Origin of the sequence: Acinetobacter sp. (genome assembly GCF_036659555.1) — a bacterium.
Lineage (GTDB): Bacteria > Pseudomonadota > Gammaproteobacteria > Pseudomonadales > Moraxellaceae > Acinetobacter.
On record NZ_JAVXCI010000008.1, the window covers coordinates 1 to 49,404 of the forward strand.

A 49,404-nucleotide genomic window follows, 5' to 3' on the forward strand; every position below is an offset into this window, starting at 1 on the left:
ATGCCGCACTGACTCAGTTCTTCTTTAATCCAGATGCCTACTTCTACTTTGTAGAGCGCATTCAGAAAGAAGGCGTGAATATTCCAATTGCGCCGGGCATTATGCCGATTACCAATGCCAGCAATTTAATCCGCTTTGCTGACGGCACGGGCGCAGAAATTCCGCGCTGGATCCGCAAGCAGCTGGCCACCTATGGCGATGACACTGCAAGCATCAAGGCTTTCGGCCATGAAGTGATTGTCAAGCTGTGCGAACGCCTGATTGCCGGCGGCGCGCCAAGCCTGCATTTCTACACCATGAACACTACTGACCCTACACGCCAGCTTGTGCTGGATCTCGGTTTAGCTTAATTATTCCGCCTACTTTGAGAGCAAGACTTTAATGCCACGTTTTTATATTGAAACTGATTTAGCTGCTGAAACTTCGGTTGAACTGACTGAAACTGTATTTCATCACTGGATTAAAGTCTTGCGCGCTCAAGCCGGTGAAAAAGCCACCTTGTTCAATGGGCAAGGCGGCGAATATGAAGCTGAACTGCTTGAAGTTTCAAAAAAGTCAGCCACAGTCAAAATCCTTTCGTTCAACCCGGACAACCGCACGCCGGCGTTCTCCGCACTGCTGGGGCAGGTCATGAGCAAAGGCGACCGCATGGATTACGCCATTCAGAAAGCGGTGGAGCTGGGCGTTGCAGAAATCCAGCTGCTGACCTCCGAACGCTGTGAAATGCGCTTGAAATACGACCGCGATCAGAAAAAAATTGATCACTGGCAAGGTATTGCCATTGCGGCCTGCGAACAGTGCGGCATGAACCTTGTTCCAAAAATTCAAGCACCGCTCAGTTTAGAGAAATGGCTTGCATCAGCGCTGCCGGCGGCTAAACTGGTGCTGGCGCCAAATAAAGATGAAACGGATGTGCTGGCAGGCGCGGCTAAGGACATTGCGCTGCTGATTGGCCCCGAGGGCGGTTTAAGCGAAGCGGAAATTCAGCAGGCGAATCAGGCCGGGTTTAAAAACTGGTGCATCGGATCGCGCGTCCTGCGCACGGAAACTGCGCCGGTGGTCGCGCTGTCCATCCTTAATTACAGCCTCGCGCGCTAGCTCGTCAGAATGTTATACTTTTGTATATGAGCGGATTGATTTTTATGCATAAGGTTATTAACCTTAGCGTTAGAAACATAAGCGCGCAATTAAATGATTAAAGAATATCGTTTTAAGCCAATAAGGATAGAAGCTTCAGTAAAAGCAGAAAATTCAATTAATATATCTTATAAATAAGGCACTTATATTGATGGATAATGATCAATATGACTATATTAGGCAGTACAACCATACTGCGCAGATAGCGAACACGCTTCGCCTGAGCCGCTATTTCTTGGTCAGCATTCTGATTGTCTGTCTGTATATTTTTTGTATATATCAAATTTATTTCAATTCGCCTTCGCTGTACTTCAACCTCTGGTTTATTGGCACTGAACTGTTCGCCAGCTTCTGCTGGCTGATCAGCACAGTATTCTTCAAGCCGAAACAGTACGACTTAAAGCAGGCGCACCGCTGGCTGCAGTTCCAGTGCCTGAGCATCGGCGCGCTCATCGCCGCCGGCATTTTCATCATTTATTACTATTTGCCCTCCATCAATCCGCATTTTGCAGAGATTCAGGCGCTGACCCTGTCCGCGCTGCTGCTGATCGTGACGCAAACCTTCGGCCTGACCTATTTAACCCAGAAACTGAATTATTTTTGCCTGGCCTTTTTGCCGACCGTTGTCCCCTATTTAGTATCGCAGTTTATTTTCAGCGGCCAAACCAGTCACTTATTCAGCCTGACCATCAATTTCACCTTAATTGTGATTCTGCTTTGCGCCGCGACCTCTTACCGGATTCACCGGCGCATCTCCACGCTTTCTGCGGAAAACAGCCTGCTGGTCAAAGCGGCTGAGCAGCACGCGGCCTGGACCGATGAGCTGTGCCGGCAGCTGCAGGATGAAATCAGCCATTCCAAAGAGATCAAGCTGCAGCTGCAGCTGAACAACCAGCTGCTTGAACAGAAAGTGAAAGAAAGAACCTTTGACATTGCGCAAATGAACAAAGATCTGGAAGAGCAGCAGCAGAATCTGGTTTTAGCGCATGAAATTGCCGGCTTGCGCCCGTGGGACTGGAATATCAAAGACCGTAAGATTTCAATCACCAGCCACCGCCAGGAAAAAATGCAGCGCGGCTCACAGGAGCACCGCTGCCAGCTGCAGCATGTGATTCACCCGGATGACATCAATCATTTCAAGGACGCCATGAAGCGGCACCTGCGCAGCCAAAGCGACCGCTATGAAGCGACGTACCGCGTGCAGAACAGCGCCAGCGGAAAATGGGGCTGGGTGCATGATATCGGCCGGATCATTGCCCGTGATCCTGAAAGCAATAAGCCTGTGCGCATGGTCGGCATCCGGCGCGACATTCAGCAGGAACGCACCTCTCAGGAGCGCCTGAAGCTGGCGGCCAGCGTGCTGCAGCAGGCGGCCGAAGGCATTTTCATTCTGGACGAGGCGCTTTGCTATATTGACGCCAACCCGTTTTATGAACAGCTGACCGGCTTCAGCCGCTGCCAGATTGTCGGCAAGCATTTATTTGATATTACCGCCAATTATAAATCGCAGCAGCGCAGCATGCATGCAGCCGTGCTGAAGCAGGTGCTGAAAATCCGCGAATTTGACGGCGAACTGAATGAAAAATTCCTTTCAGGCAAAGAGCTGACCATCTGGATGCACATTAACGCCATTACCGATGATCAGGACCGCGTTACCCATTATATCGGCATTGTGTCGGATTTAACTGAGCGCAAGCTGCAGGAGCAGCGCCTGTCCTATTTGGAAAATTACGACACGCTGACCGATCTGCCTAACCGCTTTTACTATAATTACCAGCTGCATCAGTATCTGGTTTCACAGCAGGATTCAATTAAGCAGCTGGCGGTCATCCGCCTGAATATCGACAGATTCCGCCCGCTGAATGAATACTTAAGCAATAACGGCGGCGATGAGCTGCTGCGCCAGGTTGCGCAGCGCCTGCGCCTGACCAATACTGAAGCGCTGTTTGTCGCGCATTTAAACGGCGATGATTTTGCGATTGTCTATGAAATTTCGCATATCCGCCCTTCCGTCAGGGAGCACTGCGAACGCATCGCCAAGGCATTCAGCCTGCCGTTCAATATTCTGGGGCAGGATCATTTAATCACCCTGTCCATGGGCGTGGCCTTCTATCCGGAGCATGGCCGCCAGCTGGACTACCTGAACAGCTGTGCTGAACAGGCGCTGTCTGAAGCCAAAAACCTCGGCGGCAACGCCACGCGCTATTTTTCCAAGCAAAATACAGTACTGCTGGAAAAAGGCATTTTTCTGGAAAGGGACTTGCGCAAAGCCCTGCACCGCGGTGAGCTTGTGGTTTACTATCAGCCGAAAATCAATTTCAGAGATAAAAATATTTACGGCTTTGAGGCCCTTGTGCGCTGGAACCACCCAAGCAAAGGCATTATCCAGCCCAGCCTGTTTATTCCGCTGGCGGAGCAGACCAGCCTGATTTCAGAGATCGGGCGCATTGTCATTCAGCAAACATCCAAGCAAATCCGCAGCTGGAATGCGATGGGGTTTAATAACATTTGTGTCTCAGTCAACATTGTGGCGCAGCAGCTGAGGCGCGGCCAGCTGCTGGCCGATCTGGATGAGGCAATTGCGGCCAACGGCATTTCTGGCGCCAGCCTTGAACTGGAAATTACCGAGTCATCCTTAATTGAAAATTCAGAGAGCGTTAAAAACCTGCTGCATGAAATTAAAAGCCGCAGCATCAGCATTTCGCTGGATGACTTTGGAACGGGCTACTCTTCCCTTTCTTATCTGGCTGATTTTCCAATTGATATACTGAAAATTGACCGCAGCTTCGTGTCTAAAATCGGCCAGAACAAGCAGGAAGCCATTGTCAGCGCGATGATTGCCATGGGCAAGGCCATGGGCATGACGGTGGTGGCGGAAGGCATTGAGACTGAGCAGCAGCTGCAGTACCTGCACAGCCTCGACTGCGATATCGCGCAGGGCTATCTGTTTTCCAAACCGCTGCCAGAGGCCGAAGCCACAGAATACTTAACCCAAAATGCCCGCATGCCAATTTATACCTGCTGAATATCACTGAAGGCGCGCCAGCGCCAAGTTTGTTGGAAAAAGGCGCTTTAGCGACTGGGCGAAGCGCCTAACAAGTGATATATTCGAGCTTATTCAAGCAACTCTACCCGCATTCTTGGGCCACTCAAAACAATCGAGATACAGATGGACGATCAATCTTTAAAACAGCAGGCATTGTATTATCACGAATTCCCAACTCCAGGGAAAATCAGCGTTACGCCAAGCAAGCAGCTGGTCAACCAACGTGACTTAGCGCTGGCTTATTCCCCTGGCGTAGCAGCACCTTGTTTAGAGATTGAGCGCGACCCTTCAAAAGCTGCGCTGTATACCGCCCGCGGCAACCTCGTTGCCGTAATTACCAACGGTACAGCGGTGCTGGGTCTAGGCAATATCGGCCCGCTGGCTTCTAAGCCGGTCATGGAAGGCAAAGGCGTCCTGTTCAAGAAATTCGCCGGTGTTGATGTATTTGACATCGAAATTGCAGAAAATGATCCTGATAAAATTGTCGACATCGTGGCGGCTTTAGAGCCGACATTCGGCGGCATCAACCTGGAAGACATCAAAGCGCCGGAATGCTTCTACATCGAGCAGAAGCTGCGTGAACGCATGAACATTCCAGTGTTCCACGACGATCAGCACGGCACGTCAATCATTGTCGGTTCTGCTTTGCTGAATGCGTTGCAGCTGAACGGCAAAAAAATTGATGAAATCAAAATTGTCGCTTCCGGCGCCGGCGCAGCAGCGCTGTCCTGCTTAGACCTGCTTTGCGCGCTGGGCGCGAAAAAACAAAATATCACCGTTGCCGATTCGCGCGGCCTGCTGACCGCTAAGCGTGAAGGCCTGGATGAGTCGAAAAAACGCTATGTGCAGGACATCGAAGGAACGCAGCTGGCTGACGTGATTGCTGATGCGGACATGTTCCTCGGCCTTTCAGCGGCTGGCATCCTGACCAAAGAAATGGTTAAGGTGATGGCGAAAGACCCGATTATCTTTGCCCTTGCCAACCCAGATCCGGAAATTCTGCCTGAGCATGCGCATGAAGTGCGCTCTGACGTGATTATGGCGACCGGCCGTTCAGACTATCCGAACCAGGTGAATAACGCGCTGTGCTTCCCGTACATTTTCCGCGGCGCTTTGGATGTTGGCGCAACCACCATTAATGAAGAAATGAAGATCGCCTGCGTTTACGCGATTGCGCGCATGGCGCACGTAGAAGCTGACGCTGCCTCTTATGGCGAAAAATCAGCGTCATTCGGCCGCGACTACCTGATTCCGCGCCCGCTGGACCAGCGCCTGATTCTGGAAATTGCCCCTGCCGTTGCGCAGGCTGCTATGGATTCCGGCGTTGCGACACGCCCAATTCAGGACTTCTCGGTTTACCGCCAGCGCCTGTCTGAGTTTGTCTACAACTCAGCATTCATGATGAAGCCGATTTTCGCTCAGGCGAAAGCGGATCCTAAGCGCATTGCTTATGCTGAAGGTGAAGACCTGCGCGTATTGCGCGCAGTGCAAATTGCAGTGGACGAAGACTTGGCCAAGCCGATTCTGGTGGGCCGCACTGCAGTGATCGAAGCCAATATCAAAAAATTAGGTTTGCGTTTAGAGCATGGCGTAAACATCGAAATCGTAGACCAAGAGAAAAATCCGAACTACGAAAAATTTGCGGATGACTATTACGAAATCATGCAGCGTAAAGGGGTAACACCGGAATATGCGCACCGTGAAACGCGTCGCCGTTCAACCCTGATTGCGGGAATGCTGGTTAAGCATGGCTTAGCCGACGGCATGCTCTGCGGCACTTACTCAAGCTATGATATTCACTTAGACTTCGTGAAAAACGTCATTGGCTTGAAAGAGGGACGCACCAACTTCTTCACGCTGAATGCATTGATGCTGGAAGACCGCAACCTGTTTATTGCCGATACCTATGTCAACACCAACCCGACGGCTGAACAGCTGGCTGAAATGACCATTTTAGCAGCTGAAGAAGTCCGCCGTTTTGGCATGACGCCGCGCATTGCCCTGCTTTCGCACTCCAGTTTCGGTTCTGACCAGAATGACCCAAGCGCGCAGAAAATGCGTAAAGTGTTCGAAATCCTGAGTGAGATTGCGCCTGAGCTGGAAGTGGACGGCGAAATGCACGGTGACGCCGCAATGGATGAAACCATCCGCCATTTTGCCTTCCCGAACTCGCGCTTCAAAGGTTCCGCCAACTTGCTGATTATGCCGAACCTGGATGCTGCGAACATTTCATTCAACTTATTAAAGTCAACTTCAGGCAACAATGTCACCATTGGCCCGATCTTATTGGGCGCTGCCAAGCCGGTTCATATTCTGACGCCAACGACGACAACCCGCCGTTTGGTGAACATGACCGCGCTGACTGTTGCTGAAATTCAGCATGCAGAAACTGAAGCGCTTTAATCTTTAGCAAAAAGCTCAAGTTATTGACTTGAGAAAACCTCTATTCTGTAGCATGATTGCCTGAAGAATAGAGGTTTTTTCATGCAAGTTTATTTAGTAGGCGGTGCAGTCCGGGATCACTTGCTCGGACACCCCTATCACGAAAAAGATTATGTTGTTGTCGGCGCAACGCCGCAGCAGATGCTCGCGCAGGGCTTTCAGCCTGTGGGCAAAGATTTCCCCGTTTTCCTGCATCCAGAAACCAAAGATGAATATGCGCTTGCGCGCACTGAACGCAAGTCAGGGCATGGCTATCACGGCTTTGAATTCTATACCGACACTTCCGTCACCCTTGAGCAGGACTTAATCCGCCGCGACCTGACCATTAACGCCATGGCGCTGGATGACGACGGCACCCTGTATGACCCCTACGGCGGCCAGCAGGATCTGCAGCGGCGCCTGCTGCGCCATGTTTCCGGTGCTTTTGCTGAAGACCCGCTGCGCGTGCTGCGCATTGCCCGCTTCGCCGCCCGCTATAAAGCGCTGGGCTTTAAAGTGGCGGATGAAACTTTAAAGCTGATGAAGCATCTGGCGCAGTCCGGCGAACTTGAAGCGCTGACGCCGGAACGGGTCTGGAAAGAAACCTCGCGCGCGCTGATGGAAGATCATGCCGATGAATACTTTGAAGTGCTGCGCGCCTGCGGCGCCCTGAAAGTGCTGTTCCCGGAGCTGGATGCGCTGTACGGCATTCCGCAGCGCCCAGAGTATCATCCGGAAATTGACTGCGGCATTCATACGATGATGTCTTTGCAGCAGGCCTGCCGGGGCAATTATTCTTTAGATGTGCGTTTTGCCGTTTTAGTGCATGACTTAGGCAAGGCATTGACCCCTAAAGAAGAATTGCCGCGCCATATTATGCATGAGCAGCGCGGCATTCAGCCGGTGACGGAGCTCTGCGAGCGCATGCGCGTACCCGCGCATACTAGGCAGCTGGCTTTAGCAGTATGCAAAGAGCATTTGAAATGCCATCAGGCGCTGACGCTTAAGCCGGGAACCTTATGGCGCCTGCTGCAGCGCCTGGATGTGCTGCGCCGCCCTGAGCGCGTTGAGGCGTTTATTCAGGCCTGCGAATGCGATTCACGCGGGCGCTTGGGGCTGGAAGACCGCGAATATCCGCAGGCGCAGTATGTGCTGGATGCCATGCAGGTGGTGCGCAGCATTAAGGCGCAGGACTTGCCGCCGGACATACAGGGGCCGGATATTGGCGAAATGCTGATTGAAAAACGCATTAAAGCGCTTTCCAGCTTAAAGCAAGCCTTTGAACTTCAGCAGACAATTTAATATATTTCAAAGCTCCAATCTAAAACTTAATACTTTCTAATGAGAAGTGCGGCTGAATGGCCGCACCGGATTTTTATACATAAAATATATCGGGGGGCAAATAATCAATGCACATGATCGGCGCTTGCATCTTTTCAAGCATATTTATCATCATCGGCGCCACAGCGCTGATTTACAATTTTGTCCTGAATCAAAGCTCGGGCTTGTTCTTTCTGATCTGGGGAGGCGGGTTCTTCCTCGGCGGCGTTAAAGCCTGCTATGAATCAACCATCGCCGGCATAAAGTCGCAGAAAAACCGGCTGCTTTACGACCATCAGTCTCTGGACTGGTATAAAAAGAGCTATCCTCAAGCTGCGCTTTCTTCAAACATTTTTCAGTGCTATGCCTGCAAAAACAAGCAAGTTAACCGCTATCTAGTCAAAAACAACAGCTATAAGGTGTGCAATTACTGCGCAAACTGCGGCGAAGTCCTCTTTTATACGGATGAGCGTTAATCATGGCCATACACGCATATTACGGCGATTACAGCCAGCATAAAAATGAACAGATCATGTTTAACGATCTGCTCTCCCAGCTGAAACTCAATTGGCAGCACGGCGATGACTGGATTTATGTGTTCTACAACACCATGTGGAGCGGGCAGGAAGTTGATGCTATTGCATTTACCCGCCATTCAATTGTCGTCATCGATTTAAAAAATTACTCCGGCAGCTTAACAGGCGCGGAAAATGGCGAATGGCTGATTGATTCCAGCATGCCGGTTTTGGGCGGAAGCCAGATCAACCCATTTGTGCAAATCCGCAAGAATAAATTTGCGGTACTGGAGTGGTTTAAGGCGCAGGGCATTTTCACCAGCCAGAATCTGGGCTTTATTTCGGGATGCATTATTTTCAATGAGCTTCATTCCAAAGACATTGAATTATCGAACAACGTTAAAAAATGGTTCTATGTGACCGATATTCCCCATGCGGCGGACGCGCTGATGAATATCAGCAGTTCCGGGATTTCGCTGGCGGAAGATGATATTGAATACCTGATCGGCAGGCTGAAATTAAAAAAGCATAACTGGGATCAGACGCAAGCCCCGCGCGATATCCGCTACCCGCTTGCAGATGAAGCCAGCGCATTCAGTCCGGGCGCGGTCAATCAAAGCCGGCCGGCCATTGCGCTGAAGCACAGTTTAAGCCGGCAGGCTGAGCTCGAACTGCCCTCTTTCAGCAGCGCATATCTGGCTTTTTTCGTGACCGTCGGCATTGCCTTATTCATTGCATTCAATATTGCATCCGGCATGCAAAGCAGCGGCCAAGGGCCGTTTTATATCCTGAAGCTGTTCTTTGGCTGAGCTGGCTCAGCCGGCGGCCCCAGCAAGCATGCAATCCTCCGGAATTTTCCGGGGGATTTTTTATTTAAGACCTGTCCGCCGGGAACGCAATCACCTGATCCAGGCGCATTTGTTCAGCAGCGACCATCAGCAGGCGGTCAACGCCTAAAGCAATGCCTGAACATTCAGGCATCTGCGGCAAGGCGGCCAATAAGTATTCGTCAACCGGCATCACATGCAGGCCCAGTTTTTCCCGCTCAGCATTATCCGCGGCGAAACGCGAACGCAGCACCTCGGCGTCAATCAGCTCATCATAGGCATTCGCCAGCTCCAAGCCCTCAATGTACAGCTCAAAACGGGCTGCAACCAGCTCGCCGTCTTCATCGCTGCGGGTTTTCGCCAATGACGCCAGTTCAGGCGGAAAATCCGTTAAGAAAACCGGAGCATCAAAGCCCAGGCTCGGCTCGACAACATGCGAGAACAGCAAGTCAATATAGCCAAGGCGGTCATCGCCCAAATCCAGATTCAGGCCCACGCGGCTGCAGCAGTCTTTCAGCTCTTTCAGGCTGGCCTGCAGCGGGTTGAGATCCAGCCGGTCCATAAAGGCATGCTTATAGCTCAAAATAACGGGGCGGACTTGGCCAAAGCGCTGCGCTAAAACCGCATTCAGCAAATCGGTCACTTCATGCATTAAATCTTTCAGGCTGAACCCGGGGCGGTACCATTCCAGCATGCTGAACTCGCTGTTGTGCTTGCGGCCATGCTCATCATCGCGGAACACTTTGCAGATCTGGTAAATCGGCCCGCTGCCGCTGGCCAGCAGGCGCTTCATGGCGAATTCAGGCGAAGTCTGCAGATAGTGGGTTTGGCGCTTGCCCAGCACATGGCGCTGCGCCTGCACCGAGGCCAAATGCACATCGGTCACGCCGGCCTGCGATAAAACCGGGGTTTCCACTTCCAGCACGCCGCGCTCTGCAAAAAACTGGCGGACTTGACTGTACATCTGCGCGCGGGCGCGCAGGGCCTGCAAGTCACAGCTTGGCCGGTATTGAATGCTGTCCTGACTCATGCCTTCGGCCCTCCATGCGCAGCCCATTCACGGCGCAAGGGATAAGTTTTGCGCAAATGGTCAAATGCTTGTTGATCGACTTTGTCGCCTTTCAGGCAGGCGCGCAAGGCTTGGTCATCACGGGCAATCGGATAGATCTCTGCTAAATGCTGCTGGAGTGCAGTTTTTAATTCCTGCCCTTCAAAGAACTGAGAGCACACCGGCAGCTGCGATTCAAAGCTTTTATCTGCTGCAAAATGAAAGGTTTTGCAAAAGGCTTCATAGATCATTTGCGTGCCGCGCGCCTTGCCTTCCAGGCTGTAGCCGGCAATATGCGGCGTCACTAGGCTGACGGCCTTTAACAGCTCTTCAGAAATCACAGGCTCATGCTCAAAGACATCTAAAACCGCTTGGCGCTGGGTCGCTTGAATATCGGCCAGCAGCGCCTGCTCTTCAATTACAGGGCCGCGTGCCGAATTCACCAAGAGCGCTGCCGGCTTCATGGCAGCCAATGCTTCAGCATTGATTAAATGATAGGTTGGATGCGGCCCAGTTTTAGTTAAAGGAACATGCAGTGAAATGGCATCAGCTGTATTCAATAAAGTTTCCAAGTCAACCTGATGAATCGCATCTTGCTCTACAAAGGGATCATGGCCGATGACTTTCCAGCCCAGCAAGCCTGCCATATAGGCTAAGCGCGAGCCGACATTCCCCAAGCCGACAATGCCTAGAGTAAAATGCGCATTGGCATCCATCAGTTCCGGCTTAAGATGCAGCAAGGCCGTAATGACATATTCAGCCACAGCCTGCGCATTGCAGCCGGCGGCATTCGCCCACTGAATATTGCGCTTTTCGATGGCTTCAATGTCCAAATGGTCAGTGCCAATGGTTGCGCTGCCCACATATTCAAGCGAGGTATCGGCCAGCAAAGCTGGATTAACTTGGGTGACTGAACGAACCAACAGTGCCTTTGCCTGAGCAACATCGGCATGCGTCAAAGTGCGCCCTGCCTTATGTTCCACTTCACCAAATTCAGCAAAGAAATAATCGGTAAATGCCAGATTTTCATCTGCGACGATTTTCATAATGCATTCCAAAACGTTAATGCGCTTATGATAGCGCTTTTAGCAGCGGAATCACTATGCGCAGCGTTTTTTACCGCATACTCGCCCAGCTCCAGCAGTGTAATTGGCTTAAGGCAGAATCTTCAGCGCAAGCGCTTTAAAACGCCTGCGCCGCCTTGTTTATTTAGACGAATAGGAAAGCTTCATGCCCACAATATAGCCGGTATTGTCCTGAAACCCGCCGACAAATTGGCGGCTAGACAATTCACCTTCGGCATCGCCAAACCACATGTAACGGCCACCGGCACTAAAAGCCAACTTTTTATTGAAGTTGTATTTCGCTGCCAGGCCAACGCCCCAATAGCCATTCACAGGACCTAAAGTTGGTGCAGGGTCGCCCGCACCTGAGTCCCATAGGCCAGAGACAGAAATGGCCAGATTTGGCGCCAAACGTTTGCCAAGACCAATTTCAACTGAGGTTTGGTCCTCCGAATAATCGACTAAAGGCAAACCTTTACCCAAGGCCGCTGCAGTCGATGCTTTAAGTACTGGAGGAGAGTAAGCAAAATCACTCCACGGCACATAGCGTACTTTTGCATAAAGTGCAGTCGTCATATTCAGACCTGTTTGCAGGTTTAAATTCACCGACTCTGGGATCGTAATTTTGCCTTGGTTACTGTGCGAATAATTCCCCGAAAATACAATATCGGCCAAAGGAACATCTTCCTGAATGGTTGTTTTGTGCTCAATTTCAGAACGGTAGGTTAATGAGGCTAAAATGCCCATTTCAGGTTTGGCATAGCTCATGCCTGCAACCCACCCCACCGCGATGTCATCAAAGGTGTTGTTATAACCACTATTTACAGCATAGGTTAGGCCACGCAAATGCACATCCGCCTCAAGCTCCTGCAGCGCAGGACCGCCATAAATCATGACATTTTTATTGAGGTTATATCCCAAGAGTGCTGTGACGTTTTTCGATTTCACCTCAACACGCGTATTGGCATCTTCGGCTGGACGATTTTTTGCAATAAAGTTATTGTCGCCTTTAAACTTCACTTTGGCGCCAAACGGTTCATCGTAAATGACAGCTAAACGCAGATTCGGCGCCAAATCAGTTTTTACCGCATAGTTGAGCGACTGGAAGTCTTCCGCCATGTCAGAAATATGATTGCCGCTGGCATCCGTACCTTGGACATCAGGCGAAATATGGGTATAACCTGCTTCCGCATACGTTCCCTGTTCAAAGAGCGCATCAATATGCTGCGGGGAGCGTTCAAGCCCCGCAGCATAGCTTTGGCCTGCAAATACAGACAGCATTGCCGCAATGAGGTGCTTTTTCTGATTGAGTTTCATTTCTAATCCTTTAGCTGAATGTTAAACCAGCGAATGCTGTCCGTTCCGATGAAAGGCATTCGCCTTGCGTGATTAAATACTGGATGCTTTAATCTGACTGACTGCCTTAATGTTCAATTAAGGCGCATTTAAACCGGTGTCTTCCGGCGGATATTTTGAAGATTCGGGCTTCAGCTGCGGTGAAGCAGGAATCTTCTCAACGGCGATTTTGTTGTTCTGACTCACCATCATGGCTTTTAATCCTTTATAAGCAGCGCAGTCCGGCAAGAGCAAAATATCGCTGCTATTTCGAATTCATTATTGAGTTTCTATAACCATTCGATGTCACATCGATATTTCTAAAAAAGCTGGATATTTTCAAATGCCGTCATCCATCCGGATAGCGCCCGCTTAAAAATATGCTTTACAGAGTTCATGCAATGATTAAACAATGCATCCGTTTTTTGCAGAGTATCAGCCTGCTATGCTGAAGCAACCATGCAAAAGAATGGTTTTAGAATGGTTTGTTCGGCCCAGTCTTTTTTTCCTTTCCTGAAGCGGATAATCTGAATTTGGTCAGTTAGAACCGGTCATACCAAGAGGATGAGAATAGAAATGGAAACCTTCAATACTGCAATGTTCAAAAATAAAACCGCTGTCGTCACCGGCGGCACATCCGGCATTGGCCAGGCCGTGGCGGTCGCTTTTGCCGAAAAAGGCGCAAAGGTCTGGGCCTTGGGCCTGCGGGCGGATAAGGCGGTTTATCCTGCCGGCTTAGATATTGAAGCCGTTGAAATGGATGTTACAGACACAGCTGCTGTAGATGCATTCTTCGCAAAAGTTGACCGCATTGACACCCTGTTCAATGGCGCAGGCATGGGCTCTGTTTCTGAGCATGAGCTGGAAACTTACAGAAAAGTTTTAGAAGTGAATTTAACTTCCGTATTTTATATCAGCGAGGTTGCTGCCAAGGCTTTGGCGAAATCAGACAATCCGTCCATCATTAATGTGTCTTCGCTGTATGCGCAGTTTGGCTCCGCCATTGCGCCGGCATATTCCTGCTCCAAAGGCGCGGTTGACCAGCTGACTTTCTCGCATGCGCTGAGCTTTGCCCAGGCGAAAATCCGCGTCAATGCCATTGCGCCCGGCTGGATTGATACGCCTTTAATCCAGCCGCTTAAGGACATTCCGGAAGTGTTTAACGGCATTATGCAGCGCTCGCCAATGGGGCGCTTAGGGCAGCCTGAAGAAATTGCCAATGTTGTGCTGTTCCTTGCTTCCGATGCGGCCAGCTTTATTAACGGCAGCGTTATCAAAATTGACGGCGCCTACTCGATTGCCTAGCCGGCAAAATATTTTCCCAGTTTATCCTGCGCTGCTGGATATAGGGCTAAGCGATTAGCCCTATTTTTTTTGCTTCCTTGACCGCTTCCATTCTGGAACGCGCCTGCAACTTATGGTAAATATTGCGCAAATGCCATTTCACGGTATTGACGGACAGAAAGACCGCGGCGGATATTTCGGCATCGGTAAAGCCCTCGCTGACTTTTTCTAAAATCTGAATTTCGCGTTTCGACAGCACTTCAGCCTGCGGCGCATCCGCAGCGGCTTCAGCCTGCGCCTGAACAGACGCGCCTCGGCTTAAGCCGGAAAGCTCCTGCAGCTGCTGGATATATTCCAGCAGCGGGGCTGCATGCCCCGGCTTATTCCGCAGCAGGCGGCGGCTTAACTGGGCCAGCAGCGCCCAAATCAATGGCGGCTCATCCAGCATAATCCGCAGCGCCTGCGTCGGCATTAAGCTTAAAACGGCCTGTTCCAGATAATCAAGCGCAGTGTCCTGCTGCGCCAAATGGCTGTGCGCCATGGCCTGCAGCAGCTGAATCCGTATTTGGCGCAGGGGATAAACCGTGACGCGCTGCGCCTCCTGCTGCAGCCCTGCGATGGCCTGCGCTATGTTTCCGTTAAAAATCCATTCCCGGTATGTCAGCAGGTCAGCGCCGCTCAGCAGGCTGGTGATGCTGAGCGGCCCGGATGGGTTCGGCGCCGCAAGCGGGCCGTCCGGCTGAAGCTCCCGCGCAGCCCCGCTATGGCCTGATGAATTCTGATGCTCATACACCTGCTGCACAGTCTGGGCCAGGCGCGGCATAGACCAGTCATTGGTTCTGATTTGCGACTGGGTCAGGCAGGCCTGCTTTAAGGCGGTGTCCCCGCGCAAATGCGCAAGGCGCAGCTGCAGCACATAACCGATAATCACCATATCCGGAATCACCAGCTGATCTCCGCCATTGAAGCGCTGCAGCGCCTGCTCGGCTAAGGCGATTTTATTCATTTCATAATACAGGTCCGCTTTCAGGCTGCTGGCAATCGCGTCAATTGCGGTTTGATTGCCTTCATCTATCTTCAGTTTCTGATAGTCGGCGCCCTTGCCGATTTGACTGAACTTTTCTTCCGCCAGAGCCAAATTGCCCATTAAGCGTTCGCAGGTTGCGTCAATGCAGTCGGTAAAAGCCAAGCCGTATAAGTTATAGCCCTGTATATAGGTTGCGCGGGTTTGGATCAGCAGCCGGCGCGCTTCGGCGATGTTCCCCAGGCAAATTTGATGCAGCGCGCCAATGCCGATCAGCGGGCCGCGGGAAAAATAGGCGGTTTCCGGCAGCTTGGCCAGATTCTGCTGCGCCAGCACATACGCCTGCGCCAAATTGTCTTCCAGCAAGGCCATCAGCGGCGCCAGGCCCAGCTGATCTTCCCTTAAAATCAGGCTTTGGCTGGCTTCCGCGCTGTGCCAGAGCTGAATGCAGCGGTTGGCTTGCGCATTTTGATGCGTCAGCAGTAATGCCCAGATTGCGTCATAGAGCAAATGCGGATGCCCGGCCAGCGCCTGATCCGGCAGCTGCTTGACCAGTTCCAGCAACGTATAGACACGCCCGTCTAAAACCAGTTCGCGGCTGACATCTGCCAGCAGCTCCAAGACCAGCGCCTGATCATGCGCCTGCTGCGCATGATAAATCGCCTCCATTAAAAAGCGCTGCGCCTGATACCAGTAAGCCGCTTTGGCATGGGCCTGCCTGAATTTTTCCTCATCATGCGCTTTAAAGCGGTTTTCCAGAAAACTGCGGAACAGGTGATGCACGCGGTACCATAGCCCCTGCTCATCCAAGGCCAGAATAAACAGGCCCCTTTGCTTAATTTGCTCCAGCAAATGCCGCGCCTGGGCGTTGCCCGTGACTTCCTGCAGCAAAGCCGGATTGACCTTCCGCAGCACGCTCATCTGCTGCAAAAACAGCTGAATTTCTTCCGGCTGCTGCACAAAGACCTGCTCGCTCAGATAGTCCACCACCTGATTATGCGCGCCGCTTAAGTTCTGAATAATGCTGCCGGCGTCGCGGCCGTGCTTTAAGCACAGGTTGGTAAGCTGGATGCCGGTCATCCAGCCTTCGGTTTTTTCAATCAGCAGCTGCACCAGCTCCGGGTTCAGCTGGACATGCTCAAAATTCTGCTGCTTCAGGAATTCGCTTAATGCCGCCGCATCTTCAGGCTTGACGCTCAGCTGCTCTGCATTCACGACATGCAACCGGCCCTGCAGCAGCTCTTTGGAAAAGTTCCAGCCGGGCTTAATGCGGGACGCAATAACCAGATGGGCATTTTGCGGCAGGCACTGGTACATCCACCACAGCATATCCAGGCAGTCAGCGTTTTCCAGCGCTTCAAATTCATCAATAAACAGGACATGCTGTCCGGAAGACTGCGCCAGCTTTTCCATCAGCTCCAGCACATTGTGCTTTTGAATGCGCCCCTCCGGCACCGAAGAAAGCTGCTGCGCGCCCAGCCAAGACAGGCGCAAATACTGAAAAAGCCGAATCGGATCATTGTCGTCTTCATCCAGGCTCAGCCAATGCACATGGCTGCCCTGCTGCGCCAGCTGCCCGCTGAGCTGATGCATTAATGTTGTTTTGCCGTAGCCTGCAGCAGCATGAATAAAAAGAAGGGACTGCCGGCTGTATTCCAGCAGGCGGCTTAAAAGCGCCGGCCGCTGCAGCGCTGCGGAATTCAACGCCGCCGGCCGGCTGAGTTTCGTTTTTAAAACTTGCATGCTTAGGTTTCATCCAATCTTTTTATTGATGGCCTGCCGCGCCACCTGCGCTTCCATGAAATTAGGCTGAGGCACAAGCTCAATGCCTATCCCGCATTTATGAGCAACAACTTAATACAACAAACCCAATTCCGCAATACAGGCTGCAGCGCTTATACTTTAAATTCGCTGCTCAAAAGCACACAGGCCGCCGGCCGGCCGGATTTTTAAACCACTCCCAATTCCATTCTTTCGAGTGGTTCACAAGCCCCAGAACATTGCTAAGCTTTTTCGAGCGAAAACAAAATCAAGAGAAATCAGCCAGCCTGCTTAAGCGCTAGAACCCTGAATTTCTTGCACACTAAAAGACATACATGGAGTTTGTCATGAGCATTGCACAGTCAATCAATCATCAAGACCGTTTATTAACGATTAATGTTAATGATGGCGAAATCCAAAACGCATTGCCAGGCGTACACGTTACCCCTTGCTTTTTAGATCCAGATAACGGTGTATGGGTAATCCGTGCACGTTTTGATGCAGGTACAGTTCTTCCGCGCCACTTCCACACCGGCGTTGTGCATTTTTATACCACTGCAGGTTCTTGGCATTATGTCGAATACCCTGAAGATGTTCAAACCGCCGGCAGCTATTTATTTGAACCGGCAGGCTCTATCCATACTTTAGCAACCCCAGAAGGCGCTGAAGGCTTCATGGTGATTGAAGGCGCCAATGTCAACTTGAATGATGATGATTCGCTGATGTTCATTATGGATGCCGGCTGGATTGAGCGCACCCTGCATGCGGTCGCCAAGCAGACCGGCCAGAAAATGCCGCGCTATATTAAGCCGGGCGCGGCAGCCGGCTTCAGCGACCAGGCGCAGAACAATCCTGAATAATGCCATAGGGGCCTGCTGCCTGCGCTGCAGGCCCTCTGCTTGACGACAGAATAAATTCCAAGGATGAAAGAAATGATTGGCAAAATGATGCATCAGCCCCTGCTGATCAGCAGCTTAATTGAGCATGCAGCAAAGTACCACGCTGACACCGCGGTTATTTCACGCGAAGTCAGCGGCCAAATTACCGCGACCAATTGGCTGCAAGTCCAGCAGAACAGCAAGCGCTTGGCCAATGCATTCACCTCATTTCATCTTGAACCAGGTGACCGTCTTGCAACCATCGCATGGAACAACCACCGCCATCTGGAATCCTGGTATGCGGTTTCCGGCAGCGGCTATGTCTGCCATACCATTAACCCGCGCCTGTTTCCTGAACAGCTGGTTTTCATCATCAATGATGCGCAAGATAAGGCAATTTTCTTTGATTCGACATTTCTGCCTTTAATCACCGCCATTCAGGATAAAGTGCCAACCGTTGAAAAATTCATCTGTTACGGCGCGCGTGACGAGAAGATTCTGGCAGCGCTGCCGGAAGTTATTTTTTATGATGAACTGATTCAAAATCAATCGGCTGAATTTGACTGGCCGCAGTTCAGCGAAGATACTCCAAGTTCTTTATGCTATACCTCCGGCACCACAGGCAGCCCGAAAGGCGTGCTGTACAGCCACCGTTCCACCCTGCTGCACAGCATGGCCATCTGCTTCCCGGACTCACTCAGCTTGTCTGCGTCAGATATTGTGATGCCGGTTGTGCCCATGTTCCATGTCAATGCATGGGGCATCCCTTATGCGTCTGCAATGGTCGGCAGCACGATTGTGCTTCCGGGGCCGAATCTGGACGGCGACAGCTTAGTCAGCTTAATTGATGATTATAAAGTCACTCTCGCTTTAGGCGTTCCAACCATCTGGCAAGGCTTGCTTGCTGCTGCCAAAAAACGCGGTACAAGCTTAGAAAGCATGAACCGCAATGTCGTAGGCGGCGCTGCCTGCCCGCCATCCATCATCCGCGATTTTAAAGACAGCTATGCTTGCGACACCATCCACGCTTGGGGCATGTCTGAAACCAGCCCGCTTGGTACGGTCAACCAGCCCAAAGCCAAACATGCCGCTTTAAGCGCTGAAGATTTTGAAAAACTGCGCTTAACCCAAGGCCGCCCGCCTTTTGGCGTTGAACTTCGCATTGTGGATGGTGAAAGCCTGACTCCTTTAGCAAACGATGGCCATACCCAAGGCAACCTGCAAATCCGCGGCGCTTGGATTGTTGACCGCTATTTCAACCAGACGCAAAGCGCAGCGACAGCTGACGGCTGGTTTGACACAGGCGACATTGCCACTCTGGATGCAGACGGCTATATGACCATTTGTGACCGCGCCAAAGACCTGATCAAATCCGGCGGTGAATGGATTTCATCGGTTGAAATTGAAAATATTGCTGCAGGGCATCCTGAAATCCGCATGGCTGCAGCCATTGCCGCGCGTCATGCCAAATGGGATGAGCGCCCGGTTTTGATTGCCGTTAAGCAGGAGAATGCCAATCTGACTGAAGAAGATGTACTTGCCTATTTTGAAAATAAAATTGCGCGCTGGCAGATTCCAGATGCCGTGATTTTTGTGGAAGCCCTGCCTGTGAACGGCACGGGGAAAATTGTCAAAGCTGAGCTGCGCCAACAATTTGGCAATATCCTGCTCGGCAATGCGCCGGCCTGAAAATAAAAACTGCCGCTGGCGCCTTTCATTTACGGCAAGGCAGCCGGCTGCCCCCATTCAAAGGAAATGAATATGACTAATAAAGAAAATTTGCCAACTGCATGGGTCACTGGCGGCAGCAGCGGCATTGGCCTGGAGCTGGCCAAGCGCCTGCTTAAAGATAAATACCAAGTCTGCATTTTTGCGCACGCAGGAATAGAACAAGCTATTGCAGACTTGCAAAAACACTCTCCAGCGGTCTGCGGTTTTGAAGTGGATGTGCAGAATGAAAGCAGCATGGACGCGAAATTTTCAGAAGCTGCTGCCATGTTCGGTACGCCAGATTTGCTGATTAATTCCGCCGGGATCAGCATTGCGAAGAACTTTGATGAAATGACTTCTCAGGAATTCGAAAGGCAGATCAATATTAACCTTGTCGGCAGCCGCAACACGGCCCATGCTGCCCTGCCCTTTTTAAAGCAGGCCGTGCAGCAAGGCAAGCGCCCTAAGCTGGTGTTTATTGCCTCGGCGGCCGGCTTAGTCGGCTGCTATGGCTACACCGGCTACTGCGCATCTAAATTTGGCGTAGTCGGCTTGGCTGAAGTGCTGCGCATGGAACTGCGCAGCCAGAAGATTGAAGTCGCTGTGGTTTGCCCGCCGGAAGTGGACACCCCGCTGGTGACTGAAGAGCGCAAACATGGCTCGCCAGTCACGGCTGCCTTAAAGCAGCTGGGCGGCAGCATGCCGGTTGAAAAAGCCTGTAAAGAAATTTATGACGGCATTTTTTCTTCTGAGTTTATGATCATTCCGGGCACGCAGGCGCGAATTTTGGCAAAAATCTCCCGCGTACTGCCAGATGTCTACCGCAGTCAAATCGATAAAAAGCTGGATAAAATCATCCGCCAGCGGATGTAAAAACCGTTTTTCCCTCATGAAAAAGCCTGGATATTTACAGAAATATCCAGGCTTTGCTGTCTGGAGGCTTTATCCTTTAAGGCTTTTCTCCCTGCGCCAGACGCTGTTCAATCGCGTCTAAAACCGCTGGCAAGTCCGCAATGCTGTCAATCACATAATGCGCGCCGGATGCCCGCATTTTTGCATAGGCTTTTTCTTTTAAAGCGTTCTGTTCTGATGCGCCAAGCGCGCACCATTCTGCATGGCTTAAGCCGACTTCATTGCCGCTCACCGCCAAACCGACCGTCCAGCAGCCGGCGTTTAAGCCTTCTGCAATCCCGACCGCGGTATCATCCACTTTCACCGCTGCTTTAATGTCTGAAACCTCCAGTTCCATCAGGTTTTTCCACAGCATTTCAGGATAGGGCCGGCCATGCTTGACATCGCTTGCCGTAATAATGCAGTCCGGCGCATAGCCTTGGCTGGCAGCATCCTGCCGCAGCTGGCCAATCATCATGGCGGCATAGCCGGTATTGCTGCCGATTTTTGCGCCGCGCGCGCGGATATCCGCAAAAGCTTCTGCAGCGCCCGGAATCAATGCTGAGCATTGCGGAATCGCTTTCAGCTGATAGGGAATAAAGTCCTGATACAGGCGGTCAATATCGGCAGCCGCCGCTTCTGCGCCATGCGCTGCTTTCCATGCTGCGGCTACGCGCGGCATTTTCAGCACAGCGGCAATGTGATCGCGCTTTTCCAGCCCCATTGGCGCGCGTGCTTCGGCAATGCTGATCTCAACATTATTGTCTGCAAACAGCGCCATGAAGGCTAAAATCGGCGCGCGCGAACCGAAATCCACCGTAGTGCCCGCCCAGTCAAAAATAACCGCCTGCAATTGAGTATTTAAAGCTGCCATAAGTCGTTTCCTAAAAATTAAAGTGATCAAAAAGCGCTGAGAATTGAATCAGTCAGTTTGGCGGCAGATCCGTACGGCATCTAACAGCCGTTCAATATCATCCAGATAAACTTCGCCAATATTGCCGATGCGGAAGCAGTTCAAGTCGGTGACTTTGCCGGGATAAATCACAAAGCCTGCCTGCTTTAAATTTTCATACAGGGCCTGAAAGCTGAAACCGGCTTCATCTGGATATAAAAATGTGGTGATAATCGGCGACTGCGGCGCCGCCGGGTCCAGCACCCGTTCAAAACCCAGCGCCTGCATGCCGGCAGCCAGACGCTGCTGATTATTGAAATAACGCTGATGGCGGGCTGCCACGCCGCCTTCCTGCTCCAGCTCCAGCAAGGCTTGATAAAAAGCGCGCACCACATGGGTGGGCGAAGTAAAGCGCCATTTTCCATCCTGCTGCTCCATGGTGTTCCACTGGTCATGCAGGTCTAAGCTGACTGAACGCGCCAAGCCTTTGCAGGCCTGCAGCTGTTCACGCTTTGCCACAATAAAGCCAAAGCCCGGAACGCCTTGAATGCATTTATTGGCGCTGGAAATCATAAAATCGATATCCAGTTCAGCAATATCCATCGGCACGCCGCCAAAAGAGCTCATAGCGTCCACAATCCAGACTTTGCCGGCAGCTTTCACTAAGCGGCCGATTTCCTGCACCGGGTTCAGCAGGCCGGTGGTGGTTTCACAGTGCACGCAAGACACATGGGTAATGCTGTCATCCGCCAAAGCAGCTGCAATTTCCTGCAGGTCAGGCGCTTGCGTTTCAGCATAAGCCAGCTCAACAGCTGCAATATTCAGGCAGCGCGCCATTTGCACCATGCGCGCGCCGTATGCGCCATTGTTGATGATTAGAATTTTGCCGCTCTTTGGAATGGCGGAACCCAGCACCGCTTCGACCGAAAAGCTGCCGCTGCCCTGCATCAGCACAGCGCTGTACTTTTCAGGCTGCGCCGTCGCCAGCGCCGTCAAACGGCAGCGGATGTCCTGCACCAGGCCGTTGTATTCTTTGTCCCATGTACACCAGTCGCGCTGCATCACGCGGCGCACCCCTGCCGATGTAGACAGCGGCCCCGGCGTCAGCAGCAGATATTTATTTTCCAGTTCAATATGCGCGTTCATAAAAATAGCAGCCTCATCAGAATTTCAATACAGCATAAATCAATCTGGTTTAAACCAGATTACAGAATATAATTTTCCAGCACTTCCTTCATGAAGCCTGCGCCGGTGGTCATGCCCTTGCCGGCAATCGCGCTGATCAGGTAGATGTGCGGTTCCGCTTCGGTCACGCACGCCAATTCTGCGGGGTGCGCCAGGTAATAGCCGTTCCAGCGCGATTCAATTTCCGGCAGCGCCAAGCCAATGTTTTCTTTGCAGTAGCGCAGAATGAATTGGCTGATTTCTTCACGCTGGCTAAACTGCGGCGCGGCGTCAATTGCGCTGTATTCATGGCTGTCGCCCAGAATGATTTGCCCGGACTGATTCTGCTTCAGCAGAATATGAATGCCGTATTTTTTCACCAAGCCCTGCTGCGACTCATCAATGAGCGCCTGATGGCTGGGGCAGATTTCAAAAGCCGGATAGCGTGAAATTGACAGGCCGGAATAAATGGAGGCCTGCAGCTCATGCGCAAGCGGCCGGGTTAAGGCCATCTGCAGGCTGCAGCGCTGCAGCCCAAGCTGCTGCAGAATTTCCGGATAAAGAATCTGCGTCACTTCGCCGTGGCAAATCAGCACTTTCGCCGCCGCATGCTGCTGCCCTGAGGCCAGCTGAATTTCCGCCAGCCCGTCTTTTGAGCGTGCGCGGACAACACAGGCATTGCAGTGAATTTCCACACCCAGCTGCTGCGCATATTGCAGCAGGCGGCTGCCCGCGAGATGCGGCTCAACGGAATAATCTTCCTGAAAAAGCATGGCCCCGCGGATTTTGGTTTCCGGATTTAAATAGGCGTATTTTTCAAAAAGCTGCTGCCTATTGAGCAGTTCAACGGGAATGCGGTAATCCGGCGCGGCTTGGGCGAATTCATGCAGCACCTGCCACTCCAGCTCAGTATTGGCCAAATACAGGCCATTGCGCTGCTGAAATGAAATATCATGCTGCGCCTGAATGCGCTGATAGAATTTGCGCGTTTCCAGCGCGTATTCACGCCATTTTGCATCCGGGCGGCTCAGCGTCGATGTGCCGACCATGCCGAAATTTCGCCGTGTTGCGCCGGCTGGCGCTGCGTCTTTTTCAAAGAGCTGCACTTTCAAGCCCTGCTCAGCGGCTTGAATGGCTGCCGACAAGCCTAAAATGCCGGCTCCGACAATAATCAAGTCTGAATCTGCTGTATTCATAGCGTCATTCCGTGTTCTGTGAACTTTTTTCAGGATGAAAAATCCCTGGCCTTTTCAGGAAGGCGGTTAAAATTCATTTTAAAATTAAGGTTTAAGATAAATATTTAATGGCGATGCTCACGCCAGCGCTGGCTGGACTTCATCATTTTCCGGGTCAGCAGCCAGTGCAGCAGCTTGACCGCGCATGACGTGGCCAAAATCAAAATGCTCATGGCGACCGCCGCCACGGTATCACCGGCATCATCCATATTCAGCACGGCAACAGAGGCTAAGCTGGTATCCGGCGAATACAGGAAGATTGCGGCGGAAACCGTGGTCATGGCATTCACAAACAGATAGACCGAAACATCGCACAGCGCCGGGAAGGTCAGAGGCAAATAGACTTTGCAGAACATTTTCCAATTCGACGCGCCTAAGCTTTGCGCGGCCTGATCCAGCTGCGCGGGAATCTGCTTAATGGCATTGCTCAGGGTTAAATGCGGCACAGTGTAATAATGGATAACCGTTGAAATCACCAGCAAGGCCATGGTGCCGTACAGCGCCGAAACTGGATTTTCCGGCGCATTGAAAAACAGGATATAGGCAATGCCCAGCACCAGCCCCGGCACGGCCAAAGGCAGCAAAACCAGCATCTGCACATAGCTTTTCAGCGCCGGATGGCCTTTGAAGCGCTCTGTAAAAAGTGCAATCACAAAGATCAGAAGCGTGCCGGCCGCTGCGCTGAACAAAGCCAATTGAATTGAGTTGAAGTAGCTGGCCCAGCCGCCGCCATCCACATAATCAAAGCGGTAATGATTCAGGGTCAGCGACAAGTCATAAGGCCAGTAGCGGATGAATGACGCCAAAACTGCCGTCACCGCAATCAGCAGGATGGCGCCCGCAATTGCGCCGCAGAATAGCGTCAATGCCTTTTCCGCACGCGGGTTCGGCGGCATGCGGTAAGGCTGAATCTGGAAATTTTGATAGCGTTCCTGCCGGCGGCTTTGATAGCGGTCAAAGGCAAAGGCCATGACTGCAGGACACAGCAGCAGCATTGAAATCACGGCGCCCATGTTGACATTCTGCTGGCCGATAATCTGCTTATAGACGTCCAAAGCCATCATATTGAATGACCCGCCAATGACTTTTGGAATGCCGAAATCGGTCATCACATAGGTAAATGCCACCAGGCAGGCGCTGACCAGACCGTAGCGGATGGCCGGCAGCGTGACCGCCATATGGGTTTGCCAAGCGTTTTTGCCCAAACAGCGGGAAGCTTCAATCAGGCGCTGGTCAATATTGCGGAAAGACGCCATCATCAGCATGACCATGGCGGGAAACAGCCAGAAGCAATAGCTGATTAAAATGCCCAACGGCCCGTAAATTTCAACACCGCCCAGCAGGCCTTTCAGCACGCCTTGCTGGCCGAATAAATACACCAGCGCCAGCGAAGGCAAAATAGAAGGCGCCAGTATCGGCAGGAACGCAGCCGCTTTAAAGAACGCTTTGCCGCGGATATTGCTGCAGGTCAGGGCAAATGCATATACAGCCGCTGCTGCCACCGTCAGCAGCATGGCCGCCAGCGCGATCCAGACCGAGTTGAAAATGGATGACCTTAAGGCAGGATTGGAAAAATACGCAGCAAAGTTTTCCAGCCCGGCAAATTGCTGCTTTTCATCTAAAAATGCGCTTTGCAGCAGCATCAGCAAGGGCGCAATCAGGCTTAAGGTCAGCAGCACCGCTGCGGTGAATAAAACCAGACTTGAACGCAGCGAATAGCGCGGGCGCCGATACGCCCTGCTCTTCAGCAGCGCCTCAGCAGCAGATTGATTCAGCATTTTGCCCACCCTTGCAGATCAAAAATATGCAGCGCGCTGAGCGGCACCTGCAGCCACATTTCCTCCGCCAAATGCGGCAGCTGCTGATTTTCAATATCCACCTGCAGCCGGGCCTGCGCTGCGGGCGCCTGATCCTGCAGGTTCAGCGCGCAGAACAGCCGGCGCTTTGCGCCTAAAAACTCCATATTCAGAATCTGCACCGGCAGGTTCAGCTGGCCTGAAGCCAAATCCGCCTGCAGCGCCAGCTTAGCGTTTTCAGGACGGAAAGCGATTTCCAGCTGTTCACCCGCCTGCAGCTTCGGGGCGCCGCAGTCTAGGAGATACCGGCCGGCAATATTCAGGCAGCGTTCAGATACGGCGGCAGCCTGCATGAAGTTCATGCTGCCGATGAATTGCGCCACAAAGCGGGTTTGCGGCCTGTAATAAATATTGTGCGGCGTATCCAGCTGCTCAATCACGCCTTTATTCATCACCGCAACCCGGTCAGAAATGCTCAGCGCCTCTTCCTGATCATGCGTGACCATAATCGCCGGCAAGTTGAGCTGGCGCTGAATGGCGCGGATTTTCTGGCGCAGATTCAGGCGCACCAAAGCGTCCAGCGCAGATAAAGGCTCATCCAGCAGCAGGATGTCGGGCTTCGGCGCAAGCGCCCGGGCCAAGGCAACCCGCTGCTGCTGGCCGCCGGACAGCTGGTTCGGATATTTATCCGCAATCTGCGGCAGCTCAATCAGCTGCAGCAGTTCGGCAACCCGCGCCTGCATCTGCGCCGGCGTCCACTGCTTTTTATGCAGGCCGAATGCGATATTTTCAGCCGCCGTCAGGTTCGGAAATAAAGCATAGTTCTGAAAGACAAGGCCGCATTTGCGCTTGGCTGTACTGAAATTGGTGATATCAGCATCCTGCTTGATGATCCGGCCATAATCCGGCTGTTCCAGCCCTGCAATAATCCGCAGCAGCGTGGTTTTGCCGCAGCCGGACGGCCCTAAAAAGCTGACGAACTCGCCTGCTTTCAAATCTAAATTGATATGCTCCAGCACTTTGGTTTGCGCAAAGGACTTTTGAATATCCAGCGCTTCAAGCACTGTTTTCGGCGCTGCCGCCTGATAGGTTTTTAACGTCGAGAGCAAATGGCCGGCCGGCGTTTCTGCGCCCGGCCTTGCAAGGGTCTGGTTTAAATGGCTTGGAATCTGCATAAGGCGCCTAATTTCTTATTCAATTATTGGGAAATGCTTCGGAATTACTTTTCAAACTGCGCTGACCACTGCTTTAAAATCCGCTCACGCTGTTCGGCAGCCCAGTAAAAATCATTTTTAACCAGGCGCTGCTGCAGGTCTTTAGGAAAATCCGGATTGCTGCTCTGCACCTTTTGATGCGCCACCATGGAAAAATTTTGCGCATAGGCCTGATTGGCCGCTTGGCTGACTGTCCAATCTATGAATTTTTGCGCGCTGCTGAGCTTTTTTGTGCCTTTCAAAATGGCGGAGGCTTCCATTTCCCAGCCCAGCCCTTCTTTGGGATAAACAATTTCCAAAGGCGCGCCGCGCGACTTCAGCTTAAAGCCCGGATAGCCGAAAGAGATGCCAATCACGGTTTCCCCCTGAGCGGCCATCTTGCAGGGCTTAGAGCCGGAATGAACATATTGTGCAATATTCTTATCTAAAGCCTGCATGTAGGACCATGCCTGCTGGCGGCCAAAAATCTGCATCCATGCGGTGACATCCAGATAGCCTGTGCCGCTCGAAGCGGGGTTAGGCATGACAATCAGATTTTTATAGATGGGCTGGGCAAGGTCCTGCCAAGTCTGCGGCATGGGCAAGTTTTTCTTTTTCAGTTCAACGGTGTTGACGCATACGGCGGATTCCCAGGCCGTCATGCCGGTCCACGTGGGCTGGCCTTTCTGGCTGTAAAATTCCGGCTTGAGCTGATCGACATTTTTTGGCCGGTACGGCTGCAGCATGCCGGTTTTTTCCATAACCAGCAGGCTGGTTAAGGCCAGCCCCATCACTGCATCGGCTTGAGGGTTTTTCTGCTCCGCCAGCAGTTTTGCGGTAATCACGCCTGTAGAATCGCGCACCCATTTCACCCGAAGCTCAGGATGCGCCTTGCGCAGCTCCCACTGGTAGCGCTTAAGCTGATCGGCTTCTACCGCCGTATAAACGGTAATTTGCTCTGCATCTTTTGAAGCGGAATTTGTCGTGCATCCCGTCAAAATGCAGGCAGCCAGCGCGCCGGCCGCCAATATTCCCGCCGTTTTTTCATACCGCTTTAAATACTGACTCATATGCCATTCCTAATGAATGCAGCTTTTTGATAGTCAGTATTTCAGCAGAAGTTTATGACAGTTTAATTAATCTGGTTTAAACCAGATTGGAATTATTCATGCGCTTCAAAATGCAGATCCAGCACGTCATGCAGCCAGTACTCCTGATCAACATCGGTAATCATGCCGTTCTGGTCACGGTTGGTGCGGCAGATATACAGCCCCATGCTGCCGGCATTGACATGCAGCGCTTTGGCCTGCTGCTCAGAAAATGCCGTCGGGTACAGATTAATATGCGCCCGGGTCAGCTGGCGCCGGTACTGTTCCGCCATCAGCAGGGTAATTGAAGCTTCTAAATTCTGCTCCAAAAAATGCGGAAAAAGCCGGGCATTGACCCTGAGATGCTCAACCACGGCAGGCCGGCCATTAATGCTGCGCCGGCGCCAAACCGAATAGATCTCATCACCCAAATTAATATTCAAATGCGCCGCATCCCAGCTGGTGGCCTGCACCAGCTCAGCGGAAAGCAGTTCCGTGGCCGGCGCGCCGCCCTGCTCCTGCACATACTGATTAAAGCTTTTGGTTGACTGCGGGCGGTAGGTGATCCGCGGCGCGCGGACAAACCAGCCGCGGCGGTCTAAGCGGTAAATAAGGCCATCCATTTCCAGCGCCAGCAGCGCTTCCCTGACTGCGACCCGCGTCGTTGCAAACTGTTCCGACAGCGCGCGTTCTGAGGAGAGTTTTGCATTGCTGGCCAGCTGTCCTGACTCTATTTCATGGGCGATTGCATCACGGATTGCAATATATTTAGGAATGCGCTGGGAAGCGGCGGCCAAGTCGGACATATAACGGCAGTTTTGTGAAGAATTAACAGCACTATACTAAATTATGATTTCCAAGCGATGAAATTTAACAGAATTTCTAAAGCGTTTTAGGCAATTAAAGGGCCTGCGCTTTAGCGCGAAGGCCGCAACGGCCTTCGCCCTGTTTACCGATGAAATGCAGAGAATCAGTTTTCCTCGTTCATCTTGATGCGCTGCGCAAGCTTTGCAATATTCGACCTGATTTCATCCGGCGCATGGGCAGCGTAACCGAACAGCACCGCGGCTTTGGCAGGGGGGCTTTGGCAATAGCGGGACAAGGGCTGAACCGCCAGATCAGCTTCCACGCACTTTTCAATAAAGCGCTGCTCAGTCCATGCGCCTTTCAGCCAGCAGACAAGATGAATGCCGGAGTCTGTAGGCTGAACGGTTAATACCTCCGGAAGAAGCTGCTGCAGCGCCGCAATTAAAGCCTGCTGGCGTTCGTGGCAGGCTTTGCGGACTTTGCGCACATGCCGCGCATAGTGGCCTTCCCGAATGAACAAAGCCAGAGCTGCCTGTTCCAGATAAGCGCTGCGCGTGTCGGTATGATATTTGGCAAAACTGAACGTTTCGATTAAAGCTTCAGGCACAACCATGAATCCTAAGCGAAATTCCGGAAACATCATTTTGGAAAAAGTGCCGGAATAAATGACCCGCTGCTGCTGATCCAGCCCCTGCAGCGCCTGAATGGGGTGCGTGCCGTAGCGGAACTCACTGTTATAGTCATCTTCAAAAATCCACTTTTGCCGGCTTGCCGCCCAGTCCAGCAGCGCAAATCTGCGGCTCAGGCTCAGCGTGCCGCCTAAAGGAAACTGGTGAGACGGCGCAGTATAAATCAGCCTGCTTTCGGGATAGCGGCTGATCACCTCCGGGATTTTCATCCCCTCATCGTCGCTGCCGGCCGGATGAACCAGCAGACCGAAGCTGCGGAAAATGCTTAAGGCAGCGTCATAGCCCGGTTCATCCAGACAAACCTGATCCTGCGGCTGCAGCAATGCATAGGCAGCCAAGTGGATCGCCTGCTGCGTGCCATTCACAATCAGAATCTGCTGTTCATTGCAGTTCAGCCCCCGCGTGGAGCGCACATAGTCGCAAATGGCCTGACGCAAAGGCAGATAGCCGCGGCAGTCATGCAGCTGCCCTAATTGGCTGCGGGACTGGCGCCAGGCGCGCCCCAATAATTTCCCCCACAGCTGATGCGGAAATAAATCAACACAGCCGACGCCAACATGAAATATTTTTTTCCCCTGCCCTGACATATTCTGCCGCCGCCAGGCCGGCAGCAGGCTGGCGATGTGAGGGTTGATATTCAAGCGCTGAGGCTGGCTTTTTGAGGGCTGCCTTAAGTCCTGCTGAATATGAATCAATTGATCCGGAATGATGTCAGCCACATAGGTGCCGGAACTCGGCTTAGTCACCAGATAGCCCTCATCCAGCAGGCGCTCTACGGCAGCCAGTACGGAATTTCTGGAAATAGACATCATTTCCGCCAAGGCGCGGCTGGACGGCAGCTTGGTGCCGGAACTCAGGCGCCCATCCAGTACAGCATCGCGCAAAGCGCTGTATAAGCCGTCTTTAATCTGCCCTTCAGGCAAAATCAGATGCGGGAAATAAGCAGATGAGGGTGCAGCCATAATCAGAACTGGTACTGTCAAAAATATCAGAAGTGTATCTTATAAAAATACCACAGCAAAAACTACACTCAGTTGCTCCAGCGCAAATCATTGAGAAAAATCCAGTATCCAGCTCAAGCGCTGCGGGCCTCCATTCATAATAAAACCTCTCAGGGACGGGCTTATGCACTCTCCGCAGCATTCTTTGCGCCATTACTCATCTGACCTGATGCATCCGGTCATTGCCGGGCTGATCTCAGTCATTGTGAATTATGGCGGCACTTTCATTCTGATATTTCAGGCTGCCAAAGCCGCAGGGCTCAGCCCTGAACTCACCGCATCATGGGTTTGGTCTATTTCCATCGGCGTCGGCATCACCGGAATACTGTTAAGCTGGCTCAGCCGGGAACCCATAATTACCGCATGGTCTACCCCTGCAGCCGCTTTCCTGATCACAGCGCTGGCAGCGGTTCCCTATGCCGAAGCCATTGGCGCCTACCTGCTTTCCGCGCTGGCCTTTGTCATTTTAGGACTCACGGGATATTTTGAAAAACTGATCCGCCTCATTCCGCCCAGCATCGCTTCCGGTTTGCTGGCGGGCATTCTGCTGCAGTTCGGCATCGCCGCATTTTCCAGCATCAGCATCGATCCATTTTTAGTCATAGCGCTGTTCCTGATTTATCTGCTGGCGAAGCGGTTTTCCGCCAGATATGCCGTGGTCAGCGTGCTGGTTTTCGGCTTTATTTTTCTGCTGCTGCAGGCGCGGATTGATTTTTCCGGTTTTGCGCTGCAGCTGGCCAGCCCGGTTTTTACTGCGCCGGAATTTTCAGTCAATGCGCTGCTCAGCGTCGCCCTGCCGTTATTTTTAATCACCTTGACAGGCCAGTATATGCCTGGCCTGCTGGTGCTGCGCAATGACGGCTATCAAACCAGTCTCAAACCCATTCTTGCCCTGACAGGCCTGGGCTCCTTTGTCATGGCGCCATTCGGCTCGCATGCATTTAATCTGGCGGCTATTACCGCAGCCATCTGCACAGGCCCGGAATCGCATCCTGACCCGTCAAAGCGCTGGATTGCAGGGATTGCTGCCGGAATTTTCTACATTCTGGTCGGCATATTCGGCGTGACGCTGGCGGCCTTATTTGCAGCTTTCCCCGCCGCATTCATCAGCACGCTGGCCGGCCTCGCGCTGCTTGGAAGCATTGCCGGAAGCCTCGCAAATGCCATGAGCGACAGCGCTGCCCGTGAAGCATCGCTGATTACCTTTCTTGCTACCGCAGCCGATATCTCCCTGCTCGGAATTGGCGGCGCCTTTTGGGGACTGATTTTCGGCTTAATTTCCTATGCCATTTTAAATGGCAAATTCAGAACAAATACCTCCCGGTGATCAAGGCCGCTGTTTGGGCCTGATCAGCGGTTCCTTGCAGGGCCTCAGCATTCCTTTTACAGAATGCTGAGGCTGCGCATAGATAAAACTGGTACTGTCAAAAATATCAAAAGTGTGCCTTATCAAGATACCGCAATAGCAACTACACTCATTTCTCCCATTTCCTCATCCCCCCGCATAACGGAGAAGATCAGTGCAAAATTCAGCAATTCAAATTGCCCCGCCAGCGCAGCAGGACTACCCGCAGTGGGCAGAATATTGGCGTGCTTATCAGGACTTTTACAAAGTGGCGCTGTCCAGCGCGGTCACGCAAAGCACATGGCAGCGCTTTTCTGATGACGCAGAGCCGGTGTATTGCGCCGTCGCCAAACAGGACGGGCAGCTTTTAGGCTTTGTGCATTATGTGATTCACCGCTCCACATGGGCCGAGCAGAACTTCTGCTATCTGGAAGACTTATATGTTTCGCCTGAAGCCCGCGGCCAGCAGATCGGCAGGCGCCTGATTGAATACGTGCAGCAGCAGGCGCTCCATCAGCACTGCGCGCGCTTATACTGGCACACGCAGGAAAGCAACCGCACGGCGCAAAGGCTGTATGACTGGATTGCGGAAAAGCCGGGGGTGATTGAATACCGCATGCCTTTAAACTGATGCAGCCAGAACCGGGAGCATTCTGCTTCCGGTTTTTTTATCTCAGGCAGGACAGCTGATCTGCGCCGGCTTCTGCCGTTCAGGACTCATCAGGCAGCAGCGCCTGACGCAGCCTTTGCACCGTCCGGCTGATTTCCGCTTCAGTCAGGGCGGCGAAGCCAAAGCGGATATAAAAGCTGCCGGCTGCCGAATCAGGCGCCGAACCGAAATCATATTCTGAGTCAATCTGCAGCTGCCTTAAAGCTTCGGCATGCTGCGGCTGGTAAGGGAAATTGAATTTAACCCATAAAGCCATGCCGCCGGCAGGGGCAGCAATTTCCGCCCGGCAGTCAAAAATCTGCTGAAACGCCATGAGCGCATAATCCCTGCGCTGCTGGTAAATCTTGCGCATTTTGCGGATATGGCGCTTAACTTCGCCCTGCTGCATCAGTTCAGCCATCGCCAGTTCCGTAATGGCATTGCCCTGCTTATCAATCAGCAGAATATCCTGCTTCATCGCCTGAATAATCTGCAGGCCGGCCACGACATAGCCTATCCTTAAGCTTGGCGCAAATACTTTGGACAGCGAGCCGATATGAATGACTTTATCCGCTGCCGGCAGGCTGATCAGCGGCGGAATTGGCCGGCTGTCATAATGGAATTCATGGTCATAATCATCTTCAATAATATAAAAATCAAAAGCTTTGGAGAGTTCCAGCAGCTTCAGCCTGCGCTCCATCGGCATCGTAACAGTGGTTGGATACTGATGATGCGGCGTGGTGTACACGGCAGCGACCGCATGCGCGGACAAAATTTCAGTCAGGTGCTCCGTATCCAAGCCATGCCGGTCTAAGCGCACCCGGATAACCTGATAATGATTGGACAGGAAGGTTTCCACCGCCGGCGGGTAAGCCCATTGCTCCACAACAATGATATTGCGCTGCGGCTGGTGCCGGGCAAGAACGCGGGCCGCCAGAAAAATCCCCATCTGGCTGCCGCGGACCACGCAGATATTCTCCGCAGAAGTCTGAATAAAGCGCTCCATCGACAGCATATGCAGCAAGGCCTGGCGAAGCTCCGAACTGCCTTGCGGATCGCCATAGCCCATAATTTGATGGCGCGTGACCTGAATCAGCGCATGCCGGTATGCGCGGGAAAACAGCTCATACGGAATCAGCCGGCTGTCAGGAACCCCGTCATTTTTCATCTGCGCCTGGGCTGATGCTGCGGGCGCATCCTGCCGCGGCTGAACAGAAGCGGCAGGCTGAATATTCAAGTCCGGCAAATATTCAGACACAAAAGTGCCCTGCCGCGCCTTTGAAACCAGCCAGCCCTGCGCTTCCAAATCTTCATACACCGACTGCACGGTTTTGCGGTTAATGCCAAGTTCATCCGCCAGCGTCCGTGAACCCGGCAAGCGTGCGCCCGGAGTCAGCCTGCCGGATAGAATCTCCTGAATCACCTGATTGGCCAGCTTTAAGAAAAGCGTTTTCTCATCCCGGCCGGCCAAATGCAGGCGGATTTTCCAAGGCTGGCGCATAAGCTTCTGGCCCATATAAGTTTTAAAAACTGGATATTTTAATTAATCCACAGAATTCTTATTCTGCACTGGCCCTGACGGCAAATCAACTGAATAAGAGGCTTTTATGGAAACAGCATTGCTTGATAAGCAGCAATTGATGCAAAGCGCGCAGCAGAACATGCAGCAGCTTTTTCAAGATTCAATTTATACCGACCGGCAGAAGCTGGCGCTCAGCTGCCGCATTTTATTTGATCATGGGCATGATGCCGGGCTGGCAGGGCAAATTACCTGCCGCACCGCGCAAGGCAATGCTTTTATCACCCAGCGCTTCGGTTTGGGCTTTGATGAAATTACCGCGCAGAACCTGCTGGAAGTGGATGAAGACCTTAAGCCCTTAAATGGCCAAGGCATGGCGAATCCGGCCAACCGTTTCCATACCTGGATTTACAAGCAGCACCCGGAAGTGAACTGCATCATCCATACCCATCCCACGCATGTTGCGGCTTTATCCATGCTGCGCGTGCCCTTGGCGATTGCGCAAATGGATACCTGCGCTTTATATGAAGACTGCTCTTTCGTGGCCGACTGGCCGGGCGTTCCCGTGGGCAACGAGGAAGGCATTTTCATTTCAGAAGCGCTGGGAAAAAACCGCGCGGTTTTACTGTCGCATCATGGCCAGCTGGTGGCCGGCAAAACAATTGAAGAGGCCTGCAATTTAGCCATTTTAATTGAACGCGCCGCCCGCCTGCAGCTGCTGGCGATGGCAGCCGGGCAAATTCAGCCCATTCCGCATGAACTGGCCAAAGAAGCGCATGACTGGGTCTCTGCAGACAAGCGCAATCAAGTCAATTTCGCCTATTACGCGCGCAAGGCTTTAAAAAACCATTCCGACTGCATAGAGGAGCAATGAAAATGAAATTAGCAGGCATTATTGCTTACCCGGTCACGCCATTTAAGCCGGACACTCAAGAGGTGGATTTTGACGCGCTTGCAATCACATTGAATGCTTTGCTGGAGCATCAGTGTGACGCGATTGCGCCGCTCGGCAGTGCAGGAGAAAGCGCTTATTTGTCCTGGCAGGAATGGCAGCAGGTCGCGCAGAAAAGCATTGAAACGGTCAATCACCGTGTGCCGGTCATCCTGGGCATCTCTGAACTGACCACAGCGATGGCGGTGCAGAAAGCGCAAAAAGCTGAGGAGCTTGGCGCAGACATTATTATGGTCATGCCGGTGTCCTACTGGAAACTGAATGATCAGGAAATCTATGACTATTATCAGCAGGTCGCTGCGGCCAGCAAGCTTCCGGTCATGGTCTATAACAACCCGGCAACCAGCGGCATGGATATGGCGCCGGAGCTGATTGTGAAAATGTATCGGGAAATTGAAAATATCTGCATGGTCAAAGACAGCACTGGCGATATTCAGCGCATGCACAAATTTCATGAATTAACTCAGGGGCAATTGCCATTTTACAACGGCTGCAACCCGCTGGCGCTTGAGGCATTTTGCGCCGGCGCCAGCGGCTGGTGCACGGCAGCGCCGAATCTGCTTGGCGAACTGCCCGGCCAGCTGTATCAGGCCGTCAAGCAAGGCGATTTAAGCCATGCCCAGGCGCTGTTTTACCGGCAGTTGCCTTTGCTGCGCTTCATTGTGCAGGGCGGCCTGCCGAAAACCGTGAAAGCCGGGTTAAATGAATTAGGCTTCTGCGCCGGCGAGCCTAGAAAGCCATTGCAGAAAGCCAGCGCAGCAGAAGTTCAGCAGCTGAAGGCCTTAATGCAATCCGCAAGGACAGCCTCAGCTTAAAAGCACCGGATGCTCTGCATAGGCGCGGCATTGTGCCCCGCTTATGCAGCTGTCCAAATGATGAAGGGAGATGAGCAGCAGGCGCCAAATTCTGCTCAATTTATGCGCACCTGCGCCGCGGATGGCTGCCCCGAATCGGCTGGCATTTATTTCCGCAGCATGATGCCGGCCTTATAAATCATAATTTCCACTGAAATATAAACTTTTAATATTAATAAAAAATCTTCATTTAATTATCTTTAATTATTCATTTATAAATTTTTTACAGGAATTACTATTTTATTTTTATACTTCATGCATTAACTATGACAGCTTTAACTGATTTACAGCAGCCGACTCAATTAAAACACCGCCCAAGCCGCGATTCTTTAATTTACCAAGTATGGGGACAAGGCCCATCTGCGCGCTATGATGAATTAGCAGCCCAGTTCCGCCCAGTGTTTGAAAAAATTCAAGCCTCTGCCAATGAGCGGGAAAAAAACCGCATTCTGCCTTTTGAACAGCTGCAGTGGCTGAAAGACGCCGGCTTCACCCGCCTGCGCCTGCCCAAAGCCTATAACGGTTTTGACGCGACGATTCCTGAACTGTTTGCGCTGCTGATTGAGCTGGCGCAGGCAGACGCCAATTTACCGCAAGCTCTGCGTGTGCATTTTGGCTTTACAGAAGACCTGCTGCTCAGCTCTAATGAGGGCTTTAAAGCGCTGTGGCTGGCGCGCATTGGCAATGGCGAGACCGTTGGCAGCGCGTGGTCTGAAGGCGGCAAGGAGTCCATTGACCAGTTCAGCACGCGCCTGTCCAGGCAAAGCGATGGCGCAGCCGTATTGAATGGGAAAAAATACTACACCACAGGCAGCCTGTATGCGGAATGGATTGATGTCGGAATTACAGATCTGGATGGCAATTCAGCGTCCATTTTGATTCCGCGCGGCGCTGCGGGTGTAAGCGTGCTGGATGACTGGAACGGCTTTGGACAGATGCTAACAGCCAGCGGCACAGCAGTTTTTGAAAATGTGCAAATCAACCCTGCAGATGTTCTGCCGGATGACAGCCGCTTTAAATATTCAGCCGCATTCTATCAGCTGATTCAGCTGTCAATTACTGCCGGCTTGACCCGGGCTGCCGCCTATGACCTGTCGGCCTTGGTCGAAAAGCGCAGCCGCAATTATAGCCACGCCAATTCGGCACTAATCCGCCATGATCCGCAAATCCTGCAAGTGGCCGGTAAAATCCGCGGTGCGGCTTATACTTCCGCGGCGATTATTGAAAAAAATGCGCAGGCTTTGCAGCGCGCCTATGAAGCTGCTTTTGCCAGCAGTGAAGCGCTTGAGTCTGATCAAAATGCAATTGCTGAATTGGAAATTGCGCAGTCGCAAACCATTATTACCGATCTCGCCTTAAACGCATCAACCATCATGTTTGACGCATTGGGCGCCTCTGCAACAGATAAAAATTTGGCGCTTGACCGCTACTGGCGCAATATCCGCACGCTCGCATCGCATAATCCGCGCATTTACAAAGACCGCATTGCCGGAGATTTCAGCGTGAACGGCACCCTGCCGCCTTATCAATGGCGCATTGGCCAGGCTTAACCCGCCGGCTCCATATTAAAGCATGGCGGGCCAGTATAATTGATTCTAAACCGGGCTAAGCCATTGGCCCGGTTTTTCTATGTCCCCATTGTTCGGGCGGAGCATCTTTAGCTCAAATGCGGCCTGCTGCGGCTTAATCAGCTGATCCCTGCATCCCCGCAATAAGCTTCCAGCCTGCAAGCTGATTGCAGCGCTGGGCAAAACTGAAAAAATAAAAAGGCATTGAATTCAATGCCTTTTTATTATCCGTTTAGCTTAAAAAGCGGCATAAATCCCCCCTGAAAAGGATGGAAAATTAACAGCCAGAAGCCTCTCAAAACAGATAAAGGCCATGCCCGCACTGCTGCAATTTATTTTACCGCAATGCGCAGCTGAGCCGCATTTAGGCAGCGGTTTCCTGCTGTTTAGCCGCTGGGCTGCTGCCGATTTTCCATACATAGGGCAGCGGCGCCTGATTGACTTCCCAATCTCCAATCACTTTCTGCTTATAGATCAGCGGATTGTGTGAAGATACAACACGGGCGTTGCGCCAGAAGCGGTCCAGCTGCTTTTCAGCTGTGCTGGCGGATGCGCCTAAGGCATTAAACAGCTCGGCTGTGAGGTTCAGCACCAGCTCTGAAATCACCACCTGACCCTGTGAAGATTCCAGCTCAGCACGGTCATTGGCCTGCAAGCCGGAATTTTCATCATTTTGGAAATGGCTGAGGTATGCGCCATCCAGCGCTTCAGCTGCGCGCAGTGCAATTGATTCCGCAGCATAGGCCTGAGCTGACGCCTTGCCGATCACCTGCAGAATTTGCGCATCCTCACGCACCAAATCCGCATTGCCGTGACTGTAAATGCGGGTCCGCTCGCGGACTTCCTGAGTAAACGCTTCTACCGCGCTTTGCGCAATCCCCGCTAAGGTCGCCAAATGCACTGCCTGATAGAATGCGGTTTGGTATTTAAAGCGTTCTTCAAACGGCAGGATATGGTCACGGGCGATGGCCGCATTTTTAATGGTCACTGTGCCGCTGCCTGTGGTTTTCTGGCCAAAACCGTCCCAGTCATCAGCTGCTTGAATGCCGGCAGCCTGCGCAGAAACAGCCGCAATGACATGCTGACCGGTGGTTTCATCCAAGGCGAACAGGTCAATCCAGTCCGCAAAGAGAGTTCCCGTAGCGTAGTATTTCTGGCCATTGACCACCAGCTGGCCCTGCTGATTTTCAGTTACGCGGGTCGCCACATCTCCAATTTCAACTGTGCCGATTTCAGTCCACGCATTCCCTGCAATTTCACCCTGCGCAAAACGCTGGAACCATAAATGCTGCGCTTCAGTTTTATGCGCATTCAAGCGGTCTGCGGCAAAGGCAAAATGCCCGCGCAAAGCCTGCACCACATTGGAATCCGCTTTCGCCAGCTCAATCAGCAGCTGGAACAGCTGTTTCTGCGATACGCCATCACCGCCAAAGGTGGCCGGCACGCGCACTGCGCCAAAACCGGCCTGCTTCAGCCATTGAATTGGCTCATAGGGCAAAGTGCGGGTCTTTTCACGCTCCAGCGCGCCCGCTGCGATACGCTGGAAAATTGGACGGAATTTAGCAGCCACCTGCGGGTAATTGGCGCCTAACGATAAGTTTTCATTGCTTTGAACAGTCATCATCTTTTCCTTTCAGCTCCATGCGTGACGCGGCGGCGGAACATCATTCAAATAATAATTTCCGACAATATTCAGCTTCCAGCGCACAGGGTCATGCAGGGTGTGCGTGCGCGCATTGCGCCAGTGCCGGTCTAAATTGAGTTCTGAAAGCGTTGAACGCGTGCCGGACAGTTCAAACAGCTTATTGGCGGCCAGCAGCGCAATTTCAGTGGTCAAAACCTTGGATTCCGCCGTAATTAAAGTCGCTTCAGATACGGTTTCTTCGGCTGGGCTTTCCAAAGCGCGGTCGATCGCCTCGCCCGCCAAAGCCAGAACGGCTTCCGCTGCGCGCAGCTTGATCTTTAATTCGCCAATGCTGGCAATAGTGTACGGGTCTTGCGATGCCTGCTCCAGCCCGGAGTCAATCCAAGGGCGGGCATGCTGGCGCACATATTGAACCGTTTCATCAATCGCGCCGCGGGCAATGCCGGCATCAACTGCAGACTGAATAAACTGTGAAATCGCGCCGGCGGCTGTAGGCCGCTCAAAAGCCTGATAGATCGGCACAACATATTTCAGGTCAACCTGCACATTATCCAAAAGCACCGAACCGCTGACGGTTGTGCGCTGGCCAAAACCGCTCCAGTCATTCACAATGGTCAAGCCTGGCGTGTGCTGCGGCACAAGCGCGGCAAACGGCTTGCTCTCAGCGCTCACAGCAACCACCGGAATCCAATGCGCCAGCAGCGCGCCTGTCGCAAAGAATTTCTGGCCGCTGATTACCGCATGATCAGCTTTAAATTCAATTTTTGTGGTCAGATCCGCTACGGTTTTGGAGCCTTTTTCTGAAAAGGCATTGCCGAAGCGCTGGCCTTGCAGCGCCTGTTCAAAGAAAAACTCCTGCTGTTCTGGACTGGCATCCAACCGGATATGCTCTAAAAATGCCCAGTGGTTTTGCGCAATCTGCCCTAAAGATGAATCCGCGCTTGAAATGATTTTCACCACTTCGGCAAGGGTTTTATAGCTGACGCCTGCACCGCCAAACTGCTTAGGAATATTAATTCCCCACAAGCCGGAGGCTGAATACTGCTGCACTTCCTGCAGCGGCAGGCGCCGTTCGTGATCCCGGTTTGAGGCTTCTTTGGCGAAAGCGGCGGCCAGCTGCCGGGCTGCTTCAACCGCTTCTTCATCTGAGCGTATTACATGCGCCAATTGATCCTGCTGATAAAAATCTTTGGGAATATGCTGCGCATCTTTCAATTTTATTTCAATTTTTGAGGTCATTATAAAATGCTCTGCTTAGCTGTTTTAAACTTAAGCTAGCATTATTTTTTTGAATTATTTATAAGTTAATAATCGAACCAAATCATTTTAATTAAAATATTATGAATTATTTATGCTTAAATTTTCTTATTTCAATATAAGCAGCGGCAAGCATATAAACTTCAAAAAATATTCAACCCTCAAATTCCTGCTTTAAGCTGAATGCTGATGCAGCGCACTGGAATAACAGGCTGTTATTTCCAATAACTAAATACTTTATTTTCATAAACATTGATTCAGATAAGCATGGCGGTTTTTGTTATTAAAAATCTTGATATTTTTTTATTAAGCTCATTGAAAATTTTGACGTTCCAGCAGAGCAATATGACTAAGCAAATAAGATTTAATGCCTTTGAAATGAATTGCATAGCCCATCAGTCGCCGGGCTTGTGGCGCCATCCGCTAGACCGCTCTACGGAATATAAAGACTTGGAATACTGGACGGATTTGGCGCAGATTTTAGAGCGCGGCAAATTTGACGGGATTTTTATTGCAGACGTGCTGGGCATTTATGATATATATCATCAGTCTGCAGAACATGCGCTGACAGGCGCAGTTCAGGTTCCGGTCAATGACCCGCTGCAAATTATTCCCGCCATGGCTGCCGTAACAAAGCATTTAGGCTTTGGCGTGACCACATCCACTTCTTTTGAGCATCCCTACCCCTTTGCGCGCCGCATGAGCACGCTGGATCACTTGACCAAAGGCCGCGCCGGCTGGAACATTGTGACCTCATATTTAGCCAGCGGTTCAAAAAATCTGGGCTTAAAAACACAGCTTAGCCATGACAGCCGCTACGATATTGCCGATGAATATCTGGACGTGCTGTACAAGCTGTGGGAAGGCTCATGGGAGCAGGATGCTGTCCTGCGGGATAAAGAAAAAGGCATCTTCGCCGATCACAGCAAAGTTCATCCGATTAACCATAAGGGGCAGTATTTCAATGTGCCCGGCATTCATATTTGCGAACCGTCTCCTCAGCGCACGCCTGTGCTATACCAAGCCGGCGCTTCCAGCCGCGGCCAAGCCTTTGCCAGCCAAAATGCAGAATGCGTATTCATTTCAGCGCCGACCAAAGCCGCTGTAAAAAAATTGGCGCAGGGCATCCGCAGCAGGCTGGCGGAAGAAGGCCGCGACCCGCACTCAATTTTAATCTACACCATGCTTTCTATTGTCGTTGATGAAACTGACGGGAAAGCGCAGGCGAAATTCAAAGAGTATCAGCAATATGGCAGCTATCACGGCGGCTTGACCCTCGCCTCCGGCTGGTCTGGCGTAGACTTTTCACAGTTTAATGCGCAAGATCAAGTCGAATATATTCATACCGACGCGATTCAGTCCATGCTTGATTCCTATGCTAAAGCCGATCCGGAACGGGTTTGGACAATTGCGGAAATTGCCAAGTTCATCAGCGTCGGCGGCAATGGCCCTGTGCTGGTCGGCTCCGCTGCGGCTGTGGCAGACCGCCTGCAGGAATGGGCGGAAGACACGGATATTGACGGCTTCAACTTAGCCTATATCTTGGCGCATAAAACCTTTGAAGATGTCGTTGAGTTTGTGGTGCCGGAATTGCAGCGCCGGGGCGCATATCAAACTGAATACGCTCAGGGAACTTTGCGTGAAAAGCTCTTTGGCCAAGGCCCATTGCTTCCAGAAACGCATAGAGGCGCCAGCTTCCGCCATCATTCAAAGCAAATTAAACTGGAGGCCGCTTTGGAAACAGCTTAGCGCCTTGATGATAATGCAGGCGCGGCGAATGTTCTAAAAGCAATACGATAGAGAATATCAGCCGGCTCTTTCAGGCTGATGCTGCGCTTTAGCAATGGAATGCATTCAAAGGCTTTGTTGATTCTCCGCATAGCCTTTCATCCTGTCCGCCGCGGCCTGCCGGCTGACAGTATTTTCTCCAAGGAAATTCCCGCCCGATCAATATACTTTTTGATAAAAACTCAGTAGGCTATAGCAAATCACTATATTCTATATAACAACACAATATATGAAATTTTCCATTTGCGCTCTGGTGACTTGCGCCTTTGTCAGCGCTTCTGCGCTTATCTACGCGGCGAATAAGGATTCGGCTCAATTCAGCGTGAGCATCAATATTAAAGAAACCTGCAATATCGCGGCGGCCTATATTGCAGACCTGGACTTCGGCAGCATTAACCGCGCATCGCAAAGCTTAAATAAAAATAACCACTTGGCGGTAACCTGCTCTCAGGGCACGCCGTACCGCATTGCGCTGCAAAGCCAAAGGGAAATGGTCAATCCGGCCGCAGATCATGCCAAAATTCCCTATACGCTGTATCAGGATGCCAGCCGCACCACCCTCTGGGGCACAGACAGCCAAAATGCCTACAGCGGCACAGGCACCGGGAGCACCCAGAAAGTTCCGGTCTGGGGACAGGTCGAACAGGCGGACACCAATGTTCCTGCCGGCCAATACAGCGACAAAGTGACCGCGGTCATTACCTATTAATAGGTTAAGGTCACTGTGACGGTATCCCGGTACTCCCCTGCGGGCACAGCCGCCGGGCTTGGCCCAGCCTTTCCATAAATGCGGATGCTTTGCGCGCCGTTATTGCCCGCGCCCTGCGATGCGCCGCTATTGTTCCACAGCTGGCTGTGCTGCGCATCCCGGTATAATTCATAGGCGATGTAGTCCGCGCCTTTGCGCATGCGCCGTGTCGCGCCGTCATAATTCATGCCCTGATCCAGGCTCACTTTCCAGGAGGTGTTCAATGGGCAGGACAGCGCCACAGCTGCTGCGCCGGTCACAGCCTGGGACAAATCATTAATTTGGCCAAAATTCAGATCAGATGCAGAAATCAGATTACAGCTGTTTTCGTAATTTGCAGTCACATTTAAGCTGTTGCTGCTCGGCTTGGACTGCGCTGCCAGCACATCTTCCGCACTCGGCTGCCTGTCCTGACTGAAGGCATACAGCAGATTGACTTGCGTATCATTATTATTTCTATAATCCGCAGCCCGGACATTTTGCCCTGCATATACATAGCCATAAATCGGCAGATCGAAAACTTTCTCGTTTTCATTCACGCTGAAGGTTTTATAGGTGCATTTTAAGGTCGATAAACTGGCCTGCGTATCCATCCGCTGGGTCAAAGCCGGATCATAAAACAAGTCATAAGTCAGGTAAGAATGTGTTGCTCCGTAAGCAACCATTTGCCGGCGGTTATTGGACAAGCCTAAGCCGCCCGCAGTCGCATAGGGGCACAAAGCGACATTGACGGTTTTGGCATGGCCATATTGATTGCAGGTGACTTGCCAATTGGCATAGCTGGTTTTGCCTTTGCCTGATACCGAACCGAAATTCAACGCCGGGCCTGACAGCCAGCATGAGCCGGAAGCCTGCGCCGCTGGGCTGGCCGCCAGCAGGGCAAAAGGCAGCATCAGGGAAAAACCGCAGGAAGCCAGCAGCGCTGAACGCCGCACACGGTGAATACTCATCATTATTGGCACGTTAAATTCCCCAAATCCAGAAAGCCATATTGCGCTGAAAAATCAGGCAAGTCCATACGGCAGATTTTCCCCTCATGCTCCGCAAAAACCGCGGCTGCTGCCGGATTTTCCAAATAAATCATGCCGTCGCGCCCGACAATTGTCTGTTCCGGATCATCCGGATGAGGCGCTGAAGGCTGCGCCCAGACCCGGCTTCCCATTTTTAAAGGCTGATTCTGCGCATCGACCGCCGCCCACTGCACCGCGCGCATTTTATAGATCGGAAAATTCAGATACAGGCCGCTGCCGCTGTAGGGAACCGCATCCAGCTGCGTCGACTCAATTTTATATTCCAGCGGCAAATCCAGCGCATCAATCGAAACCGCATTATGCTGATACGGATTGAGCGAGTCGATTAACAGCAGGCCTTTGCGGTTGGTTTTGCCCACAAGGCGGTTTTCCAGCCGCACCGGAATATCCGCCACGCCTGCGGTAGACACCACAGCAAAGGAATTCAGCGACTGGCGCATGGCAAAAAGGCTGCGGTTCATCAGCACCAGGCTGCCGCGCGCCGACCCAACGGCCGTACTGTAGTCTTCGCCGTTAATTCTGGCATTCTGCACCCCCACATCCCATTGCCCCACGGAAGTTTCCCGCTGCAGCTGCCCCTGCAGGCTGTAATTGTCCGGATTGCTGTATTCCACATTGCCTTGCCAGCCCCAATCCGCCTGATTCTGCAAAGCCGTTCTGCGCACGCTGGCCGACACTTTATTATAATCCGGATTTTTTTGGCCATTGACGGCGGCATTGGTCTGGCGGTCCAGCGGAATATTCAATGACATGAAAAATGCGTGGTCTTTTTCATTCAGATTGCGGGTCATATTCAAGGTTAAATAGCTTTTCGAAGGGAAATAATAAGACCAGTTAAAAATCAGGTATTTATTGTCAATTCCTTGATACTGCTGCGCTGCATAGCTGCTGCCGAATTGGCCGAAGCGCGTATTCAGTCCGAAGAATGCATGATCAGAGCGGTCTATATAGGCATAGCCCAGACCGCTCGCCAAATCGCCGAAGTTGCCGTCGCTTTGCTGATGGCGCATGGAAAAGCTGATCAGGCGGTTATTCCATTCATACCCTGCCGAATACGCCTGCCCTGCCTGCCCATTCAGCTCGCTGCGGCTGTAAGAGCCGTTCAGCATCCCCCAGGCGTCCGGCAGGCGGTGTACAATGCCAAGCCCGGCCAGCGCCGCCGCATTGGAATATTCCGCATGGCTTTCCAGCGTGGTGTCGCTGCTGAGGCCATGGCGGAAAGTGGCATTCATTAACAGCTCATGCCCGTAGCTGAAAGACTTGACCGCATAATTCAGCTTGTTCACCCCCAGATTGACTTCCCAGTCGGACAGGCCGCGCTGCAGCAGCCGCGATGTGCCGAATAGGGAAAAATTGACCGCCCGCCGCTGGCCGTTGAGATCGGTAATCAGCAGCTGCGCCGTGCCCGCGCCGGTGATTGACGGCGCGGTCTGAATATTGAACTGCCCCGGAAGCACCTCGCTGCTGCTCTGCTGAATGCCGTTAATCAGCAGATCTACGGTTGACGGCAGCAGCACTGAATCTTTAAATGAGGCTAAAGGCGAAGTCACCTGATACGGCTGCAGGCTGTAGTTTTTCGCCAGCTTAATGCCTGAAATCCGGGCCGAACGGCTCCAGTCCAAGGCGCGGGTCTGGCTGTCGCCCAAAGTTAAGGTCAGCGCGCGGCCGGCGAAATCCTTTTGCCAATAAGTGTCTAAAATCTGGCTCTTCAGCTCCGCTGATGCGGCTGACTGAGTATAGGCATGGTTGGCGGAAATGCTCAGCACATTGCCTTCTCCAAAGCCGAAAAAGCGCAGCTCATTCCAGCCGCTTAACGACCAGGCGTCTTCCGCCGCTTGAGCATAAAAATCGTAATTGAAAAGCGCGCCCGGCCTAATCTGCTGGGCATTGACCTTGGCTGCGTCAACAGGAGTAAACCCCGCCACGGTATTGGCCTGCAGAAAAGAGGCCGAAACATTCAGCTGAATGCTTTGCGCCAGGGCATTGTAATCGTAGCTTAGCCCCGGAATCTGAGCCAGGCTGATAAAGCCGGCATGCTGCGGCGCATCCGGCGCATTGATTTTTAACTGCAGTTCCTGCAGGGTTTCACGCGAAATCAGCAGATCCTGCGGCGTTTGAATGAAATGGCCAAAAGCTGAACTGGATGCCTGATTCAGCACCACGCTTAAATACAGCTCCTGCTGCTCAAGGCTGTCTAAGCTGAGCGGTTCGCTGGCCAGCGCCAGACTGCCGGATAACCCGGACGCGCAAAGCAGCGCCTGAAATAAGGCGCTGCGGCGGGCGGACTGTTTTATCATTGCTGCTTATTGCATAGGGAGCGTTTGCGCCAAACCGTCACTGTTGATTCTGGCTTCAAACTTGCCGTTTGGAAGCATCTGCTTAAGCTGCGGCACATCCCAGCGCATGCTCTGGCCAGCCAGCGCATAGCCAACCAAGCCGTTAATGAGCGGTATTTTTTCGCCGTTTGGATTGATATAGCTTAATTCACTGATCCGGATATGGCTTTTAGCATTGTTCGTTACCGCCAGCTGACTGTTGCGGTATTGAAAAGCCACCTGATTGAGCTGCGTTAAGCCATTGCGCGCCGCAATGCCTTCAGCCGGCTGCATGAACACAGGAAGCGAATACTGCAGCAGCAGCTGCAGGCCGGTCTGCGCATCAGCCTGTCCTGAACTTGGCAGCTCATCAATCAGCAGGCGGTACGTCTGTTCCGCAGCGGTGTTTTGCGGGGCAATGCGGATGATCCGGATCAGCTGCTGCTCGCCCGCTTTAATTTCGGTAATGGATGGGCTGGCCACCAAGTCCCGTGTAGGACTTACCTGATCCTGCCCTGCAGCCTGCGACCAGGCCAGCACGCGGGTTTGCGCGCGGATTGGCCGTTCACTGGTATTGGTCAGCCATATTTCTTTGGCTTTTTCCTGCGGGGAAAATGAAACAGAAATTGGCGCAACCTGCAGGCTGGCAGCCAAACTGCTCAGCGGATAAAGCGCAGCCAGAGCAACGCAAGCCAATTGCTTCAATTTGTTCATATACTGCATTGCTTGATCCGCTACAGCTTCAGCAGCTTAGTAAGTTACTGTTGCAACGACTGTGTCGGCATAGCTGCCGGCTTCGACATTGGTATCGCCGGCTAATTTGGCGTAGACAGGAATTGCCTGATCTTTACCGTTGCCTGTTTTGGATAATAAGTTTGCAGCATCCCACTCCGCTGTGCGGGCAGAATCTTGATACAGCTTATAAGGAACTTTGCTGGTTGAAGCGGTATTGGTTTTATTGCTCATTGCGCCGCTGCCTGCCAGCGCAATTTTATAAGGGGTATTTAAAGTGCAGGTAACGTTTAACTGGCCTTTCGCATTGCTGGCAGATTTAGTCGAGCGGTCAATCGGTGCAAATTCCACATCTTGAGCTGCAGTAAACTTGCATGATTCATTGACTGTAAGCTTAACCTCAAATTGAGTAGAATCAGTGCCTGCTGCATGCGCTGCAGTGAACAGAGAAGAAAAACCGAAAACTGCTGAAACAATGACTTTTTTCATAAAAGGCCCCTGATAGTGTGAAAAACAACACACTAAGTTGAAATATGCCGTGAATTATAGGCTTTTTTTTGAGCTTGTAAAGTCGCTGAATAGAAAAAAATTAAGCTTTTTTGCCATTTCACAAATTATATAATTCAGGCAGATGATGGGATTTCCCGCCGCAGACCGCAGCGGAATTTACTCCTGCTGCCGCACGCCCAGCAGTGCGGATTTACCGAACAGTGCTCAAGAGGCTGCGCTCATATATCAAGATTCATCCCTGTTCAATGGCCTTGCTGCAAATGCCGGATTGCATAGCGCGCCCGGCTTAAAGCGGAGAAAATGCCAGCCTGATCCGGGACTGGACTGGCATGATCAGAGCGCCGGATTTTTTCTGAGGCATTCAGCTCCTGTAAGGATCAGCCGCAATTCCAAGGCATACATTATGCAGGCTTTTGGTTATACTCCAGCCTGCCCCATTTATTCATTTTTCACATCCGCTATGCTTAAAAACATTTTACTCGTGTTCATGATTCTGCTGCCGGCTGCCTTGTACCTCTACATGGTCAGCCGCAGCGATGACGCCAAACCGCCGGCAAAAACCGCGCAAACCCAGCCGCAGCAGGCATCCGGCCGCTGACTGCAGCGGCCCGGATATCTATTTTCCTAATTAACTACTGAAAAATATAAGAAAAAAAACGATTCATGTGGTTTTTCACATGCTGCAACTATAAAATATCTTTTTCAAACTTAACCTTTCAGCTATGCAATCTCGCTCTCAGCCTTCGCAGCGCCCCTCTGCAGACGGCAGCACGCCGTCTTTAAAACGTGCGATGACCACGCGTCATTTGATTATGCTTTCACTTGGCGGTGCAATCGGCACAGGCCTGTTCATGGGTTCAGGTGAAGTGATTTCACAGGCCGGCCCTTTAGGCGCGGTGCTGGCCTACATTATCGGCGGCCTGATTGCTTACATGGTGATGCTGTGCCTGGGCGAGCTGGCGGTTCATTTGCCGGTTTCCGGCTCTTTTGGCGCATTCGCCGCCAACTATATTGGCCCCGGCACCGGCTATATGGTGTCATGGATGTACTGGCTGGGCTGGTCTGCCACCTTAGGCACAGAGTTTACCGCAGCCGCGATTTTAATGCAGGAATGGTTCCCGCAAACGTCGGTCTGGCTCTGGACTTTAGTCTTCGCAGCCGGCGTGCTGCTGTCCAACCTCAGCTCCACCCGCACCTTTGCAGAGTCCGAGTTCTGGCTGTCCTTTATTAAAGTCGCCACCGTACTGCTGTTCATTGTGCTGGGCTTTGCCTGCATTTTCGGCTTTATTCCCTTCCAAGGCTATGAATCTGCGCCGCTGTTCAGCAACCTGACCAGCCATGGCTGGCTGCCGAATGGCCTGATCCCGCTGTTTACCACCCTGCTGATTGTGAACTTTGCTTTTAACGGCACAGAAATGATCGGCATCGCTGCCGGCGAAACTGAAAACCCGGAAAAGAACGTGCCGAAAGCCATTCATGCCGCCGTCTGGCGCCTGATTATTTTCTTTGTCGGCACCATTGTGGTCATCAGCTCGCTGCTGCCGTACAGCGATGCCGGCCTGAACGCCGGCGGCCACGGCGGCCTCAGCAGCAGCCCATTCGTGACGGTATTCAACCTGATGGGCATTCCTTATGCGGAAGACTTCATCCGCTTTGTGATTATCACCGCGCTGCTGTCTACAGCCAATTCAGGCCTTTACGCCGCTTCACGCATGATGTGGGCGCTCTCCGCGCAGAATCAGCTGCCGCGCGTTTTCGCCAAAGTCAGCAAATCCGGCGTGCCGGTTGTGGCCGTCTGGGTCACCATGATTGGCGGCCTGCCGGGCCTGCTGTCGGAACAGTTTGGCGCAGATGTGATCTTTAAAAACCTGATGGGCGTGGCGGCCTTTACCATGGTGATTGTCTGGATGAGCATTTGCTGGAGCCAGTTCAATTTCCGCCGCCAGTGGCTGAGGCAGGGCCGCAGCGCCAGCGAGCTGAAATTCCGCACTCCGTGGTTCCCGCTGGTGCCGATTTTAGGCTTCATCTGCTGCACCGCAACCGGCTTAAGCATGGCCGCTGACCCGGAAATGCTGTCCGGCTTTATCGGCTGCCTGCTGTTCATGGCCACCTGCTATGCAAGCTATTACTGGCTGTACCACAATAAAACCTAAGCTGCGGCATGCAGCGGCGATCTTAAAAGCACAGCCTGAAACGTTGTGCTTTTCAATTAAAGCCACTTTTTATACAAACAATTCAATATTTTAAAAATAACCCCCGATCCAATTTGACAGGCAATTCAAATATCCATAATATAGCCGTCACCTCGCAGCGTCCCTATCGTCTAGAGGCCTAGGACATCGCCCTTTCACGGCGGTAACCGGGG

At 52.1% G+C, this 49,404-nt stretch carries 39 protein-coding genes; 20 read left to right on the top strand and 19 right to left on the bottom strand.

Going from position 1 to position 49,404, the window contains the following annotated elements; all coding sequences use genetic code 11:
* From RSA72_RS02025 to RSA72_RS02055, 7 genes are all read left to right on the top strand, one after another.
* On the top strand, window positions 1-350 hold a 350-nt coding region (locus RSA72_RS02025), incomplete at its 5' end, for a methylenetetrahydrofolate reductase (RefSeq protein WP_332632673.1).
* A 31-nt stretch (window positions 351-381) separates the two neighbouring features.
* Complete coding sequence (locus RSA72_RS02030) at window positions 382-1,098, top strand: 16S rRNA (uracil(1498)-N(3))-methyltransferase (protein ID WP_332621224.1); 717 nt, start codon at window positions 382-384, stop codon at window positions 1,096-1,098.
* A 190-nt stretch (window positions 1,099-1,288) separates the two neighbouring features.
* On the top strand, window positions 1,289-4,162 hold the full coding sequence (locus RSA72_RS02035; protein ID WP_332621225.1) for an EAL domain-containing protein: 2,874 nt from the start codon (window positions 1,289-1,291) through the stop codon (window positions 4,160-4,162).
* A 144-nt stretch (window positions 4,163-4,306) separates the two neighbouring features.
* Entirely contained in the window at window positions 4,307-6,586 is a 2,280-nt protein-coding gene (locus tag RSA72_RS02040; protein ID WP_332621226.1) for an NADP-dependent malic enzyme, read from the top strand.
* 81 nt (window positions 6,587-6,667) lie between these two features.
* Window positions 6,668-7,906 carry a multifunctional CCA addition/repair protein gene (locus RSA72_RS02045; RefSeq protein WP_332621227.1) on the top strand — a complete coding sequence of 413 codons (1,239 nt, stop codon included), beginning with the start codon at window positions 6,668-6,670 and terminating at the stop codon, window positions 7,904-7,906.
* 113 nt (window positions 7,907-8,019) lie between these two features.
* Window positions 8,020-8,400, top strand: coding sequence for a hypothetical protein (locus RSA72_RS02050; protein ID WP_332621228.1), 381 nt, complete (start codon window positions 8,020-8,022; stop codon window positions 8,398-8,400).
* A gap of 2 nt (window positions 8,401-8,402) precedes the next feature.
* Window positions 8,403-9,248: a nuclease-related domain-containing protein gene (locus RSA72_RS02055; protein WP_332621229.1), complete on the top strand. Its 846-nt coding sequence runs from the start codon at window positions 8,403-8,405 to the stop codon at window positions 9,246-9,248.
* Window positions 9,249-9,312: 64 nt separating this feature from the next.
* Here RSA72_RS02055 and epmA read toward each other — a convergent pair whose 3' ends face one another.
* From epmA to RSA72_RS02070, 3 genes are all read right to left on the bottom strand, one after another.
* On the bottom strand, window positions 9,313-10,296 hold the full coding sequence (gene epmA / locus RSA72_RS02060) for an EF-P lysine aminoacylase EpmA (RefSeq protein WP_332621230.1): 984 nt from the start codon (window positions 10,294-10,296) through the stop codon (window positions 9,313-9,315).
* The gene (locus RSA72_RS02065) at window positions 10,293-11,360 is read right to left on the bottom strand and encodes a 4-phosphoerythronate dehydrogenase (protein ID WP_332621231.1); all 1,068 of its coding nucleotides are present in this window, start codon (window positions 11,358-11,360) and stop codon (window positions 10,293-10,295) included. The genes epmA and RSA72_RS02065 overlap by 4 nt, the downstream gene beginning before the upstream one ends.
* 159 nt (window positions 11,361-11,519) lie before the next feature.
* The gene (locus RSA72_RS02070) at window positions 11,520-12,695 is read right to left on the bottom strand and encodes an OmpP1/FadL family transporter (RefSeq protein ID WP_332621232.1); all 1,176 of its coding nucleotides are present in this window, start codon (window positions 12,693-12,695) and stop codon (window positions 11,520-11,522) included.
* 594 nt (window positions 12,696-13,289) lie between these two features.
* On the opposite strand from RSA72_RS02070, the gene RSA72_RS02075 reads away from it, so the two are divergent.
* Window positions 13,290-14,018: an SDR family NAD(P)-dependent oxidoreductase gene (locus RSA72_RS02075; protein ID WP_332621233.1), complete on the top strand. Its 729-nt coding sequence runs from the start codon at window positions 13,290-13,292 to the stop codon at window positions 14,016-14,018.
* 46 nt (window positions 14,019-14,064) lie between these two features.
* On the opposite strand, the gene RSA72_RS02080 is transcribed toward RSA72_RS02075, so the two are convergent.
* Window positions 14,065-16,764, bottom strand: coding sequence for a LuxR C-terminal-related transcriptional regulator (locus RSA72_RS02080; RefSeq protein ID WP_332621234.1), 2,700 nt, complete (start codon window positions 16,762-16,764; stop codon window positions 14,065-14,067).
* A 365-nt stretch (window positions 16,765-17,129) separates the two neighbouring features.
* On the opposite strand from RSA72_RS02080, the gene RSA72_RS02085 reads away from it, so the two are divergent.
* The 3 genes from RSA72_RS02085 (at window position 17,130) to RSA72_RS02095 (ending at window position 20,243) form a co-directional block, all read left to right on the top strand.
* Window positions 17,130-17,642, top strand: coding sequence for a 2,4'-dihydroxyacetophenone dioxygenase family protein (locus RSA72_RS02085; protein WP_332621236.1), 513 nt, complete (start codon window positions 17,130-17,132; stop codon window positions 17,640-17,642).
* A gap of 72 nt (window positions 17,643-17,714) precedes the next feature.
* Complete coding sequence (locus RSA72_RS02090) at window positions 17,715-19,349, top strand: long-chain fatty acid--CoA ligase (protein WP_332621237.1); 1,635 nt, start codon at window positions 17,715-17,717, stop codon at window positions 19,347-19,349.
* Between the two features lie 72 nt (window positions 19,350-19,421).
* Window positions 19,422-20,243: an SDR family NAD(P)-dependent oxidoreductase gene (locus RSA72_RS02095; RefSeq protein WP_332621238.1), complete on the top strand. Its 822-nt coding sequence runs from the start codon at window positions 19,422-19,424 to the stop codon at window positions 20,241-20,243.
* A 76-nt stretch (window positions 20,244-20,319) separates the two neighbouring features.
* Here the strand turns inward: RSA72_RS02095 and phnX are convergent, their stop codons facing one another.
* The 8 genes from phnX to pdxR (RSA72_RS02135) all read right to left on the bottom strand — a co-directional run bounded on the left by phnX (window position 20,320) and on the right by pdxR (RSA72_RS02135) (window position 30,087).
* Entirely contained in the window at window positions 20,320-21,135 is an 816-nt protein-coding gene (gene phnX / locus RSA72_RS02100; RefSeq protein WP_332632676.1) for a phosphonoacetaldehyde hydrolase, read from the bottom strand.
* Between the two features lie 48 nt (window positions 21,136-21,183).
* Entirely contained in the window at window positions 21,184-22,299 is a 1,116-nt protein-coding gene (gene phnW, locus RSA72_RS02105) for a 2-aminoethylphosphonate--pyruvate transaminase (protein ID WP_332621241.1), read from the bottom strand.
* 59 nt (window positions 22,300-22,358) lie between these two features.
* On the bottom strand, window positions 22,359-23,546 hold the full coding sequence (locus RSA72_RS02110) for a TIGR03364 family FAD-dependent oxidoreductase (protein WP_332621256.1): 1,188 nt from the start codon (window positions 23,544-23,546) through the stop codon (window positions 22,359-22,361).
* A gap of 71 nt (window positions 23,547-23,617) precedes the next feature.
* On the bottom strand, window positions 23,618-25,330 hold the full coding sequence (locus RSA72_RS02115) for a putative 2-aminoethylphosphonate ABC transporter permease subunit (RefSeq protein ID WP_332621243.1): 1,713 nt from the start codon (window positions 25,328-25,330) through the stop codon (window positions 23,618-23,620).
* Window positions 25,324-26,523, bottom strand: a complete 1,200-nt coding sequence (locus RSA72_RS02120; RefSeq protein ID WP_332621245.1) for an ABC transporter ATP-binding protein — start codon at window positions 26,521-26,523, stop codon at window positions 25,324-25,326. Before RSA72_RS02120 ends, RSA72_RS02115 begins: the two co-directional genes overlap by 7 nt.
* A gap of 44 nt (window positions 26,524-26,567) precedes the next feature.
* Window positions 26,568-27,611 carry a putative 2-aminoethylphosphonate ABC transporter substrate-binding protein gene (locus RSA72_RS02125; RefSeq protein ID WP_332621247.1) on the bottom strand — a complete coding sequence of 348 codons (1,044 nt, stop codon included), beginning with the start codon at window positions 27,609-27,611 and terminating at the stop codon, window positions 26,568-26,570.
* Between the two features lie 92 nt (window positions 27,612-27,703).
* Window positions 27,704-28,435 (bottom strand): UTRA domain-containing protein, encoded by a 732-nt coding sequence (locus RSA72_RS02130; protein WP_332621249.1) that lies wholly within the window; start codon window positions 28,433-28,435, stop codon window positions 27,704-27,706.
* A gap of 164 nt (window positions 28,436-28,599) precedes the next feature.
* A complete protein-coding gene (gene pdxR, locus RSA72_RS02135; protein ID WP_332621257.1) occupies window positions 28,600-30,087 on the bottom strand; it encodes a MocR-like pyridoxine biosynthesis transcription factor PdxR in 1,488 nt (495 codons plus the stop codon).
* 163 nt (window positions 30,088-30,250) lie between these two features.
* On the opposite strand from pdxR (RSA72_RS02135), the gene RSA72_RS02140 reads away from it, so the two are divergent.
* Both RSA72_RS02140 and RSA72_RS02145 read left to right on the top strand, forming a co-directional pair.
* Window positions 30,251-31,453: a benzoate/H(+) symporter BenE family transporter gene (locus tag RSA72_RS02140; RefSeq protein ID WP_332621251.1), complete on the top strand. Its 1,203-nt coding sequence runs from the start codon at window positions 30,251-30,253 to the stop codon at window positions 31,451-31,453.
* Window positions 31,454-31,646: 193 nt separating this feature from the next.
* Window positions 31,647-32,102 (top strand): GNAT family N-acetyltransferase, encoded by a 456-nt coding sequence (locus tag RSA72_RS02145; protein ID WP_332621252.1) that lies wholly within the window; start codon window positions 31,647-31,649, stop codon window positions 32,100-32,102.
* Between the two features lie 79 nt (window positions 32,103-32,181).
* Here the strand turns inward: RSA72_RS02145 and pdxR (RSA72_RS02150) are convergent, their stop codons facing one another.
* A complete protein-coding gene (pdxR, locus tag RSA72_RS02150) occupies window positions 32,182-33,621 on the bottom strand; it encodes a MocR-like pyridoxine biosynthesis transcription factor PdxR (protein ID WP_443098266.1) in 1,440 nt (479 codons plus the stop codon).
* A gap of 106 nt (window positions 33,622-33,727) precedes the next feature.
* Between pdxR (RSA72_RS02150) and RSA72_RS02155 the strand changes: the two genes are divergently transcribed.
* The 3 genes from RSA72_RS02155 (at window position 33,728) to RSA72_RS02165 (ending at window position 36,995) form a co-directional block, all read left to right on the top strand.
* A complete protein-coding gene (locus RSA72_RS02155; RefSeq protein ID WP_332621254.1) occupies window positions 33,728-34,513 on the top strand; it encodes an aldolase in 786 nt (261 codons plus the stop codon).
* A gap of 2 nt (window positions 34,514-34,515) precedes the next feature.
* The gene (locus tag RSA72_RS02160) at window positions 34,516-35,406 is read left to right on the top strand and encodes a dihydrodipicolinate synthase family protein (protein ID WP_332632679.1); all 891 of its coding nucleotides are present in this window, start codon (window positions 34,516-34,518) and stop codon (window positions 35,404-35,406) included.
* Between the two features lie 305 nt (window positions 35,407-35,711).
* The gene (locus RSA72_RS02165) at window positions 35,712-36,995 is read left to right on the top strand and encodes an acyl-CoA dehydrogenase family protein (RefSeq protein ID WP_332623631.1); all 1,284 of its coding nucleotides are present in this window, start codon (window positions 35,712-35,714) and stop codon (window positions 36,993-36,995) included.
* A 382-nt stretch (window positions 36,996-37,377) separates the two neighbouring features.
* On the opposite strand, the gene RSA72_RS02170 is transcribed toward RSA72_RS02165, so the two are convergent.
* A complete protein-coding gene (locus tag RSA72_RS02170; RefSeq protein ID WP_332623632.1) occupies window positions 37,378-38,634 on the bottom strand; it encodes an acyl-CoA dehydrogenase family protein in 1,257 nt (418 codons plus the stop codon).
* A 12-nt stretch (window positions 38,635-38,646) separates the two neighbouring features.
* Window positions 38,647-39,879: an SfnB family sulfur acquisition oxidoreductase gene (locus tag RSA72_RS02175; protein ID WP_443098267.1), complete on the bottom strand. Its 1,233-nt coding sequence runs from the start codon at window positions 39,877-39,879 to the stop codon at window positions 38,647-38,649.
* 381 nt (window positions 39,880-40,260) lie between these two features.
* Between RSA72_RS02175 and RSA72_RS02180 the strand changes: the two genes are divergently transcribed.
* Together RSA72_RS02180 and RSA72_RS02185 are read left to right on the top strand one after the other, a co-directional pair.
* Entirely contained in the window at window positions 40,261-41,664 is a 1,404-nt protein-coding gene (locus tag RSA72_RS02180; protein WP_332623629.1) for an LLM class flavin-dependent oxidoreductase, read from the top strand.
* A gap of 268 nt (window positions 41,665-41,932) precedes the next feature.
* Window positions 41,933-42,412 carry a Csu type fimbrial protein gene (locus RSA72_RS02185; RefSeq protein ID WP_332623628.1) on the top strand — a complete coding sequence of 160 codons (480 nt, stop codon included), beginning with the start codon at window positions 41,933-41,935 and terminating at the stop codon, window positions 42,410-42,412.
* Here RSA72_RS02185 and RSA72_RS02190 read toward each other — a convergent pair.
* Genes RSA72_RS02190 through RSA72_RS02205 form a run of 4 tightly spaced genes read right to left on the bottom strand, consistent with a single transcriptional unit; the run spans window position 42,409 to window position 47,018 of the window.
* The gene (locus RSA72_RS02190; RefSeq protein ID WP_332632682.1) at window positions 42,409-43,401 is read right to left on the bottom strand and encodes a Csu type fimbrial protein; all 993 of its coding nucleotides are present in this window, start codon (window positions 43,399-43,401) and stop codon (window positions 42,409-42,411) included. The two genes, RSA72_RS02185 and RSA72_RS02190, sit on opposite strands and share 4 nt — an antisense overlap.
* A gap of 2 nt (window positions 43,402-43,403) precedes the next feature.
* Window positions 43,404-45,779 carry a fimbria/pilus outer membrane usher protein gene (locus RSA72_RS02195; protein ID WP_332632685.1) on the bottom strand — a complete coding sequence of 792 codons (2,376 nt, stop codon included), beginning with the start codon at window positions 45,777-45,779 and terminating at the stop codon, window positions 43,404-43,406.
* A 6-nt stretch (window positions 45,780-45,785) separates the two neighbouring features.
* On the bottom strand, window positions 45,786-46,511 hold the full coding sequence (locus RSA72_RS02200) for a fimbrial biogenesis chaperone (protein WP_332624328.1): 726 nt from the start codon (window positions 46,509-46,511) through the stop codon (window positions 45,786-45,788).
* 36 nt (window positions 46,512-46,547) lie between these two features.
* Window positions 46,548-47,018, bottom strand: a complete 471-nt coding sequence (locus RSA72_RS02205) for a Csu type fimbrial protein (RefSeq protein WP_332624329.1) — start codon at window positions 47,016-47,018, stop codon at window positions 46,548-46,550.
* Window positions 47,019-47,499: 481 nt separating this feature from the next.
* Here RSA72_RS02205 and RSA72_RS02210 point away from each other — a divergent pair, with 481 nt between their 5' ends.
* Window positions 47,500-47,637 carry a hypothetical protein gene (locus tag RSA72_RS02210; RefSeq protein ID WP_332624330.1) on the top strand — a complete coding sequence of 46 codons (138 nt, stop codon included), beginning with the start codon at window positions 47,500-47,502 and terminating at the stop codon, window positions 47,635-47,637.
* A gap of 124 nt (window positions 47,638-47,761) precedes the next feature.
* Window positions 47,762-49,192 (top strand): amino acid permease, encoded by a 1,431-nt coding sequence (locus tag RSA72_RS02215; protein WP_332632688.1) that lies wholly within the window; start codon window positions 47,762-47,764, stop codon window positions 49,190-49,192.
* Window positions 49,193-49,404: the final 212 nt, after the last annotated feature.

Coding starts and splice junctions, on each gene's coding strand:
- RSA72_RS02030 (WP_332621224.1), top strand. CDS start 382: ATGCCACGTTTTTATATTGAAACTGATTTAGCTGCTGAAACTTCGGTT.
- RSA72_RS02035 (WP_332621225.1), top strand. CDS start 1,289: ATGGATAATGATCAATATGACTATATTAGGCAGTACAACCATACTGCG.
- RSA72_RS02040 (WP_332621226.1), top strand. CDS start 4,307: ATGGACGATCAATCTTTAAAACAGCAGGCATTGTATTATCACGAATTC.
- RSA72_RS02045 (WP_332621227.1), top strand. CDS start 6,668: ATGCAAGTTTATTTAGTAGGCGGTGCAGTCCGGGATCACTTGCTCGGA.
- RSA72_RS02050 (WP_332621228.1), top strand. CDS start 8,020: ATGATCGGCGCTTGCATCTTTTCAAGCATATTTATCATCATCGGCGCC.
- RSA72_RS02055 (WP_332621229.1), top strand. CDS start 8,403: ATGGCCATACACGCATATTACGGCGATTACAGCCAGCATAAAAATGAA.
- epmA (WP_332621230.1), bottom strand. CDS start 10,296: ATGAGTCAGGACAGCATTCAATACCGGCCAAGCTGTGACTTGCAGGCC.
- RSA72_RS02065 (WP_332621231.1), bottom strand. CDS start 11,360: ATGAAAATCGTCGCAGATGAAAATCTGGCATTTACCGATTATTTCTTT.
- RSA72_RS02070 (WP_332621232.1), bottom strand. CDS start 12,695: ATGAAACTCAATCAGAAAAAGCACCTCATTGCGGCAATGCTGTCTGTA.
- RSA72_RS02075 (WP_332621233.1), top strand. CDS start 13,290: ATGGAAACCTTCAATACTGCAATGTTCAAAAATAAAACCGCTGTCGTC.
- RSA72_RS02080 (WP_332621234.1), bottom strand. CDS start 16,764: ATGCAAGTTTTAAAAACGAAACTCAGCCGGCCGGCGGCGTTGAATTCC.
- RSA72_RS02085 (WP_332621236.1), top strand. CDS start 17,130: ATGAGCATTGCACAGTCAATCAATCATCAAGACCGTTTATTAACGATT.
- RSA72_RS02090 (WP_332621237.1), top strand. CDS start 17,715: ATGATTGGCAAAATGATGCATCAGCCCCTGCTGATCAGCAGCTTAATT.
- RSA72_RS02095 (WP_332621238.1), top strand. CDS start 19,422: ATGACTAATAAAGAAAATTTGCCAACTGCATGGGTCACTGGCGGCAGC.
- phnX (WP_332632676.1), bottom strand. CDS start 21,135: ATGGCAGCTTTAAATACTCAATTGCAGGCGGTTATTTTTGACTGGGCG.
- phnW (WP_332621241.1), bottom strand. CDS start 22,299: ATGAACGCGCATATTGAACTGGAAAATAAATATCTGCTGCTGACGCCG.
- RSA72_RS02115 (WP_332621243.1), bottom strand. CDS start 25,330: ATGCTGAATCAATCTGCTGCTGAGGCGCTGCTGAAGAGCAGGGCGTAT.
- RSA72_RS02120 (WP_332621245.1), bottom strand. CDS start 26,523: ATGCAGATTCCAAGCCATTTAAACCAGACCCTTGCAAGGCCGGGCGCA.
- RSA72_RS02125 (WP_332621247.1), bottom strand. CDS start 27,611: ATGAGTCAGTATTTAAAGCGGTATGAAAAAACGGCGGGAATATTGGCG.
- RSA72_RS02130 (WP_332621249.1), bottom strand. CDS start 28,435: ATGTCCGACTTGGCCGCCGCTTCCCAGCGCATTCCTAAATATATTGCA.
- pdxR (WP_332621257.1), bottom strand. CDS start 30,087: ATGGCTGCACCCTCATCTGCTTATTTCCCGCATCTGATTTTGCCTGAA.
- RSA72_RS02140 (WP_332621251.1), top strand. CDS start 30,251: ATGCACTCTCCGCAGCATTCTTTGCGCCATTACTCATCTGACCTGATG.
- pdxR (WP_443098266.1), bottom strand. CDS start 33,621: ATGCGCCAGCCTTGGAAAATCCGCCTGCATTTGGCCGGCCGGGATGAG.
- RSA72_RS02155 (WP_332621254.1), top strand. CDS start 33,728: ATGGAAACAGCATTGCTTGATAAGCAGCAATTGATGCAAAGCGCGCAG.
- RSA72_RS02160 (WP_332632679.1), top strand. CDS start 34,516: ATGAAATTAGCAGGCATTATTGCTTACCCGGTCACGCCATTTAAGCCG.
- RSA72_RS02165 (WP_332623631.1), top strand. CDS start 35,712: ATGACAGCTTTAACTGATTTACAGCAGCCGACTCAATTAAAACACCGC.
- RSA72_RS02170 (WP_332623632.1), bottom strand. CDS start 38,634: ATGACTGTTCAAAGCAATGAAAACTTATCGTTAGGCGCCAATTACCCG.
- RSA72_RS02180 (WP_332623629.1), top strand. CDS start 40,261: ATGACTAAGCAAATAAGATTTAATGCCTTTGAAATGAATTGCATAGCC.
- RSA72_RS02185 (WP_332623628.1), top strand. CDS start 41,933: ATGAAATTTTCCATTTGCGCTCTGGTGACTTGCGCCTTTGTCAGCGCT.
- RSA72_RS02190 (WP_332632682.1), bottom strand. CDS start 43,401: ATGAGTATTCACCGTGTGCGGCGTTCAGCGCTGCTGGCTTCCTGCGGT.
- RSA72_RS02195 (WP_332632685.1), bottom strand. CDS start 45,779: ATGATAAAACAGTCCGCCCGCCGCAGCGCCTTATTTCAGGCGCTGCTT.
- RSA72_RS02200 (WP_332624328.1), bottom strand. CDS start 46,511: ATGAACAAATTGAAGCAATTGGCTTGCGTTGCTCTGGCTGCGCTTTAT.
- RSA72_RS02205 (WP_332624329.1), bottom strand. CDS start 47,018: ATGAAAAAAGTCATTGTTTCAGCAGTTTTCGGTTTTTCTTCTCTGTTC.
- RSA72_RS02210 (WP_332624330.1), top strand. CDS start 47,500: ATGCTTAAAAACATTTTACTCGTGTTCATGATTCTGCTGCCGGCTGCC.
- RSA72_RS02215 (WP_332632688.1), top strand. CDS start 47,762: ATGCAATCTCGCTCTCAGCCTTCGCAGCGCCCCTCTGCAGACGGCAGC.